The sequence below is a fragment of the Kitasatospora sp. RG8 genome, from assembly GCF_017813315.1.
Lineage (GTDB): Bacteria > Actinomycetota > Actinomycetes > Streptomycetales > Streptomycetaceae > Kitasatospora.
The window spans coordinates 1-53,395 of record NZ_JAGIYX010000032.1; the positions used below are offsets into that span (position 1 = coordinate 1).

Annotated in this window: 60 protein-coding genes, 1 tRNA gene and 1 other RNA gene (1 of these 62 cut by a window edge); 25 read left to right on the plus strand and 37 right to left on the minus strand. The window is 72.8% G+C overall.

The genetic code is table 11. The features are described from left to right. On the minus strand, positions 1 to 1,370 hold a 1,370-nt coding region (locus J5Y04_RS33835; protein ID WP_307853439.1), incomplete at its 3' end, for a DNA polymerase III subunit gamma and tau. A 102-nt stretch (positions 1,371 to 1,472) separates the two neighbouring features. After that, positions 1,473 to 1,563, minus strand: an RNA gene (gene ffs / locus J5Y04_RS33840) — signal recognition particle sRNA small type. Between the two features lie 123 nt (positions 1,564 to 1,686). Between ffs and J5Y04_RS33845 the strand changes: the two genes are divergently transcribed. Next, positions 1,687 to 1,771 (plus strand) — tRNA-Ser (locus J5Y04_RS33845). 83 nt (positions 1,772 to 1,854) lie between these two features. On the opposite strand, the gene J5Y04_RS33850 is transcribed toward J5Y04_RS33845, so the two are convergent. Together J5Y04_RS33850 and J5Y04_RS33855 are read right to left on the minus strand one after the other, a co-directional pair. Beyond that, the gene (locus J5Y04_RS33850) at positions 1,855 to 2,316 is read right to left on the minus strand and encodes an SRPBCC family protein (protein WP_209416352.1); all 462 of its coding nucleotides are present in this window, start codon (positions 2,314 to 2,316) and stop codon (positions 1,855 to 1,857) included. A gap of 278 nt (positions 2,317 to 2,594) precedes the next feature. Then, on the minus strand, positions 2,595 to 3,410 hold the full coding sequence (locus tag J5Y04_RS33855; protein WP_307853440.1) for an AraC family transcriptional regulator: 816 nt from the start codon (positions 3,408 to 3,410) through the stop codon (positions 2,595 to 2,597). A gap of 139 nt (positions 3,411 to 3,549) precedes the next feature. Between J5Y04_RS33855 and J5Y04_RS33860 the strand changes: the two genes are divergently transcribed. From J5Y04_RS33860 to J5Y04_RS33875, 4 genes are all read left to right on the plus strand, one after another. Further along, entirely contained in the window at positions 3,550 to 3,921 is a 372-nt protein-coding gene (locus J5Y04_RS33860; RefSeq protein ID WP_209416354.1) for a VOC family protein, read from the plus strand. A 27-nt stretch (positions 3,922 to 3,948) separates the two neighbouring features. After that, a complete protein-coding gene (locus tag J5Y04_RS33865; RefSeq protein ID WP_209416356.1) occupies positions 3,949 to 4,365 on the plus strand; it encodes an SRPBCC family protein in 417 nt (138 codons plus the stop codon). Positions 4,366 to 4,796: 431 nt separating this feature from the next. Beyond that, a complete protein-coding gene (locus tag J5Y04_RS33870) occupies positions 4,797 to 6,065 on the plus strand; it encodes an ATP-binding protein (protein WP_209416358.1) in 1,269 nt (422 codons plus the stop codon). 212 nt (positions 6,066 to 6,277) lie between these two features. Beyond that, on the plus strand, positions 6,278 to 6,859 hold the full coding sequence (locus tag J5Y04_RS33875; protein ID WP_209416359.1) for a DUF5994 family protein: 582 nt from the start codon (positions 6,278 to 6,280) through the stop codon (positions 6,857 to 6,859). Positions 6,860 to 6,930: 71 nt separating this feature from the next. Here J5Y04_RS33875 and J5Y04_RS33880 read toward each other — a convergent pair whose 3' ends face one another. The 4 genes from J5Y04_RS33880 to J5Y04_RS33895 form a co-directional block, all read right to left on the minus strand. Beyond that, positions 6,931 to 7,200 carry a hypothetical protein gene (locus J5Y04_RS33880; protein WP_209416362.1) on the minus strand — a complete coding sequence of 90 codons (270 nt, stop codon included), beginning with the start codon at positions 7,198 to 7,200 and terminating at the stop codon, positions 6,931 to 6,933. Between the two features lie 145 nt (positions 7,201 to 7,345). Next, positions 7,346 to 7,591: a hypothetical protein gene (locus tag J5Y04_RS33885; RefSeq protein WP_209416364.1), complete on the minus strand. Its 246-nt coding sequence runs from the start codon at positions 7,589 to 7,591 to the stop codon at positions 7,346 to 7,348. Positions 7,592 to 7,768: 177 nt separating this feature from the next. Further along, positions 7,769 to 8,971, minus strand: coding sequence for a PP2C family protein-serine/threonine phosphatase (locus J5Y04_RS33890; RefSeq protein ID WP_209416366.1), 1,203 nt, complete (start codon positions 8,969 to 8,971; stop codon positions 7,769 to 7,771). A 389-nt stretch (positions 8,972 to 9,360) separates the two neighbouring features. Continuing rightward, a complete protein-coding gene (locus J5Y04_RS33895) occupies positions 9,361 to 9,789 on the minus strand; it encodes a CBS domain-containing protein (protein ID WP_209416367.1) in 429 nt (142 codons plus the stop codon). Between the two features lie 246 nt (positions 9,790 to 10,035). Between J5Y04_RS33895 and J5Y04_RS33900 the strand changes: the two genes are divergently transcribed. Continuing rightward, the gene (locus J5Y04_RS33900) at positions 10,036 to 10,485 is read left to right on the plus strand and encodes a DUF5994 family protein (RefSeq protein WP_209416368.1); all 450 of its coding nucleotides are present in this window, start codon (positions 10,036 to 10,038) and stop codon (positions 10,483 to 10,485) included. 147 nt (positions 10,486 to 10,632) lie between these two features. On the opposite strand, the gene J5Y04_RS33905 is transcribed toward J5Y04_RS33900, so the two are convergent. From J5Y04_RS33905 to J5Y04_RS33915, 3 genes are all read right to left on the minus strand, one after another. Continuing rightward, positions 10,633 to 11,733, minus strand: a complete 1,101-nt coding sequence (locus J5Y04_RS33905) for a CU044_5270 family protein (protein WP_209416369.1) — start codon at positions 11,731 to 11,733, stop codon at positions 10,633 to 10,635. Continuing rightward, a complete protein-coding gene (locus tag J5Y04_RS33910) occupies positions 11,730 to 12,353 on the minus strand; it encodes an RNA polymerase sigma factor (RefSeq protein WP_245205990.1) in 624 nt (207 codons plus the stop codon). Before J5Y04_RS33910 ends, J5Y04_RS33905 begins: the two co-directional genes overlap by 4 nt. 88 nt (positions 12,354 to 12,441) lie before the next feature. Beyond that, a complete protein-coding gene (locus J5Y04_RS33915) occupies positions 12,442 to 12,954 on the minus strand; it encodes a PadR family transcriptional regulator (RefSeq protein WP_209416371.1) in 513 nt (170 codons plus the stop codon). 91 nt (positions 12,955 to 13,045) lie between these two features. Between J5Y04_RS33915 and J5Y04_RS33920 the strand changes: the two genes are divergently transcribed. Next, positions 13,046 to 13,600, plus strand: a complete 555-nt coding sequence (locus J5Y04_RS33920; RefSeq protein ID WP_209416372.1) for a hypothetical protein — start codon at positions 13,046 to 13,048, stop codon at positions 13,598 to 13,600. Between the two features lie 130 nt (positions 13,601 to 13,730). On the opposite strand, the gene J5Y04_RS33925 is transcribed toward J5Y04_RS33920, so the two are convergent. After that, positions 13,731 to 15,179 (minus strand): PLP-dependent aminotransferase family protein, encoded by a 1,449-nt coding sequence (locus J5Y04_RS33925; protein WP_209416374.1) that lies wholly within the window; start codon positions 15,177 to 15,179, stop codon positions 13,731 to 13,733. Here J5Y04_RS33925 and J5Y04_RS33930 point away from each other — a divergent pair. The 3 genes from J5Y04_RS33930 (at position 15,178) to J5Y04_RS33940 (ending at position 18,798) form a co-directional block, all read left to right on the plus strand. Next, positions 15,178 to 16,413: an aminotransferase class V-fold PLP-dependent enzyme gene (locus J5Y04_RS33930; protein WP_209416376.1), complete on the plus strand. Its 1,236-nt coding sequence runs from the start codon at positions 15,178 to 15,180 to the stop codon at positions 16,411 to 16,413. The genes J5Y04_RS33925 and J5Y04_RS33930 overlap by 2 nt on opposite strands. Further along, the gene (locus J5Y04_RS33935) at positions 16,410 to 17,765 is read left to right on the plus strand and encodes an MFS transporter (protein WP_209416377.1); all 1,356 of its coding nucleotides are present in this window, start codon (positions 16,410 to 16,412) and stop codon (positions 17,763 to 17,765) included. Before J5Y04_RS33930 ends, J5Y04_RS33935 begins: the two co-directional genes overlap by 4 nt. Before the next feature lie 172 nt (positions 17,766 to 17,937). Further along, positions 17,938 to 18,798 carry a hypothetical protein gene (locus J5Y04_RS33940; RefSeq protein WP_209416379.1) on the plus strand — a complete coding sequence of 287 codons (861 nt, stop codon included), beginning with the start codon at positions 17,938 to 17,940 and terminating at the stop codon, positions 18,796 to 18,798. 20 nt (positions 18,799 to 18,818) lie between these two features. Here the strand turns inward: J5Y04_RS33940 and J5Y04_RS33945 are convergent, their stop codons facing one another. From J5Y04_RS33945 to J5Y04_RS33960, 4 genes are all read right to left on the minus strand, one after another. After that, on the minus strand, positions 18,819 to 19,247 hold the full coding sequence (locus J5Y04_RS33945; RefSeq protein ID WP_209416381.1) for a DUF2871 domain-containing protein: 429 nt from the start codon (positions 19,245 to 19,247) through the stop codon (positions 18,819 to 18,821). 181 nt (positions 19,248 to 19,428) lie between these two features. Next, complete coding sequence (locus J5Y04_RS33950) at positions 19,429 to 20,364, minus strand: AraC family transcriptional regulator (RefSeq protein WP_209416382.1); 936 nt, start codon at positions 20,362 to 20,364, stop codon at positions 19,429 to 19,431. A 142-nt stretch (positions 20,365 to 20,506) separates the two neighbouring features. Continuing rightward, positions 20,507 to 21,433 (minus strand): NADP-dependent oxidoreductase, encoded by a 927-nt coding sequence (locus tag J5Y04_RS33955; RefSeq protein ID WP_209416384.1) that lies wholly within the window; start codon positions 21,431 to 21,433, stop codon positions 20,507 to 20,509. Between the two features lie 143 nt (positions 21,434 to 21,576). Next, positions 21,577 to 22,206 (minus strand): TetR/AcrR family transcriptional regulator, encoded by a 630-nt coding sequence (locus tag J5Y04_RS33960; RefSeq protein WP_209416385.1) that lies wholly within the window; start codon positions 22,204 to 22,206, stop codon positions 21,577 to 21,579. A 187-nt stretch (positions 22,207 to 22,393) separates the two neighbouring features. Here J5Y04_RS33960 and J5Y04_RS33965 point away from each other — a divergent pair, with 187 nt between their 5' ends. Beyond that, a complete protein-coding gene (locus J5Y04_RS33965) occupies positions 22,394 to 23,815 on the plus strand; it encodes an amidase (protein WP_209416386.1) in 1,422 nt (473 codons plus the stop codon). A 117-nt stretch (positions 23,816 to 23,932) separates the two neighbouring features. Here J5Y04_RS33965 and J5Y04_RS33970 read toward each other — a convergent pair whose 3' ends face one another. The 4 genes from J5Y04_RS33970 to J5Y04_RS42405 all read right to left on the minus strand — a co-directional run bounded on the left by J5Y04_RS33970 (position 23,933) and on the right by J5Y04_RS42405 (position 27,762). Further along, the gene (locus J5Y04_RS33970) at positions 23,933 to 24,928 is read right to left on the minus strand and encodes a hypothetical protein (protein ID WP_209416388.1); all 996 of its coding nucleotides are present in this window, start codon (positions 24,926 to 24,928) and stop codon (positions 23,933 to 23,935) included. Then, complete coding sequence (locus J5Y04_RS33975; RefSeq protein ID WP_209416389.1) at positions 24,925 to 25,302, minus strand: PadR family transcriptional regulator; 378 nt, start codon at positions 25,300 to 25,302, stop codon at positions 24,925 to 24,927. Before J5Y04_RS33975 ends, J5Y04_RS33970 begins: the two co-directional genes overlap by 4 nt. Positions 25,303 to 25,510: 208 nt before the next feature. Beyond that, on the minus strand, positions 25,511 to 26,299 hold the full coding sequence (locus J5Y04_RS33980) for an isocitrate lyase/phosphoenolpyruvate mutase family protein (protein ID WP_209416391.1): 789 nt from the start codon (positions 26,297 to 26,299) through the stop codon (positions 25,511 to 25,513). After that, entirely contained in the window at positions 26,296 to 27,762 is a 1,467-nt protein-coding gene (locus J5Y04_RS42405) for a hypothetical protein (RefSeq protein WP_245205991.1), read from the minus strand. The genes J5Y04_RS33980 and J5Y04_RS42405 overlap by 4 nt, the downstream gene beginning before the upstream one ends. Positions 27,763 to 27,827: 65 nt before the next feature. Here J5Y04_RS42405 and J5Y04_RS33990 point away from each other — a divergent pair, with 65 nt between their 5' ends. After that, complete coding sequence (locus J5Y04_RS33990; RefSeq protein ID WP_209416392.1) at positions 27,828 to 28,529, plus strand: helix-turn-helix transcriptional regulator; 702 nt, start codon at positions 27,828 to 27,830, stop codon at positions 28,527 to 28,529. Between the two features lie 27 nt (positions 28,530 to 28,556). Here the strand turns inward: J5Y04_RS33990 and J5Y04_RS33995 are convergent, their stop codons facing one another. The 6 genes from J5Y04_RS33995 to J5Y04_RS34025 form a co-directional block, all read right to left on the minus strand. Next, a complete protein-coding gene (locus J5Y04_RS33995) occupies positions 28,557 to 29,045 on the minus strand; it encodes a DinB family protein (RefSeq protein ID WP_209416394.1) in 489 nt (162 codons plus the stop codon). Between the two features lie 31 nt (positions 29,046 to 29,076). Next, positions 29,077 to 29,877 (minus strand): VOC family protein, encoded by an 801-nt coding sequence (locus J5Y04_RS34000; protein ID WP_209416395.1) that lies wholly within the window; start codon positions 29,875 to 29,877, stop codon positions 29,077 to 29,079. A gap of 243 nt (positions 29,878 to 30,120) precedes the next feature. After that, on the minus strand, positions 30,121 to 32,649 hold the full coding sequence (locus J5Y04_RS42410; protein ID WP_307853441.1) for a terpene synthase family protein: 2,529 nt from the start codon (positions 32,647 to 32,649) through the stop codon (positions 30,121 to 30,123). 372 nt (positions 32,650 to 33,021) lie between these two features. Continuing rightward, positions 33,022 to 33,813, minus strand: coding sequence for an ABC transporter permease (locus tag J5Y04_RS34015; protein WP_209416396.1), 792 nt, complete (start codon positions 33,811 to 33,813; stop codon positions 33,022 to 33,024). Beyond that, positions 33,810 to 34,772, minus strand: coding sequence for an ATP-binding cassette domain-containing protein (locus J5Y04_RS34020; RefSeq protein WP_209416398.1), 963 nt, complete (start codon positions 34,770 to 34,772; stop codon positions 33,810 to 33,812). The genes J5Y04_RS34015 and J5Y04_RS34020 overlap by 4 nt, the downstream gene beginning before the upstream one ends. Positions 34,773 to 34,794: 22 nt before the next feature. Further along, the gene (locus J5Y04_RS34025) at positions 34,795 to 35,460 is read right to left on the minus strand and encodes a DUF4097 family beta strand repeat-containing protein (RefSeq protein ID WP_209416400.1); all 666 of its coding nucleotides are present in this window, start codon (positions 35,458 to 35,460) and stop codon (positions 34,795 to 34,797) included. Positions 35,461 to 35,684: 224 nt separating this feature from the next. Between J5Y04_RS34025 and J5Y04_RS34030 the strand changes: the two genes are divergently transcribed. Further along, the gene (locus J5Y04_RS34030) at positions 35,685 to 36,410 is read left to right on the plus strand and encodes a helix-turn-helix domain-containing protein (RefSeq protein WP_209416401.1); all 726 of its coding nucleotides are present in this window, start codon (positions 35,685 to 35,687) and stop codon (positions 36,408 to 36,410) included. Between the two features lie 17 nt (positions 36,411 to 36,427). Here the strand turns inward: J5Y04_RS34030 and J5Y04_RS34035 are convergent, their stop codons facing one another. Then, positions 36,428 to 36,652, minus strand: coding sequence for a hypothetical protein (locus tag J5Y04_RS34035; protein ID WP_245205992.1), 225 nt, complete (start codon positions 36,650 to 36,652; stop codon positions 36,428 to 36,430). 30 nt (positions 36,653 to 36,682) lie between these two features. Further along, positions 36,683 to 37,009 (minus strand): hypothetical protein, encoded by a 327-nt coding sequence (locus tag J5Y04_RS34040; protein ID WP_209416403.1) that lies wholly within the window; start codon positions 37,007 to 37,009, stop codon positions 36,683 to 36,685. A gap of 171 nt (positions 37,010 to 37,180) precedes the next feature. Between J5Y04_RS34040 and J5Y04_RS42415 the strand changes: the two genes are divergently transcribed. The 3 genes from J5Y04_RS42415 to J5Y04_RS34050 all read left to right on the plus strand — a co-directional run bounded on the left by J5Y04_RS42415 (position 37,181) and on the right by J5Y04_RS34050 (position 38,814). Continuing rightward, positions 37,181 to 38,128, plus strand: coding sequence for a helix-turn-helix transcriptional regulator (locus J5Y04_RS42415; protein WP_307853442.1), 948 nt, complete (start codon positions 37,181 to 37,183; stop codon positions 38,126 to 38,128). Beyond that, positions 38,091 to 38,222, plus strand: a complete 132-nt coding sequence (locus J5Y04_RS34045) for a DUF397 domain-containing protein (RefSeq protein ID WP_307853443.1) — start codon at positions 38,091 to 38,093, stop codon at positions 38,220 to 38,222. Before J5Y04_RS42415 ends, J5Y04_RS34045 begins: the two co-directional genes overlap by 38 nt. Positions 38,223 to 38,382: 160 nt before the next feature. Then, positions 38,383 to 38,814 carry a hypothetical protein gene (locus J5Y04_RS34050; RefSeq protein ID WP_209416406.1) on the plus strand — a complete coding sequence of 144 codons (432 nt, stop codon included), beginning with the start codon at positions 38,383 to 38,385 and terminating at the stop codon, positions 38,812 to 38,814. Between the two features lie 213 nt (positions 38,815 to 39,027). Here the strand turns inward: J5Y04_RS34050 and J5Y04_RS34055 are convergent, their stop codons facing one another. Continuing rightward, entirely contained in the window at positions 39,028 to 39,954 is a 927-nt protein-coding gene (locus J5Y04_RS34055; protein WP_209416408.1) for a hypothetical protein, read from the minus strand. 386 nt (positions 39,955 to 40,340) lie between these two features. Between J5Y04_RS34055 and J5Y04_RS34060 the strand changes: the two genes are divergently transcribed. Then, positions 40,341 to 40,931: an HhH-GPD-type base excision DNA repair protein gene (locus J5Y04_RS34060; protein ID WP_209416414.1), complete on the plus strand. Its 591-nt coding sequence runs from the start codon at positions 40,341 to 40,343 to the stop codon at positions 40,929 to 40,931. Between the two features lie 83 nt (positions 40,932 to 41,014). Here the strand turns inward: J5Y04_RS34060 and J5Y04_RS34065 are convergent, their stop codons facing one another. Continuing rightward, complete coding sequence (locus tag J5Y04_RS34065; RefSeq protein ID WP_209416415.1) at positions 41,015 to 41,356, minus strand: DoxX family protein; 342 nt, start codon at positions 41,354 to 41,356, stop codon at positions 41,015 to 41,017. Between the two features lie 104 nt (positions 41,357 to 41,460). After that, positions 41,461 to 41,892 (minus strand): DUF4345 domain-containing protein, encoded by a 432-nt coding sequence (locus tag J5Y04_RS34070; RefSeq protein WP_209416416.1) that lies wholly within the window; start codon positions 41,890 to 41,892, stop codon positions 41,461 to 41,463. Between the two features lie 85 nt (positions 41,893 to 41,977). Between J5Y04_RS34070 and J5Y04_RS34075 the strand changes: the two genes are divergently transcribed. Next, on the plus strand, positions 41,978 to 42,628 hold the full coding sequence (locus tag J5Y04_RS34075) for a helix-turn-helix domain-containing protein (RefSeq protein ID WP_307853444.1): 651 nt from the start codon (positions 41,978 to 41,980) through the stop codon (positions 42,626 to 42,628). A 60-nt stretch (positions 42,629 to 42,688) separates the two neighbouring features. Continuing rightward, positions 42,689 to 42,958 (plus strand): DUF2087 domain-containing protein, encoded by a 270-nt coding sequence (locus J5Y04_RS34080; RefSeq protein WP_209416417.1) that lies wholly within the window; start codon positions 42,689 to 42,691, stop codon positions 42,956 to 42,958. A gap of 40 nt (positions 42,959 to 42,998) precedes the next feature. Here J5Y04_RS34080 and J5Y04_RS34085 read toward each other — a convergent pair whose 3' ends face one another. Beyond that, complete coding sequence (locus J5Y04_RS34085) at positions 42,999 to 43,211, minus strand: KTSC domain-containing protein (protein WP_209416418.1); 213 nt, start codon at positions 43,209 to 43,211, stop codon at positions 42,999 to 43,001. A gap of 114 nt (positions 43,212 to 43,325) precedes the next feature. After that, a complete protein-coding gene (locus tag J5Y04_RS34090) occupies positions 43,326 to 44,813 on the minus strand; it encodes an MFS transporter (protein WP_209416419.1) in 1,488 nt (495 codons plus the stop codon). 96 nt (positions 44,814 to 44,909) lie between these two features. On the opposite strand from J5Y04_RS34090, the gene J5Y04_RS34095 reads away from it, so the two are divergent. Further along, a complete protein-coding gene (locus J5Y04_RS34095) occupies positions 44,910 to 45,878 on the plus strand; it encodes a YafY family protein (RefSeq protein WP_209416420.1) in 969 nt (322 codons plus the stop codon). Positions 45,879 to 45,906: 28 nt separating this feature from the next. Here J5Y04_RS34095 and J5Y04_RS42420 read toward each other — a convergent pair whose 3' ends face one another. After that, complete coding sequence (locus J5Y04_RS42420) at positions 45,907 to 46,791, minus strand: hypothetical protein (RefSeq protein WP_245205993.1); 885 nt, start codon at positions 46,789 to 46,791, stop codon at positions 45,907 to 45,909. Between the two features lie 12 nt (positions 46,792 to 46,803). Beyond that, positions 46,804 to 47,322, minus strand: coding sequence for a YbhB/YbcL family Raf kinase inhibitor-like protein (locus J5Y04_RS34105; RefSeq protein ID WP_209416421.1), 519 nt, complete (start codon positions 47,320 to 47,322; stop codon positions 46,804 to 46,806). Between the two features lie 144 nt (positions 47,323 to 47,466). On the opposite strand from J5Y04_RS34105, the gene J5Y04_RS34110 reads away from it, so the two are divergent. Further along, on the plus strand, positions 47,467 to 48,141 hold the full coding sequence (locus J5Y04_RS34110; RefSeq protein ID WP_209416422.1) for a rhomboid family intramembrane serine protease: 675 nt from the start codon (positions 47,467 to 47,469) through the stop codon (positions 48,139 to 48,141). Between the two features lie 162 nt (positions 48,142 to 48,303). Then, positions 48,304 to 49,470 carry a hypothetical protein gene (locus J5Y04_RS34115; RefSeq protein WP_209416423.1) on the plus strand — a complete coding sequence of 389 codons (1,167 nt, stop codon included), beginning with the start codon at positions 48,304 to 48,306 and terminating at the stop codon, positions 49,468 to 49,470. Positions 49,471 to 49,487: 17 nt separating this feature from the next. On the opposite strand, the gene J5Y04_RS34120 is transcribed toward J5Y04_RS34115, so the two are convergent. Beyond that, positions 49,488 to 51,152, minus strand: a complete 1,665-nt coding sequence (locus J5Y04_RS34120) for a helicase HerA-like domain-containing protein (protein WP_209416424.1) — start codon at positions 51,150 to 51,152, stop codon at positions 49,488 to 49,490. Positions 51,153 to 51,301: 149 nt separating this feature from the next. Between J5Y04_RS34120 and J5Y04_RS34125 the strand changes: the two genes are divergently transcribed. After that, the gene (locus J5Y04_RS34125; RefSeq protein ID WP_030061387.1) at positions 51,302 to 51,598 is read left to right on the plus strand and encodes a type II toxin-antitoxin system VapB family antitoxin; all 297 of its coding nucleotides are present in this window, start codon (positions 51,302 to 51,304) and stop codon (positions 51,596 to 51,598) included. Between the two features lie 235 nt (positions 51,599 to 51,833). Next, positions 51,834 to 52,496 carry a LytR C-terminal domain-containing protein gene (locus tag J5Y04_RS34130; protein WP_209416425.1) on the plus strand — a complete coding sequence of 221 codons (663 nt, stop codon included), beginning with the start codon at positions 51,834 to 51,836 and terminating at the stop codon, positions 52,494 to 52,496. Positions 52,497 to 52,571: 75 nt separating this feature from the next. Here J5Y04_RS34130 and upp read toward each other — a convergent pair whose 3' ends face one another. Continuing rightward, positions 52,572 to 53,207 carry a uracil phosphoribosyltransferase gene (gene upp / locus J5Y04_RS34135; RefSeq protein WP_148643971.1) on the minus strand — a complete coding sequence of 212 codons (636 nt, stop codon included), beginning with the start codon at positions 53,205 to 53,207 and terminating at the stop codon, positions 52,572 to 52,574. Positions 53,208 to 53,357: 150 nt separating this feature from the next. On the opposite strand from upp, the gene J5Y04_RS34140 reads away from it, so the two are divergent. After that, positions 53,358 to 53,395 carry the 5' end (the start) of a hypothetical protein gene (locus J5Y04_RS34140; RefSeq protein WP_209416426.1) on the plus strand. 187 nt of this gene lie beyond the right edge of the window, so only the first 38 of its 225 coding nucleotides appear in the window; its start codon is at positions 53,358 to 53,360; the stop codon falls past the right edge of the window.

The following is a 53,395-nucleotide window of genomic DNA, read 5'->3' on the forward strand; positions in this document are numbered from 1 at the left end:
GCCCCGGGCGCGGGCCCGGCCGGCGCCGGGGCGGGTGCCGCCTGGACGGGGGCCGGCTGCACCGGCGCGACCTGCACCGGCGGCGCCTGCACGGCCTCCACCGGCACCGGGACGCCCTGCGCGGGCGCCGCGGCGGGCACGGCCGCCATCGGGGCCGCCGCGGCCATGGGCGGCGCCATCTGCCCGGCCACCGGAGCCGCGAAGCCCCCGGCCGACGCCCGCCGCTCCAGCTTGTCCAGCCGCGCCTGCAACGACAGCTCGTCGCTGTACGCGCCCGGCAGCATCACCCTGGCGCAGATCAGCTCCAGCTGGAGACGCGGCGCCGCGTTCCCCCGCATCTCGGTCAGCCCGGTGTTGACGATGTCCGCCGCGCGGCTCAGCTCGGCCGCCCCGAAGGCGTCCGCCTGGGCCTGCATGATCGAGACCCGGTCCGCCGGGGCGTCGATCAGCCCCTTCTCACCGGCGTCCGGCACGGTGGCCAGGATCACCAAGTCCCGCAGGCGCTCCAGCAGGTCCGTCACGAACCGGCGCGGATCGTGCCCGCCCTCGACCACCCGGTCGATCGCCTGGAACACCGTCGCCCCGTCGTGCGCGGCGAAGGCGTCCACCACCTCGTCCAGCAGCGCCGAGTCCGTGTACCCGAGCAGCGCGGTCGCCATCTGGTACGTCACGCCGCCCTCGCCGGCGCCGGCGAGCAGCTGGTCCATCACCGACATCGAGTCACGCACCGACCCGGCACCGGCCCGCACCACCAGCGGGAAGACGGAGTCCTCCACCTGGATCTGCTCGCGCCCGCAGACCTCGGCCAGGTAGTCGCGCAGCGTGCCCGGCGGCACCAGCCGGAACGGGTAGTGGTGCGTGCGGGAGCGGATCGTCCCGATCACCTTCTCCGGCTCCGTGGTGGCGAAGATGAACTTGAGGTGCTCCGGCGGCTCCTCCACCACCTTGAGCAGCGCGTTGAAGCCGGCCGAGGTCACCATGTGCGCCTCGTCCAGGATGAAGATCTTGTACCGGCTGTGCACCGGCGCGAAGAACGCCCGCTCGCGCAGCTCGCGCGCGTCGTCCACGCCACCGTGCGACGCCGCGTCGATCTCGATCACGTCGATCGACCCGGGCCCGCCCGTCGCCAGGTCCCGGCAGGACTGGCACTCCCCGCACGGTGTCGGCGTCGGCCCCTGCTCACAGTTCAGGCAACGGGCCAGGATGCGCGCGCTCGTCGTCTTCCCGCAGCCGCGCGGGCCGCTGAACAGGTACGCGTGGTTGACCCTGTTGTTGCGCAGGGCCTGCTGGAGCGGAGCGGTCACGTGCTCCTGCCCGATGACCTCGGCGAAAGTCTCGGGGCGATAGCGGCGGTACAGGGCTAGGGACACACCACCGACGATATCGGGACGGGCCGACAAACGCGTCGCCCCTCGGTCACCCTTCGATCCCTTGGCCACCCTTCGACCGGGCCGCCCCACCCCCGGGAACGCAAAGACCCCTCGCGCACCCGCCAGAGCCCTCCTACCCTTGCTGCCTTCCGGCCCTGGGGGGGTTCAGAGAGATGACGCCACACGAGGGGCTGCCCCCAACAGTACCCGATCCCCGCCCTCCACCTCCACCACCCCGATCCGCAGGTCACGCCCCTCCCCCACCTACGAGATACGTGGTCGCGAGCACCCCTGAACATGTACTAAGCTCTCCCACGGAGGATTCGCCTAGAGGCCTAGGGCGCACGCTTGGAAAGCGTGTTGGGAGCAATCCCTCACGAGTTCGAATCTCGTATCCTCCGCCGGCAGAAGGCCCGGACCGCACAGCGGTCCGGGCCTTCGTCGTTTCGCGATCTCGACCTCCGCAGCAGTTGGCCCGCCCGCCTCAGTTGCCGGCGCCCAGCCGCCGGGCCAGCACTCGGCCGCGTTCGGCCTGCACCGCTCCGGCCTTCCCAGCCGCGTAGCGGAGCAGGCCGAACGGCGCGTGCAGCTGCAGCGTGTCGACCACCACAGACCCACCGCCGTCCCGGGCGGTGACGGCGAAGCGGTAGTCCATCCGCACGCCACCAGGGCTGACCACCTCGCCACTGACCGTCGCCTCGCCCGGCAGCCGGGCGCTCTCGGTGCGCAGGGTGACCTGGATGACGTTGTCGTGGCTGACCAGTCCGAGGAACCGAAACCGCTCGACGGCCGCGTAGTGCGTCACCCCGCCCTCGCACCGCACGTCCCGCACGTCCACGAGCAGCGGGGAGAGACCGATGTAGTTCTCGGGCTCCGCAAGATGTGAGAGCACAGCGGCGGGGGTCGCCGCAATGTCGTAGCTGCGGCTCAGTTCGGTGCTGGGCACGTCCAACTCCCCCTGTCCGGTCCGGATCCGGTCATCGTCGCGGACCGGGAACGATCGGTGGATGATCGCAGCATCCTGCTGGCTCCGCCAAGCCATCGCGGAAAGCTCCTCGACATGGGCCGGATCAGGGGGCTCAGCGGAAGCGCATTGGGGACACCCCCTCACGAGTTCGAATCTCGTATCCTCCGCCGGCTCAACCGATGGCCCGGACCGCATCGCGGTCCGGGCCATCGTCGTCCTCCGTCTCGGTCGGCCCCGCCCCGCCAAGGTCGGCATGGTCAGTGTGCGGACGCCAGAAGTCGTCGCACCACCGTCGGCGTGTGGCCCAGGTACTGGCGCATGGTCCGGGTCATATGAGCCTGGTCGGCATAACCGAGGTCGGCGGCGAGGGTACTGAGGCTCTGTTCGCCGACCTCCAGGCGGTCGAGGGCCCTGCCGATACGGACGCGGTGGCGGTAGCGAGTCACCGACACACCAAGCTCACGCGGGAACGCCCGGCTCAGCCGGTAGGGAGAGACGCCGAGCAACTCGGCCAAGGAGAACAGCGTGTCCGAGGCCGGGTCTCCTTCGGTGATCGCCTCGCGGGCCGCTGCCACGAGGTCCTGGTCGTGTCGGGCGCACGCTTCGGCGATCGGTGTTCGTCCGGTCGTGATCCGGCCGATGGCGGTCGACAGGAGAGCCAGCAGTTCCTCGGAGAGCGCGTAGTCGACATCTCCCGACTCAGCAGCGGCGAGGAGGCGACGGTGAGCCAGGTCCAGGCGCGGGTCGACGTAAACCGTCCGCACGGCCTGCCCCGCGACGTCCCCGGTCAGGGAGCGCCACAGCTTCGGCGTCACGCTGATCGCCGTACAGAGATCACCGCCGACGGGGTGGGCGAAGCTCTCCTCCTCGGCCGGGGCTCCCACATAGGCCAGGGTCGCGTCGATGTCGGCGGGCACGCCGGCCGCCATCCTGCGGAACCGTCCGCGACGCACGAGCACCACGCGGTAGTCGTCGCGAACTTCCGGTGCCGACCAGCGAGTGTGGTCGTCGCGGCAGGCCACCGCGCTGATGTCGAAGTCGGGACGAGTGGCGACGGGAACGGCGGTGAGCACCCTTCGAACGCTACGCGGCCGGTCTGACAGCCGCGCAAGGATGTTCAAGACGGGGGCCTGTCGCGGGGAGCACGCTGGCGGGGTGCGAGGGCCGTTCCCTTCGCGCCTCGTCCAACACCGACACTCAGGAGTTGTCAGGATGCCTGCTCTCAAGCAGCTCAGCACGGTCGTCATCGAATGCGCTGATCCGGCCGCGCTCGCCGCGTTCTACCAGAAGGCCACCGGGTGGGAGATCGCCTACAGCGACCAGGACTTCGCGTCCCTGGGCGACGGCACCCCGGTCCAGCTCGCCTTCGTCCGCGTCGAGGGCCACCAGGCGCCGGGCTGGCCCGACGGCGTCAAGTACATGCACCTCGACTTCACCGTCACCGACCTGGACGGCGCGACCGAGGAACTGCTCGGCATCGGAGCTTCCCGCCCCGCGTTCCAGCCGGGCGACGGCCAGTGGATCGTCCTCACCGACCCCGAGGGCCACCCGTTCTGTCTCACCGCCGACACCACCGGCAACTGAGCACCCCCACAGCGAGGAGACCCACCCATGGCGTCCATCCACCGCGACGTCCTGATCGACGACACTCCCGAAAACGTCTGGGCCGCTGTCCGCGACTTCGGTGAGGTCCACAAACGCCTCGCGCCGGGCTTTGTCACCGGCACCCGCGTCGAGGGCGACATCAGGATCGTGACCTTCGCGAGCGGCACCGTGGTGCACGAGCTGATCGTCGACATCGACGACGAGGCCCGGCGCATCGCCTACTCGGTGATCGGCGGCTCCCTGAAGGCCAAGCACCACCACGCGTCCATGCAGGTCATCAGCGACACCGAGAACCGCAGTCGCTTCGTCTGGATCATCGACGTGACACCGGACAGCCTCGGGGAGCCCATCGCCGAAATGGTCGACCAGGGTATCCGCGTGATCAAGCGCACCCTGGATCGAGAAGCCACCCCGGCCCACTGATCAGCAGGCCGTCGACACTCGGCATGGTTGCAGTTTCGGTTGCATTCACCCTCGTACAGCAGTGTCCGAATCCTGCCGAACGAGCCATTCCGCCGCAGGTCAGGGCCTGCACAGCCTCCCCTGGACAGCCGGACGAACAATTGGAAAGCGTGTTGGGAGCAATCCCTCACGAGTTCGAATCTCGTATCCTCCGCCGGCAGAAGGCCCGGACCGCTCAGCGGTCCGGGCCTTCGTCGTTCCCGTGGCAGCGTGGCCGCCCTGCCATCCGCCGGCAGCCGCGCCGTCGACGATTCGCTCCCCCGTCCCTTCGGCGGAGGGGAGCGGAGGAGACGCAGACGGGGACCGGCCGAGGTCGCCTTCCGGGCGGGCGGCCACGCCGGGGTCGACCGATGATGGAGATCCGGGGGCGGCGCGACGTTCGAGGACGGCGTATGGCTGTATGGCATGTCCGGAACTTCGAACCGGACGATCTCGAAGCGGTGGTCCGGCTCGACGCGGAGAGCGCCACCACGGATCGCGCCGCCGTCTTCCGCCTCTCCGACGTGGTCGCCGCGTTGCAGGCACGTGATCCGAGCGTCGTCGTGGTGGCCGACGGACGTCTCGTGGGCGCGGCGGTGGGTCGGGTGGACGGGGACCGGGCATGGGTGCTGCGCATCGCCCTGCACCCCGGCTGGCGGAACCTCGGCATCGGCACCGCCCTGCTGTCCGCACTGGAGCACCGCCTGCGGGACGCCGGCGCCAGGATCGTCGCAGCGGTGCTGCCCGATGAGGAGACCGGCGCCACCGCACTGGTCAACTCCGGTTTCCACCCCCACCGCGGGCTCACGTACTTCGAGAAGTCGGAGGTCGTCAGCGCCCAGGGCCCGACGGTCCTGGCGATGCTGGGCGCGGTCATGCCCGAGGCCCGCCTCTGGGAGCGGCTCACGGGCATGGCCGACGAGAAGCGGCTCATCGAACGGCGGCTGGTGCTGCCCCTGGCCAACCCCGAGCTGGCGGACGCCCACGGGGTGGAACCGCCCCGCGCGGTCGTGCTGTTCGGTCCGCCGGGCACGGGCAAGAGCACGTTCGCCAAGGCCGTGGCCGGCCGGCTCGGCTGGCCGTTCGTCGAGCTCTTCCCCTCCCGGCTCGCGTCCGAGGACGGGCTGGCCACCGGACTCGGCCGCCGCTTCGAGGAGGTGTCACACCTCGACCACGTGCTGCTCTTCATCGACGAGGTCGAGGAGGTCGCCGGTACGCGCAGCCTCGCCGCCCCCGCGTCGGTCGGAGTGGTCAACGAACTCCTCAAGTCGATCGTGCGGTTCCGTGACCGCGACGGCCGGCTCCTCGTCTGTGCCACCAACTCGGTGGCCGCCCTGGACCCGGCGTTCCTGCGCCACGGCCGGTTCGACTACGTCCTGCCGGTCGGGCCGCCCGACTCCGCGGCCCGCGACGCGCTGTGGGCCGGCTACACGGCGAAAACGGGCACCGCCGCCGACATGGCGGTCCTCGCCGAAGCCAGCGAGGGCTTCACTCCCGCCGACATCAGGCAGGTCGCCATGGCGGTCGCCCAGAACGCCTTCGAGCGCACCCTCGACACGGGCGAGCGGACCCAACCCGGCACTCAGGACTATCTGGACGCCATCCGCCGCACCCGTCCGACCGTTTCCGAGGAGATGGCCCGGGAGTTCGCCGACCAGGCGGTCCGCTACGGGCGCGTCTGAGCGGCCGCCCCCGCCCGTTCCGCCGTGTCCGCCCGAAGACGCCGGGCGGAAAACCTCACCGCCGCAACCATGCCGGGGTCGGGCCGGACCGAGAGTAGCCTGGACATCACCGAAGGCATTCCGCATGCCGGCACCGGATACTGGCGTCGTCTCCGGCGAAGGGCAATGCCGGACCCGACCTCGTGGGCCGGGCCCGGGGACAGGTTTTGATCATGACCACGACGCTCGATCGTGCGACGACGCCCGCCGCCGCCCCGGATCCCACCGCACGGCTCTCCCTCACGCCCGGTGGCGTGCAGCCCGGCCGCCTGGACGGAGCCTGGTGGCCTCGTTCGCGTGATCTTCTTCTCGAGCTCCCCGCCCTGGCCGCCGACATCGACGAGCAGTGGGGCCGGGTCACCCGGATCACCGTGAACCCCGCGCAGTGGCCCGTCATCCCCCGGCGGATCCCGGTCGCGGGGCACACCGTCCACGTGGGCTGGTTCACCACCGAGCAGGACGAGCACACGATCGCGGTGTTCTCGTACGCCCCGCGTCGGCTGAAGCTGCTCGTCGTCCCGCCGGAGACGGATGCCGTCGGTGCCGCCCGGATGATGGCTGAGGCCGCCGGTCCCGCGAACACCATGACCGCGAGCGGTCTACTCGCCGTGGAGACGGGCGACGGCGCACAGGGGCCGAGGTCCCGTTCCGGCGTCCTGCCGTCGGCCGTCGCCCCCTCCGACGGTGCTGGTGAGGCGGGCAAGCGGGCGGATGTCGCCCGCAGCCGGGCCGCCTCCTGGCCGGTGCCCGCGTAGTCGGCGGGACGGGAGCCGTCCGCTACGGCCGCGGGCCGGGTGTACCACCCGCGTGACCATTCGGCGTTGTGTCACTCGCGTGACCATTCGGCCTCGGCCCGGGGCGGCTCGGCGATGTCGGCCCCGTCCCAGGCGTCGGCCCCGTCCCAGAGGCGGATCCTGATCGCCCGTGGTCCGGGCGCGGGCCGGGAGAGCGTGCGCACGAACACGTCCCGCAGGTGGTTGGCCGCCCGCTGGGGCGGTCCGTCGTACTCCAACGGGTTCCGCAGGGGAGTGCCGTCCTGCCGGGACCAGCGGCCGTCGTCGTCCTGCGTCTCCAGAACCCACCGGTAGTGCCGCATCCTGGCCTCCCGTGCCGACGATCCCGCCCCCGGACACGACGGTATGGGCGGGACGGATCAACCGCGACCGGTGGACTCCGCTCGGCCCGGGCCGAGCGGCCGGGCCGGCGCCGACGGCCTGCGGTTCGCCCGGAACGGATCGCCGTCAGTACTCGGCGCCGCTTCGCAGGTAGCTGCCCACGACCTGGAGCCACGCCCCGGGGCCGAAGCACACCTCGATCCGGTACGGCGTGTCCTCGAAGACCCGCAGGACGCGCAGCGCACCACTCGGATGCAGGTCGTACTCGAAGGTGACGCCGTCCGCACCGTCCTCGTACTGCAGGTCCAGCGGCCCCTTCGACGGCTCCGCCGGCGCCCTGGCCTCGGCCGAGAGTTTCACGTAGACGGACATCTCTCCGTCCCGCCTTTCCTGTCTGCCCGAGGAGCCCGGCCCACGGGGCCGTCCCTCAGGACGCTGCGAGGGCCGACCGTCGGGGGCGGGACGGGCCGCCCCGACATCCCCACGGTACTCCGCCCGCACCGCGCCGATCCGGCCGGTCACGGGAGCCGGCACGGGGTGGCGGCCCTCTCAGCGCCACTCGATCAGGAACAGGGTGGCGTCGTCGCTCGTGCGCCCGCCCCGCTTCTCCTTCAGGACGTTGGAGAGCGCGCGCACCACGGCCCGTACCCCGGCCTGCGAGCGCTCGACTCGATTGACCCAGTCGATGAGCTGCTCCTCCCCGAACTGCTGCCCGCCGGGCTCGCGCTCCTCCACCAGGCCGTCGGTGAAGCACAGGACCTGGTCGCCGTGCCGCAGAACCCGCTCGCTGATCACCGGCTGCTCTCCGCCGAACCCGACCGGCAGGGTGGTGGCGCTCTCCAGCCGCTCGACGACGACGTGGTCGCGGATCAGCAGCGGCTGGGGGTGGCCGGCGTTGACCCACTGCAGGTGGCCGGTCAGGGTGTCCAGGCGCATCATCTGCGCGGTGACGAAGTGGTCCGGCCCGAACTGCTCGGCGATGGCCCGGTCCATGAACGCGTAGATCTCGGCCAGCCCGATGTCGGCGCGCCGGGCGTGCCGGTACGCGCCGATGGCGACGGTCGCCATGGTCGCGGCGTCGAGCCCGTGGCCCATGGCGTCGATCGTGGCCACGTGCAGGAGGTCGTCGTTGAGCGCGTAGTCGAAGCTGTCACCGGCCACCTGGTAGGCGGGTTCGAGGATGCCGGCCACGGCAACCCGGTGGACGGTCATCGACAGCGGTGGCAGCAGCGACCACTGGATCTCGGCGGCCACGCTCATCGGTTCGAGGCGCCGGGCCTGGAAGATCCGGTCGGTGTAGCCGCTCTTGGTGATCAGCAGATCGGCGACCAGGGCGGCGAGGCGCCGCAGCAGCAGCCGGTCGTCGACGACGGTGTCCAGGGTGAAGGCCAGTACCCCCACCTCGTCGCCGCCGTCCAGCAACGGCAGGTACACCCGCACCCCGTCGGCCTGCGGTTCCTCGACGGGAACACCGCGCAGGAAGGCCGCACCCGCGGGGGAGCCGTCGATCGACACCGGCTCCCCGGCTGCCAACCCCCGCCCCGGCAGCGGCGCCAGCACCAGCTGGCCGTAGTCCTGCAGCAGGAGCGCCGGGTCACGGCCTCCGAGCCCGCGCACCACGTCGGCGACCAGCGGGGCGATCAGCTGGGGCGGCAGTTCGTGGGACTGATCGAGCAGCGCGCCCAGCAGGCCTTCGCCGTGCCCCTCCGAGCTGTCCGGTCCCGCTGCGTCGGACGGCCGCTCACCACTCATCCCTGCTCACCGCCGTCCTGCTCCCGTCGCGGCACTCGGACCGGCTCGATCGACCTCCCAACCCCGACACCCCGGTGCAGTTCGCAGGGGCGGCTCCTTCCATTACGCCCGACGACAGCGCATTGCGCCCCCGGTCGCGCGCCTCCTCACGGTCGCCCGCCGGTACGACCGCCCGGCTGGGCGGAGCAGAAAACGTGTCGGGGGCAACCCCTCGCGCGTTCGAGTCTCGTGTCCTCCGCCGTGATCGAAGGCCCGGACCGCTCACTCAGCGGTCCGGGCCTTCGTCATGTCGTGGTCCCGGTCCTGGTCCCGGTCGGCCTGGTCCCAGTCGGTCCTGGTCCCAGTCGGTCCGGCCGGTTCTCACCGGGCAGCGGGGAACACCGACGACTTCACGAAGCCGGTGCGACGGCGAGCAGGCCGGTGGCGCGGTCCGCGGTGAGCACACCGAGGATGTAGCCGTCCTCGTCGACGACGGGCCAGACCGCCAGGTGCTTGACGCGCATCGCGATCGCGGCCAGGGCCAGGCCCATGGTCGGCCAGGCGAACGGGCCGCGCTGGTGCGAGGTGGCACTGATCGCGGTCCGCTCGGTGCACAGGGGGAGGTCCAGGGACGGGTGGAGCCCGGTCCGGGTGACCAGCCCCTCGCACCGGCCGTCGTGGTCGCGGACGAGCAGGTACTCGATGTCGGCGCCGCGGAGGATGGCGATGGCCTGGTCGACGGTGTTGTCGTCGGCTATCTGGTAGTCGCAGGGCACCATCGCGTCGGCGACCGTGAGGCCGTGGCCGGGCCGTACGAACTGGGGGGAGTGAGTGGTCACGGCGTTCACCGGTCCCGTCCCCGGCTGCCCGCCGGAGCGGGGCCCGCCGGACTGTCCTTCACCCAGAACGAAGCCGGAACGGGTGCCGGAATCGGGATGCCCTGGATGCCTCCGAGACTACTCCCGCACCGGGCGGCCCGGGGGAGTAGCGTGGGAGACAACCAAGGACATTCCGCACACCGGCATCAGCGTCGACGTCGCCCTGGGTCTTGACGGGTCCCTCATGGACCGGACGGGCGGCCTCACATGATGCCGATCCCCCTCCCCAACCCTTCCTCCACCGGGCCGTGGACGGTGTCGCGTACCCCGTTGCTGCCGCGGCTGGAACTTGAGCCGACGATGTCGCGGGAGGGCGTCTTCGACGGCGCCTGGTGGCCCCGCTCGAACCACGTCGCCGACGAACTGCCCGACCTGATCACCGCGCTCGGCGCGCACTTCGGGCGCATCGTCCGGGTCGGCCTCGACACCTCCGCCTGGGACGGTGTGCCGAGGGCCGTCGCGGCGAACGGCCTGGTGATCAGGATCAACTGGTTCGCCGGAAGTGACGCGACGATCAGCGTCACCCGCGGCTTCCAGGACCACTTCCTCCTCCTGGTGGTGCCGCCCGGCACCGCCCCGGCGACGGCCGCCTCGGCGATGTCCGGCGCCTCCGCGACCGGGAACCACACCCCGGCGGTGGAGCTCCTGCTCGGCTGAGCGGTCACGGGCTGCGTCCTTGCGCCCGCCTCCGGACAACGCGTCCGCACCAGTGCGGACCCCGCGTCACCGCCCGGATCGAAGGCCCGGTTCGAAGGCCCGGACCGAAGGCCCGGACCGTTTCGCCGGACCGGGCCCTCGCCGCCATCAGCTCCCAGTCGGCGCCTCCTTGATCCGGTCGACGATCGCGCGCGTCATCACGGCCTGGGTGAACACCACCGTGCCGGGCTTGATCAGGCCGTTCTCGCCGGACTCCCCCTCGACCTGGACGCTGCGCTCGCCGAGGAACGCGAGGGTCGTGCTGTCGAAGATCCATTCGGTGCGCAGGCCGGAGGTGTCGTCCAGGCGGGCGACCGCGACCCCGTGCCGGCCGACGGCGTCGACCGCGTCGTCCACCGTGACCACGCCGGGGATCTTCGCCGCGGCCTTGTAGAGCGCGACCGTGAGGGCGGCCGGCGGGTAGCTCCCGCCCAGGAGGTCGCCGATGGTGGTGAACGCCTCCTGGTCGGGGGTGCGGCCCTTGCCCCGGGTCTCCTCGTAGATCTTCCGCAGCAGTGCGTCCGGGTCGGTGGGCAGGGTTGCGAGGTAGTTGTACGTGGGCGCGTTGAGGTTCGCCGTCGGGGCCTGGCCCGTCTCGGTGGGCCCGGCCAGGGTGATGCCCTCGGGGCCGGTGACACCGCGCTCGATCAGCCAGCCCTTGGTGCCGTCCGGGGAACTCCAGGTCTCGCGCTGGTGCAGCTCGTCGCTGACCAGGGTGCTCTTGCCGTGGTCGGTCCGCACGTGGGTGCCGGCCGACTTCGAGCCGATGTAGACGAACTGGTTCTCGCGCACCGGCGACGGGCCCGGGACGGCCGCGCTGGCCAGGGAGATGCGGTCGAGGAGCTGCGGGGCGCCCTTGGGGTCGGCGACGCCGATCCGGGTGGTCAGCAGCGGGCCGGTGGCGAGGCCGGAGCCGTGGTCCGTGGCGTCCCCGGGGCCGAGGAGGTGGACGCCGGTCCCGATCGTGGCGGCCAGGACGCAGGCGGCCGCGGGCAGGAGGACGGCGCGGCGCAGGAACGGGCCGCGCGGCCTCGTGGTGCGGGCCGGGCGCGCGGGGGCGGTGGTCCGGAGGTCTTCGTGGATCCGGGTCATGAGGCGCTCCTTGTGGAACTGGTGGCGGCCCGCCGGCAGTTCCCGCTCCACGGACGGCAGGAGGTGCTCGGTCTCCTCCCACTCGGCCGGGTGGGGCTGGGAAAGGTTGGCGTTCATCGGATTCCTTCCTGTGCGGGCCGGACCGCGTTCGCACGGTCGCCATGTGTCTGTCGGGGCCGACCGTCGGGTTCCCGTCTGTTCCTCTTCAGTTCCGCGTCGGCGAGCTTGCGCAGCTTCGTGCGGGCGCGGGACAACCGGGAGCGGACGGTGCCGACCGGGACGCCGAGGACCTGGGCGGCCTGGACGTACTCCAGGCCCTCCCACAGGCACAGGACGAGGACCTCGCGCTCGGGGCGCCGCAGCACGCTCAGCTGTGCCAGCGTGACCGCGATGCGCTGCCGGTCGTCGAGCCGGCCGGCCACCTCGTCGGCGTGGTCGGGGACGGCTGCCGGCGCCGCCGCGGCGGCTGCGGCCGCGGCCCGGTAGCGCCGGTTGCCGCGGCAGTGGTTGCGGGCGAGGTTGGTGGCGACGCCCAGCAGCCACGGCCGGAGCGAGCCGCCCTCGGGCTCCACCGTGCCGCGCAGCCGCCACGCCTCCATGAAGGTCGCCGACATGACGTCCTCCGCGACGGACCAGTCGCCGGTCAGCCGGAAGACGTGGTTGTAGACGGTGCGGGCGTAGCTGTCGAAGAGCTCCGCGAAGGCGTCGGGATTCCCGGCCCGCACCCGGGATCGCATCTCTGTGGTCACTCCTGTCGGCTGTCCGGCATCACGGGGCGGGTTCCCGTGACGCGCGCCACAGTCGGCCCTCCGGACAGGAACCGGACTACCGGATCTGCTCGGCCGCCCACTCGGCCCACTCGCGGCGCATCGCGTTGAACCGGAGGCCGTACTCCAGGGCGATCCGGCCGTAGACGGAGAGCTGGTCGCCGCCCCAGTCGATGGAGTCGGCCAGTGCGCGCAGCTCCTCGTCCCCCCGGTCGGACAGCTCGGCCAGTCCGGTGAGGTAGGCCCGCGACTGCTCGGGGGTGAGCACGCCGAGGAAGAAGACCCTCAGCAGGATGTCGCTGCGGGTGTTGCGCTGCGGGGTGGTCTCGGTCAGCCAGTGCCGCAGCTCTGCCAGCCCTTCGGCGGTGAGGGTGTACTCCTTCCGCCCGCGCGGGCCCTCCGCCGTGACGCTGATCAGTCCGGCGTCGGCGAGCCTGGACAGCTCCGTGTAGATCTGGCTCTGGGTGGCGGGCCAGACGTCGGCCAGCGAGGTGTCGAAGCTCTTGAGCAGGTCGTACCCACTGGCCGGGCGATCGGACAGCAGTCCGAGGAGGGCGTATCGGAGGCTCATGCGGACCACCTTACCTTCCACTGTTGACATGTCACTCATGCAATGTACAGTTCAGACCTGTCAGACTTGGAATGTTGAGGGGAACTTCCGAATGTCGTACGTGCGCACCTTCCTTCCGTGGATCGTCTTCGCGGTGCTTCCGTCCGGGCAGTGGCAGTGGGCCTCGCTGGCCGCGCTGGTGGTGGCGGTGGCGCTGATCGCCCAGCAGCGCCGGGCCGGGGCCGGCTTCGACGCCCTGATCATCGAGCTGGGCTCGGCGGCCTACTTCGCGGCCCTGGCGGCGGTCGCCTTCGCCGACCCGCAGTCGGGCGTGCACGACTACTCGGCGGCCCTGTCCTCGGCCACCCTGACCCTGATCGCCGGGGTCTCACTGCTCATCGGCAAGCCGTTCACCCTGGGCATCGCCAAGCGGACCACGCCCCAGGAGGCCTGGGGGCTCAAGCCGTTCATCCGGACCAACGTCGTCATCACCGCCGTCTGGACGGCGGCCTTCGCCGCCACGGCCGCCGTGCTGGCGGCGTTCGCCCACGCCGGCCAGGGCCACTCGACGGCCGCGACGCTCACGCAGGTCGCCGGCTTCGCCCTCCCGATGGTGTTCACCGTCCGCTACGTCGCCGCCGTGCAGGCGAAGGCCGGCCTGAGCTGACCCCCGGCCCGCAGGCCGGCCACACCGGCCACCCCGCCCGGGCCACACCGGCCACCCCGCTCCGACCACCCCGCCCACGCCCGGCCAGGCCCCGGCGGTCACGGCCCCCGGCGGTCACGGCCCCCGGCGGTCAGCCCCCCAGCGAGCGGACCGCGCCGGCCAGGCGGCGGGCGGCCTCGGTGAGCTCCGCGGGGTCGGCGGCCGCCGCGAAGCCGAGGCGCAGGTGGGCACTGGGCGGCTCGGCCGGGAAGTAGCGGTGGCCTGCGTTGACCGACACCCCGTGCGCCCCGGCCACATCGGCGACCGCGGCGTCGGTGACGGCGCGGTCGGTGAGGGCCGGCGGCAGCCGCAGCCACAGGTGGAGTCCGCCGGCCGGGCTGTCGGCGAGCGGCCAGTCGGCGAGTTCGCGGGCCAGCGCGTCCTCCAGGGCGGTGCGGCGGTCGCGCAGGGCGGTGGCCAGCGTCCGCAGGTGGCGGTCCCAGGCGGGCGTGCTGAGCAGTTCGACGGCCGCCTCCTGGAGCGGGCGGGCGATGAAGAAGTCGTCCACCCGCCGCATCGCCTGGAGCCGGCGCATGACCGGGCCGCGGGCGACCAGCGCGCCGATCCGCAGGCTGGGCGAGGCCGGTTTGGTGAGCGAGGTCAGGTGGACCACCGTGCCGTCGCGGTCGTCGGCCACCAGCGGGCGCGGTACCGGCCGGCCGTGGCCGAGGTGGCGGGCGAAGTCGTCCTCGATCAGGAACGCCCCGGCGGCGCGGGTCACGTCGACGACCTGGCGGCGGCGCTCCGGCGCGAGCACGGTGCCGGTCGGGTTGTGGAAGGTCGGCTGGCAGTAGAGCAGTCGCGCCCCGGTCATCGCGAAGGCGTCGGCCAGCAGATCGGGGCGGATGCCGTCGTCGTCGATCGGCACGGGCACCGGCCGCAGGCCGGCCGCGCGGGCGGCGGCGAGCGCCCCGGGATAGGTGGGCGACTCGACGAGCACCGGGCTGCCGGGTGCGGCGACGGCGCGGAACAGCATCGACAGCGCCGCCTGGCCGCCGCCCGTGACCAGCACGTCCTCGGGACCCACGCCGCCGCCCACCTGCCGGGCGAAGATCGCACGCAGCGGCGCCAGGCCTGCGGCGGGGGCGCGGTGCCAGGCGTCGGGCCTGCGGGCGGCGCGGGCCAGGGCCGCACCGAGCGCCCGGGTGGGCTGGAGGTTCTCGTGCAGGTAGCCACCGGAGAGCGCGATGGTTCCGGCGGGCAGGGGCCCTGACGGCCCGTCCGTCTCGGCCGACGCGGCGTCGTGGTCGGCGCCCGGGTCGCGCTCCCGTCCGGCCAGGGCGACCGCCTGCCAGGAGGTGTCCGGAGCGCCCTCCCCGTGCCTGGCCCGGCGGGCGGCGACGTAGGTGCCACTGCCGGGCCGGGTGACCACCGCACCCTCGGCGGCCAGCAGGGCGATCGCGCGGGACACGGTGACCGGACCGACACCGTGACGGGTGATCAGGTCGCGACTGCTGGGCAGCCGGTCGCCGGGAGTGAGCGCGGCGATCTCCGCGCGGAGGATCGTCACCAGCGCGCCAGTACTGCTACTGTCAGACATGAAGATACAGGATAGCGCTTCTGAGTCAGCGTCGGAACCGCTTCTCGACCTCGCCGCCCTCCGCGCCGACACCCCCGGCTGCGACTCGGTGATCCACTTCAACAACGCCGGCTGCGGCCTGATGGCCCGTCCGGTGCTCGGCGCGATGCTCGACCACCTGCGCCTGGAGGCCGCCATCGGCGGCTACGAGGCCTCCGCCGCCCGGGCCGCCGAGGTGGCCGACTTCCACGCCGCGACGGCCGAACTCGTCCACACCCGCCCCGGCAACATCGCCTTCGCCGGCAGCGCCACCCACGCCTACTCCAAGGCGCTGTCCGCGATCGACTTCCGGCCGGGCGACGTCGTCCTCACCACCCGCAACGACTTCATCTCCAACCAGATCGCCTTCCTCGCCCTCCGCCGGCGTCACGGCGTCGAGATCGTGCACGCCCCCGACCACCCGGACGGCAGCGGCGTCGACGTCGCGGCGATGGCCGCGCTGATGCGCGCCCGCCGCCCGCGCCTGGTCGCCGCCACGCACGTGCCGACCAACTCCGGCCTGGTCCAGCCGGTGGCGGAGATCGGCCGCCACTGCCGCGAACTCGACCTGCTGTACCTCGTCGACGCCTGCCAGTCGGTCGGCCAGCTCGATGTCGACGTCGAGCGGATCGGCTGCGACCTGCTCACCGCCACGTGCCGCAAGTTCCTTCGCGGGCCGCGCGGTTCGGGCTTCCTCTACGTCTCGGACCGGGTGCTCGCGGCCGGCTACGAGCCGCTCTTCATCGACATGTACGGCGCCCGCTGGACCGGGCCCGACAGCTACCGGCCGGTGGACACGGCGGCCCGCTTCGAGGAGTGGGAGTTCCCGTACGCCACCGTCCTCGGCAGCGCCGCCGCCGTCCGCTACGCCCTGCGGGTCGGCGTCGGACCGGTCGCCCGGCGCACCCCGGCGCTGGCGGCGCGGCTGCGCGAACAGCTGGCCGGCGTTCCCGGGGTGCGGCTGCTCGACGGCGGCCCGGCACCGGCCGCCCTGGTCACCTTCGCGATCGAGGGGTGGCGGCCGCAGCCGTTCAAGGCCGCGATGGACGCGCGCGGCATCAACTCCGCGCTCAGCTTCCGGGAGTTCGCGCACTTCGACTTCGCCGACAAGGACGTGGAGTGGTGCCTGCGGCTGTCGCCGCACTACTACAACACCGAGGACGAGGTCGACGCCGTCGCCGCGACCGTCGCCGAGCTGGCGGGGAGCGCCCGATGACCGACGCTCCGGCCGGGTCCGGCACCGCCGGCACCGCGCCGCCGCCGGCACCCGCTACTGCTGGTGCCGCGGCAGTGGCGGAGCCGGAAAGCCTCTGGCGCAACCGCGACTTCCTGACGTTCTGGCTCGGCGAGACGGTGTCGCTGCTCGGCACCCAGATCACCAACCTCGCCCTGCCGCTGACCGCGATCCGCGCCTTCCACGCCACCGACGAGCAGGTCGGCCTGCTCCGCTTCCTCCAGCTCGTGCCGTACCTCGGACTGGCCCTGCTGATCGGGGTCTGGACGGACCGGGTACGGCGCCGGCCCGTCATGCTGGGCGCCAACCTCGTCCGGCTGGTGCTGCTCTCACTGGTCCCGCTGCTCTACTGGTGGGACGCCCTCGACCTGCCCGTCCTGCTGGTGATCGCCTGCGCCGTCGGCGTCGCGTCCGTGGTCTTCGACGTGAGCTGGATGTCGTACGTGCCGGTGCTGGTCCGCGACCCCGGGCACTACGTCGAGGCGAGCGCCAGGATGGGCACCAGCTCCTCCGCCGCCGACGTGGCCGGTCCCGGGCTCGCGGGCGTCCTGGTGTCGGCGCTCACCGCCCCGGTGGCCCTGGTCGTGGACGCCTGCTCGTACGCGGTGTCCGTCGTCTCGCTGCTGCTGATCCGCACCCCCGAGCCGCGCCCCGAGCCCGTGGCCGAGCGGCACCTGCTGCGCGAACTCCGGGAGGGGCTGGGGTGGGTCATGGGCAGCGGGGTGCTGCGGGCCCTGGCGCTCATCGGCTTCTGCTGCAACTTCTCCATGGTCACCGTGTGGACGATGTTCCTCCTCCACGGCACCAACGACCTCCACCTCACCTCGACCACGCTCGGGGCGGTCTTCGCGACCGCCTCGGTCGGCGGGTTGATCGGCGCGCTGGTCTCCCGCAGGGTCATCGCGCGGTTCCCGACCGGCCGCGTCTACCTGGTGGCCCAGTCGGCGCTGCTGCTCGGGCCCACCCTCATCGCCCTGGCCGCCGGGCCCCGGCCGGTGATGGTCTCGATGTTCGTGCTGTCCTTCTTCACCACCTACCTGGGCCTCGGCGTGGCGGGCGTGGTCATCGTCAGTCTGCGCCAGGCGCTGACCCCGCAGTCGATGATGGGGCGGATGACGGCGGCCTTCCGGACGCTGCTGTTCGGCGGCGGCGCCCTCGGCGGGCTCTTTGCCGGCCTGCTCGCCGGCTGGATCGGCGCCGAAGGCGCACTGAGGGTGGCGGCGGCCGGCTCCGCCCTCGTCGTGATCGGACTGGTCGTCTCCCCGGTGAGCCGGCTGAGGAGCATGCCCCTGGCCCCGCCCGAGGAGCCCCGGGCCGCCGGCGCCGGTCGGTGACCGCGGGCGGCGCACACCGCCGCCCGCGGGGTACCGCAGGACCGCCGGAGTCGCCGAGCGCCGCCGGGCGTCGTCGGGCCCGGCGCACACCCCCCGCCCGCGGTACGGCGGGCACCTGCGGCGACGCGGCGTCCGTTGCGTAGGCTGGCGGCGAGCCCCGAGGAGATGCGCCATGCCCGTCCGCCCCAGCCTCCTGTTCGTGACCGATCTCGGCTACCAGGCCCGGGGGCGGCGCTACTGCGACGAGGACGTCTTCCTGACCTCCCGGCTGCGCGAGGACTTCGACCTCGCGCTGTGCCACCCGCTGGACGCCGCCGCGCTGATGGACGGCTTCGACGCGGTCGTGGTCCGCAACAGCGGCCCGGTGCTGCACTACCAGCGGGAGTACGACGCCTTCCGCGACCGGGCCGTGGCCCGCGGCACCCGGGTCTACAACCCGCTCTCGGGCCGCGGCGACATGGCCGGCAAGCAGTACCTGCTGGACCTGACCGCCGCCGGGTACCCGGTCATACCCACCGTCGACCGGCCGCAGGACGTGCACCTGCTGCCCGAGGCCGCCGAGTACGTGGTCAAGCCCAGGGCGGGCGCGGACTCCATCGGTCTCGCCTTCGTGCCCCGGAGCGCGCTGGACGACCTGGTCGACGACGACGGCCTCGGGCACGACGGCGCCCTCGCCCACGAAGGCATCCTCGTCCAGCCGCGGATCGACTTCCGGTACGAGGTGTCGTTCTACTACGTCGACGACTCCTTCCAGTACGCCCTCCACGCCCCCGACCCCGCCCGGCGCTGGGTCCTCGAACCCTACGAGCCGAGCGGGGACGACCTGGCATTCGCCCGCCGCTTCATCGACTGGAACACGCTCGACCACGGCATCCAGCGCGTGGACGCCTGCCGGACGCGGGAGGGCGGGCTGCTCCTGGTCGAGCTGGAGGACCTCAACCCCTACCTGTCGCTGGACCTCGTCCCCGAGCCCACCCGCGACGCCTTCGTGGCCGCCATGACGGACTCGCTCCGCCGCTTCCTGGCCGGCTGACCCGCCGTCCGGCCCGGACGTCAGGCCTTCTCGGAGTCCGCCGCCTCCGAGGCCTTCAGCCGCTTGCCGAGGAGGATGAACAGCTGGACGAGGCCGACGGTCAGGACGATGTGGCCGAGGCCGGCCATCAGGGAGACGGCTTCGGGGACGTCGTGACCGAGGACGGTCTGGGTGCCGCGGAACAGCATCGCCGCGACGGTGATCGCGAGGCCCGCGTTGTAGAAGCGGAAGAAGTGGGTGAACAGCCGGTCCCCGGAGAGTCCGAACTGCTTGTCGAGGGCCAGCACGATCAGGAAAGCCAGCATGCCGAGGGCCAGCAGGTGGGTGTGGACGACGCCGAGTTGGGTCTCCCCGTGGAAGTCGTTCGCCTTGGTGAGTTCCCGGTAGTACAGCCCGGAGACCACGCCCAGGATCATGTAGACGTGGGCGGCGTTGTAGGCCTTGCGCATGTTCGTTCGCTCCCCGTTGCTCGAAGGCTCGGACCTGTGCCGGGGATCAAGGTAGGGGCGAACGACCTTCCTGGACAGAGCAATTGGAGGATCCGGTTCGGCCGCCCCGACACGGCGGGGGAAGCCGGCCCGGGTGGGCCCGAGCGGCTCAGTCGGCCCGGCGGCCAGGCGGCCAGGCGGCTCAGGCGGCGCGGGTGTCGCGTCGGTAGCCGCCGGGGGCCTGGCCGAACTCGCGCTTGAAGGCCTTGGCGAAGGCGTACTCGGAGCCGTAGCCGGCCCGGGTGGCGATGGTGGTGAGCGGCGCCTCGGACTCGCGGAGCAGCCGGGCGGCGGTGGTCAGGCGCCAGCGGGTGAGGTAGGCCATGGGCGGCTCGCCGACGAGGGCGGTGAAGCGGCGGGCGAAGGCGGCCCGGGAGAGGCCGACCCGGCTCGCCAGCGACTCGACGGTCCACGGGGTCGAGGGGGTCTCGTGGATGGCGGCGAGGGCCGGGGCGACGGCGCAGTCGCTGAGGGCGGCGGCCCAGCCGGCCGCGGCCACGGCGGGCTGGTCCTCGAACCAGGCCCGCAGGATGTACAGGAGCAGTGAGTCGATCAGGGCGGGGACGATGCCCGTCGAGCCGAGCCGGGGGTTCTCCAGTTCGGCGCCGAGGAGTTGGACGGCCGCGGTGAGCTCGGGGTGCCGGCCCTGGCCGGTGGACAGGTGGACGACCTCGGGCAGTTGGCGGAGCATCGGGTGCGGGCGGCCCTGGTCCAGGTGGTAGTTGCCGCAGAGGAGGCTGGTCCGGGGGCCGTCCCCGCCGAGGGTGACCGTGCCGATCGGCGTGCTCGGCCGGTACTGGTCGGGCCGTTCCGGTGCGGCCGGGGTGCTGGGGTGGTCGGCGAGGATGTGGCCGCGGCCGTCGCGCAGGAAGACGACGTCGCCGGGGCTGAGGGCGATCGGCTCGTCGTTGCCGGCGCACTCCAGCGGGATCAGCCAGCAGGTGCCGTGCAGCACCACGTGGAAGCCGGCGCCGGCGACCGGGGGCAGGCGCAGGCCCCAGGGGGCGCGCCCCTCGGTGCGGACGGACGTGGGGTTCCCGGTCCGCATCGAGCCCAGTGCCTCGGTCAGGATGTCCATGGTCCGCCCCCGTTCGCCGTGTTCCGTCCCCACCCTAGGGCCGGGCCTCGCTTGTCCGCCCGCGTGGTCCGGCGCCGGAAGGGCCCACCCCCGTCGGGCCCCTCCGGCACCTCCCCCCTCCCCCCGTCCGTCACCGTTCCGCTCAGGCAACGGTGAGGACGACCTTGCCCTGGACCCGGCCGGAGCCGACCAGCTCGTGGGCCTTGCCCGCGTCGGCGAGCGGGAAGGTCTCGGCGACGTGCGGGCGGATCCGGCCGGCGTCGACGAGGGCAGCGATCGCCTCCAGCGACGCGTAGTCGGGCTCGACCGAGACGCCCGCGAACCGCCGCCCGGCCGCCTCGATCCGGGCCGCCAGCTCCTGGTTCCAGTGCTCCATGATGCTGACCAGGGTGCCGCCGGGCCGCAGCACCGACAGCGCACGGGTGCCCTCGGAGGACGAGTCGAAGACGACGTCGACGTCGCGCACCACCTCGGTGTAGTCGGTGGTCCGGTAGTCGATGACCTCGTCGGCGCCGAGGCCGCGCACGAACTCGTGCTTGGGCTCGCTGGCGAGGGCGATCACGTGGGCGCCGCGGGCCTTCGCGATCTGGACCGCGTAGTGGCCGACGCCGCCGGCCGCGCGGTGCACCAGCACCCGCTGCCCCTCGGACAGTTGCGCCGCGTCGACCAGGCCCTGCCAGGCGGTGAGGGCGGACAGCGGAAGGGCGGCGGCCTGCACGTGGTCGAGCGTGGCGGGCTTGCGGGCCACCTGCCGGGACGGCACCGCGACGTAGTCGGCGTAGCCGGTGGCGGCCCGCGGGAAGAACGGCATGCCGAACACCTCGTCGCCGACCTTGAACCTGGCCCCCGGGCCGGCCTCCTCGACCACGCCGGAGATGTCCCAGCCGACCCCGTAGGGCGGCTCGCCGAGCAGCGGGTAGGCGCCCGAACGGACTGCCACGTCAACCGGGTTGACCCCACTGGCGTGCACGCGGACGAGGACCTCGCCACCGAGGGGGGCGGGACGCTCGGTCTCGACGACCTCAAGGACCTCGGGGCCGCCGAAGGACTTCTGGATGACTGCACGCATGGGGGGTCTTCCTTCCGGCTCGTCCGCCCGGCTGCCGGGCGGCTTCTGATGTCCTCAACTCTAGGAAGGCCGGACGAGCCGCTGAATATCCTTCAGTCTTCGAAAGATGTCCGATCGTCTTCCCCGACGAGCGCCTCGGACGGTCACGCCGGCGGGTGCTGCCGTCCCGCCCAGAGACGGGCCAGCTGGGCGTGGAGGATGTCGCCGGCCTCCTGCGGCGTGAGGTGGCCGGCGAGGACGTGCACGGTGAGGCCGTCGGCGAGGGCGAGGACCGTACGGGCCTCCCGCCGTGCGTCCAGGGGTGCGTCCTCCCCGGCGGGTTCGCCGGTGCCCCGGGCCGCGCCCTCCTCGATCAGGCGGGCGAACGCGTCCTCCAGCGGTGCGTAGCCGGCCCGCAGGGTCTCGGCGAGCGGTGCGCTGACGACGGCCTGGGCGACGAAGGCGAGCCAGACCCGGGCCTCGGCGCGGTGCTCCTCGCCGAGCAGGGCGACCTCGGCGGCCGCGTGGCCGAGGGCGGTCGCGGCGGACTGGGCCGGGGTGCGGACCAGACGGGCCCGGACCCGTTCGGCGATGCGCTCGCCGACGTGGGCGAGCGCGAAGACGAGCATCTCCTCCTTGGTGCGGAAGCAGCGCTGGACGGCCCCCATCGAGATCTGCGCGCGGTCGGCGACGTCGCGCACGGTGACGCCCTCCAGCCCGCGCTCGTCGGCGAGGGCGCAGACCGCCTCGGCGATGACGCGGCGCCGTTCCTCGTGGTCCACCTGCCGGGGCATCGGCCGCCTCCTTATTCGATGCGCTCGTATCGGTTCACAGGCTACAGTGGGCGCGTTCCGATACGAGCGCATCGGTACGTGCCCGCGTACGGCGGCACGTGCCCGAGTGCGGCAGACCGGTACGCACCGGCGTACGGCGACACGCGCCCGCGTACCGCAAGAGGACGACGAGAGGACGGCAGGGGCGATGCAGGACACCATCTGGACGATGACGGCCGCCGAGCAGGCGGCGGCGGTGCGCAGCGGCGAGGTCTCCGCCGTCGAAGTGGTCGACAGCCACCTGGCCCGCATCGCCGAGGTCAACCCGCAGGTGAACGCGGTCACCCAGCTCCTCGCCGACCGCGCCCGCGAGGCCGCGGCGGCGACGGACCGGCGCCGCGCGGCGGGCGGACAGCTGGGGCCGCTCGCGGGCGTGCCGTTCACGGTGAAGGAGAGCACCCCCGTCGAGGGCGTGCCGACCACCTTCGGCGTCAGGCGCTTCCGCGACCTGGTGGCACCGGCCGACGCGCTCCCCGTGGCCCGGCTCCGTGCGGCCGGGGCGATCCCGATCGGGCACAGCAACATGCCCACCCTGGTCCTGGCCGGGATGCACACCCGCAGCGAGCTGTTCGGCGAGACCGCCAACCCGTGGGACGCCGGCCGCACCCCGGGCGGGTCGAGCGGTGGCGACGCGGTGGCCGTCGCCACCGGTATGGCCGCGCTCGGGCTGGGCAACGACTCCGGCGGATCGGTCCGCATCCCGGCCCAGTTCTGCGGCGTGACGGCGCTGAAGCCGTCCACCGGGCGGTTCCCGGCCGATCGCCGCGTCATCGGCCCGGACGACCCCGGGCCGGCCACCCAGTTCCTGGTCACCGACGGCCCGTTGGCCCGGAGCGTGGACGATCTGCGGCTCGCCTACGAGGTGCTGGCGGGCAGCGATCCGCGTGACCCGCGGGCCGTCCCGGTGCCCGTCCGCGGCGCACGGCTCCCCGGGCCGGTGAAGGTCGCGGTGGTCGCCGACCCCGGCGGCCACGGCGTCCACCCGGCGGTCCGCGCCGCCGTCGGGACCGCCGCCGAGGCGCTGCGCGACGCGGGCTACGACGTGCGCGAGGTGCCGGACGTGCCGCGGCTGGACGAGGCGCTGGAGGCGTACGACCGGATCACCGTCACCGAGTTCGCCCCGACCTGGCCGGCCGTACGCGGGCTGCTCGGCGAGGGCGGGGACCGCTTCATCGGGATGGTGATGGAGCGGGTGCGGCCGGCCACCTCCGACGAGCTCGTGAAGCTGATGGGGACATGGCTGGACATCCGCCGTTCCTGGGCCGAATTCCTGGAGGAGTACCCGCTGTTGCTCGCTCCGGTGTTCACCGAGCCGCCCGTCGAGCCCGGCCTGGAGTCGCGCGACCGGGCCGGCCGGGACCGGGTCGCCGCGGCGATGCGCCTCTGCTCGGCGACCAGCTTCGTCGGCGTCCCCGGCGTGGCCGTCCCGACCGGGGTGGCCGACGGGCTGCCGGTCGGCGTCCAACTCGTCGGGCGCCCGTTCCGCGAGGACCTCTGCCTCGACGCGGCCCGGGCCGTCGAGGACCGGCTCGGCGTGTTCACCCCGATCGACCCGCGCACGGCCGCCTGACGCCGGGGGCTCGGCGGCCCGGGCGGCCCGGGCGCGACGGGCGGCCCGGGCGCGTGACGGTCAGGGCGCGCCCCCGGCCCGGGCCTGCGCTCCGGGCCGGCGGGCGCGCCGCCGGGCTCAGGCCGGTTCGACCGGCTCCACCGAGGGGCGGACCCGGTGGCGGGTGGCCGCCACGGTGGCGGTGAAGGCCAGCAGCGCGAGCACGACGAGCAGGTTGCGCAGCAGGTCGTGCCCGTTGAACGGCGGCCGCCAGTAGTACGGCGGGGCCAGCATGGCCGTCCAGGGCAGGACGGCCAGCGCGACCCCGGCGGCGCGGACGCGGTCGGTGCCCCGGCGGGCGAGGTTGAGCAGCAGCGCGATGCTCATCACGACGGCCGGCCAGGCGGTGGAGACGTCCAGCAGGGTGCTGTTGACGTCCGAGAAGACGTGGTCCTCGGCCACGCCCTCGTCCGGCCAGGGCCAGAGGAAGGCGAGCGCGCCCATCGGCAGGGCGAGGGAGAGCGCGGTGGCCACCGTCTCGGTGCGGGCACGCCGGGAGAGGTCGACGCCGTCCGGCGGGGCGAGGAGCAGGACGCTGAGGAGGAGCCAGAAGCCGGCCAGGGGGAGGTACTGGAACAGCGCCAGGCTCTCGTGGGCGAAGAAGGCCGCGGCGGCCGCCGTCCGCACCAGGGTGCCCGCCAGGACCAGGAGCCGGGCCGCCCCCCAGCGGCCGCCGGCCGCGCAGAGCAGGGCGAGGATCCACGGGACGGTCTGCACCGCGCCCACGGCGACCCGCAGGGCGGGGTGGCCCTCGTCGCCGAACTTGTCGGGCAGGAAGAGCCCGAGCAGCAGGTGGACCACGGCCAGGCCCGCCCCGCCGGCCAGCAGGTACGGCGCGGCACCGGCGAGGAAGCGGCCCGCCGGGTCGCTGGAGCTGAGCCGGGTGCGCAGCCGGACGGCGTGCGCGGCGACGGTGGCCCACTCGCGCAGCACGGTGCGGCGGTCGGCGCCCTCAAGGCTCTCGGAGAGGACGGCGGCGATCTCCGCGCCGTTCGCGGCGCGGTACTTGGCGGGGTAGAGGCCGAGCAGCGGGAGGCGGGTGGGCAGGCCGAACTGCGGGGAGGACGCGCTCATGCCGCACCCCCGGCCGGCGCGAGCCGCACGAAGCCCGCCTGGAGGCCGGGCCGGCGGCCGAGGGCGAGCCTGCGCTCCGCCTCGACGACCCCGGCGCGCAGGCGCTCCGTCTCCTCGGCCAGGACGCCGCGGCCGTCCTCGGTGAGGGCGAAGGTGCGACGCAGCCGTCCGCCCACGACCTCCTCGTGGTCGATCCGGATCAGGCCCTGCTGGAGGAGGCGGTCCAGCGCCGTGTAGAGGGTGCCGGTGAGGAGCTTGGTCCGGCCGCCGGAGATGGCCAGGACCTCCTGGACGATCGCGTAGCCGTGCCGCGGGGCGTCGGCCAGCGCGGTGAGCACGAGCCTGGTCGGCTCCTGTAGTTGACGGTTTCCCATGATCGGGAGCATAGGTCAACCATTGGGATATGTCGATGGTTTAGCTATCGGCTCTTCCGCCGGCTGCCTGCCCGTCAGGCACGGCCCCCTGCGCCCGCTTCGATGCCACCCCGCCGGGAAACGCACCCCGGGCCCCGTCCCGGCACGGCCCCGCCGGGAAACGCACCCCGGGCCCCGTCCCGGTGCAGCCCCGCCGGGGGTGGTGCCCTTACGCCCCATCCCGGTGCAGCCCCGCGACCTCCCCGTACGCGGGCACCGCACCCGCCATCGGCCCGGCCGCGCCCTCCCGGACGGCGACCGCCGTCTGCACGGCGGCCGCCAGCGCCGCCCGGTAGAGCAGCGAGCCGAGGCTGATCCGGGCGACGCCGAGGTCCGCGAGCCGCGCCGGCGGCGGGCCCGCCGGGTTGTACAGGATGTTGAGCGGGACGGCGAGCCGCCCGGCCAGGGCCTCGATGGCCGCCGGATCGGCCAGTCCGGGGACGAACACGCCGTCCGCGCCCGCCTGTTGGTAGGCGGCGAGGCGCCGGTCGGTCTCCGGGCCGGGATCGGTGACCCCCAGCCAGTGGGTGTCGGTCCGGGCGTTGACGAAGAGGCCGGGGACGGCCGCCTTCACCGCCGCGATCTTCGCGGCGTGCACGGCGACGGGCGCGAGCGTATCGTCCCCGCGGCCGTCCTCCAGGTTGATGCCGACCGCGCCAAGACTCGACAACTCGACGGCCAGATCGGCCACTTCGGACGGATCGTCGGAGAACCCGGACTCGACGTCGACCGAGAGCAGGAACCGCCCCCGCCCGAGCCGGCGGGCGAGCCGGAGGGTCTCCCGGCGGGTGGCGGCGACGCCGTCGGGAAGACCGGCGGCCGCGGCGACGCCGAGACTGGTGGTGCCGATCGCGGCGAAGCCCTGCCCGGCGAGGGCCGCGGCGGAGGCGTGGTCCCAGGCGTTGGGGAGCAGCAGCGGCTCGCCGGGCCGGTGGTGGAGTGCGGCGAACGCAGTCACGACGCGGCCCCTTCCGCACCGGCGCGCAGGTCGCCCACCGCGTCCGCGTAGTACGCCGACTCGGCGACGTGGAAGGCGAGTTGCCGGAACGTCCAGCCCGTGCCGGGTGAGTGGTCGAGCTGCTCCGGGGTGAGGGCGGCGAGGCGCCTGGCCCAGATCCGGGCGAGCCGGGTGAGGCGGCTGCGGGCCTCGTCCAGGTCGGCCGGGGTGAACGCCGCGAGATCGGCCGGGGTGGTGGCGGCGGAGGCGTGCCAGTGGTCGGGTTCGGTGGCCTCGCCGGCCAGTCTGGCCTCCAACTCGGCGAGGTGGTCGAGGAGATGGTCGGCCACCCGGCGGACCGCCTTGTGCGGGGTGTACGTCCGGCCGTCGGCGGCCACCGGGCGCCCGTCCCACTCCGTCCACGTCGCGGCGAGGGCCAGCACGTGCTCCACCGTCGCGGACACCACCGCCCCCGGGTCGCGTCCGTCGGTCACGGGGGTGTCGGCAGCCGTCGGGCCCGCCGGGTCGGAGGCGCCGTGCAGGATCCCGGCGGCGAGGGCGAGCGCGTGGGTGCGGCCGGGGCAGATCCGCGGCGGCCCCCCGAAGGTGAGCGGCGGCCGGCCGGGGGCGCCCTGCTGGGCGGCCGCGACGTCCAGGACGACCCGTGTGCCGGCCGGCAGTCGGACCGTGCCCACCACGGCCTCGCGCACGGCCAGCCGCCGCATCACCGGCACCGGCGGGTCGTGACGCAGCGTCCGGTCGAGCAGGCCCTCGCCGCCCGGCGCCTCACCCGCCGCACCGCGGCAGGCGGCCCGGCGGGCGTTCCCGACCAGGGTGGCGCTGGCGTCGCAGGCCTGGACGAGCAGACCGATCCGGTTGGCGGCGAGCTCCTCCGGGAGCGGGCCCCCGACGTCCGACCCGTCCACCACCGGGGCGTCCGCCCCGACGTCCGACCCGTCCACCACCGCGCCACCCACGGCCATCCGCGGCAGCAGCCAGGCCACCGCCGCGTCCGCCTCGGCGTCGTCCGGCGCCTCCGCGAAGTACGCCCGCGCCACCACGGAGACCGCCCGCGCGACGGCGTCCGGCTCCGCCAGCCCGAGGACCTGCGCGAGGGCGCGGACGGCCCGCAGCCGCGCGTCCGGCTCGAACCCGGCCGCGGCGGCCACCCGCAGGGCGGCCGGGTCGAGCCGGGCGAGGTCCGCCTCGACCAGGGCGCGCCGGGCCGCGTGCTCCTCCCCCGCGCTGAACCGGGCGACGGCCGCCCGCAGCCACGCCACGCCCCCGGCGGGCCCGGAGGCGGCGGGCAGCGGCACCAGGTCGGGGTGGGCGAGGGCGTCCACGACATCGTCGTACCGCGCGAAGGACGGCTCGAACGACCGCTCGGAGGACGGCTCGGAGGACGGCTCGAACGACCGCTCCGGGGAAGGCTCCTGGGACCGCTCGGACGTCCCGGAGGTGCTCAAGGTGCTCGGGGTGCTCATGCCCGTCACGCTAGGCGCGGAACGTTTCGGCCCCGGCCGAACCGTGCCCGGGGCACCATGGACCCATGCCACTCGCCCAGCTCGCCGCCCTGCTCGCCGACCCGACCCGCGCCGCGTTCTGCACCGCCCTGCTGGACGGCCGGGCCTGGACCGGCGGCGAGCTGGCCCGCCACGCCGGCGTCGCGCCGTCCACGGCCAGCGAGCACCTGTCCCGGCTGATCGCCGGGGGCCTGCTGGCCGAGGAGCGGCAGGGGCGGCACCGGTACGTCCGGCTGGCGGGCCCCGAGGCGGCGGCGCTGATCGAGGACCTCACCTCCTTCGCGGAGTCGGCGCCCGCGAAGGCGCCCGCCAAGGCCCCCCGCACTCTGCGCGAGTCCACCCGACTGAGCGCCGAGGCCCGCGCCCGCACCTGCTACGACCACCTGGCCGGCCGCCTCGGCGTGGCGGTCACCGATGCCGTGCTGGCCCGCGGCCTGGTGGCGGACGACGCCGGGCTCGCCGTCACCGGGAGCGGGCGGGAGTGGCTGGCCGCCGCCGGCATCGAGCTCCCGGCCCGGGCGGGGCGCGGCGGCGGCCGGCCGCTGGTCCGCGGCTGCCTGGACTGGACGGAGCGCCGCACCCATCTGGGCGGGGTGCTGGGCGCCGCCCTCTGCCGGACGGCGCTGGACCGGGCCTGGGTGGAACGGATCGGCTCCGGCCGGGCCCTGCGGGTGACGCCCGACGGCGACCGGGCCCTGAGCGAGCTGCTCGGCCTCCGACTCGCCTGAGCGCGCCCCTCATCCCCATCGTCTTCGTCATCCCATCGTCTTCGCCCCGTCCAGCGACTCCCGGATGATGTCCGCGTGCCCCGCGTGCTGCGCGGTCTCCGCGATGACGTGCAGCAGCACCCGCCGCACCGACCAGCTGGCGCCCGGTTCGAACCACGGCGCCTGCGGCAGCGGGTGGGCGCGGTCCAGGTCGGGCAGGGTCGAGACCAGCTCGTCGGTCTCGTGCGCCACCCGCTCGTACGCGGCCAGCAGTGACTCCAGCGTCTCGCCGTCCGCCATCCGGAACTGGCCCTCCCAGTCGACCGGCTCGCTGTTCATCGCGTCCGCGCCGCCGACCGCGAACCGCATCCACCGCGTCTCGACACCCATGACGTGCTTGATCAGACCGCCCAGGCACAGCTCGCTCACGGTGGTGCGCCGGGCGGCCTGTTCGTCGGTGAGGTCGCGGACGGTGTAGCGCAGGAAGCCGCGGTGCTTGTCCAGCGTCTGCAGCAGGTCGGCGCGCTCGCTGCTCACCGGGGCGCCCCGTCCGTCAGGTGTCCGCCCATCACGCGTCCGCCATCACGGGCATCTCCCCCGCCGTCCTGCCGAGGTCGATGATGCCGAAGGCCGCGCCCTGCGGGTCGCCGACCGCCGCGAACCGGCCGAACGGGGTGTCCATCGGCCCGGCGTACAGCTTCCCGCCGCGCTCGGTGATCCTGGCGATGGCCACGTCGCAGTCGTTCACGGCGAAGTACACGCTGATGTAGGACGGTGCCTCGGGCGGGAGGTCCTCCGGGCCCATCTTCATCCGGCCGAGGACGGGTTGGCCCTCGACGTGGAAGATCTTGTAGTCCATCTCCCCGCTCTCCATCTTCTTGGTGGTGAACGGGAAGACCGCGGGGAAGAACCCGTCCGCCTTGCCGGCCTCGCGGGTGAGCACCTCGGCCCAGGCGTAGGCGCCGGGCGCGCCCTGCTTCTCGAAGCCCTCGTGGCTGTCGGCCTGCCAGACGCCGAACGCGACGCCGGCCGGGTCCTTGGCGATCACCATCGTGCCGAAGTCGCCGACCTGCATCGGGCCCATCAGCACCTCGCCGCCGTTGGCGCGGATGCCCTCCGCGGTGGCGCCGGCGTCCGGCGAGGCGAAGTACAGGCACCAGGCGGACGGCGGCGAGTCCTCTCCCGGCATCGGCGGCACGATGGCGGCGACCGCCTTGCCGTCGGAGTACGCCGTCGTGTAGTTGCCGAACTCCGACGAGCTCTCGCCGAAGGTCCAGCCGAGCACGTCGCCGTAGAACGCCTTCGCCCCCTCCAGGTCGGCGAACATCGCGTCGGCCCAACAGGGTGTGCCCTCGGGTAGCACGGCCATGTGTCTGCCCTCTTCCAGTGACAGGTGACAAGTGACAGGTGGGACATCTGTGACGTTTTGCCCCGATTCGCCACAGTAGCCAGTCCCCCGCCCGGCCGCGCCCCGAGCCACCCCGGCAATCCGGCCACCCGTCCCCGGCCCCGTCCCCGTCCGCCACCCGCCCACTGCCCGTCCGCCGCCCGAACGCCGACGGCCCGCCGGTGCACCCACCCGGCGGGCCGTCCCGGCAACGGCGGCGTGCCGCTAACCGGCCACGTCCGCCACGCCCACCGGAGCGGTCAGCGCCGCACCGAACGGTGCCCGCGCCCCCGCCGTCCCGAAGCCGGCCGGGCCGGACGGCACCAGCCCCGGGCGCGGCGCTCCCTCCGCCGCGCCGGCGGCCGCACCCGCCGGCGCCGCCGCCACCACGAACCGCGCCGCCGACGTCCCCAGCCCCTTCGGCCCCAGCGCCACGCCCTCCACCGCGGCGGGCGCCGCCGGGAGCTCCTCCCGCCCGAAGTGCCGCTTCAGGTCGTCCTCCGTGTACCGCTTGCAGCCCCGGTGCCAGATCAGGATGCCCGCGAGCCAGTTCTCCAGCTCCTTGACGTACCCGTCGAGCACCGCCCGGCTCTCCGGCCCCAGGTCGAAGTCGTCGTAGAGCACCGGGAACTCGTTCCGCGCCACGTGCTGGAACTGCTCCACCCGCGAGTGCATCAGGTCGTCGACGATGCGGACGGCGGCGGGGTAGTCGCAGTTGAAGAAGTTCTGCACCACCAGCACCGCGTTGTGCACCTCGCCCTCGTACTCCACCTCCTTCTGGTACGAGAACAGGTCGTTCATCATGCACGCGTAGTCGGCGGCCGCGTTCTCCAGCGAGCGCATCGGCCCGCTCTCGTAGACCCCGGACGGCACGGACTGCCCGTGGGCCAGCCGGCAGAGGCTCATGGTGAGGTCGGAACCGAAGGTCCTGCGCCGCATCTCGATGTAGTCGACGGGGTCGGGGATCCGGTTCTGCGCCTGGTTGTTGAGCTCCCAGACCCAGCTCTCCACCATGGACTCGACGGCCGTGCGGAACTTCCGCCGGGCGTCGGCGGTCATCGGCCCGGCGGTCCGCTCCCAGAGGTCGGCGAGGCCGCGCTCCAGGGCGTTCACCGGCTCGGGCACCGGGCCGCCGTCGAGGGGCATGAACTCGGAGAACCGCGCGGTCAGCAACTTGGCGCCGGTCAGGTCGCGGGTCCGCCCGAACACCGCCGGGTAGTAGTCGTCCCCGTAGGTGCCCCAGGTCAACCAGGCTGACGTGAGGTCGAGTTGCTCGGCCGTGGCGTCCGGGTGGATGCCGGCCGAGCAGAGCGGGAAGTCGTAGTCGGCGACCTTCTCCGCCGTCCAGACGTCCGAACCGGGTACGCCGGGCTGCGCCTCCAGCATGCCCATCCGGCCGGCCCACTCGACGGTGTGGCGCCGCGAGGTGTCCAGGTGCTTGTTCAGGTCGACACTGAACGGCAGCTTGAAATCGGGCAGTTGGGACGGACCCACGTGCTGGAACGGCACGTGGGCGTGCGAACGCGCGCGCCGCACCGCCGGGTCGACGCCGCCCGGCGACCCGGGTGTGCCTTCCAGCGTGTTGATCCCGGGCGCGTTGATCCCCGGCGCGCCGCTCAGCGAGCCCAACTCGCCCAGCCCGCCGGGCAGTGCGCGCCCCGGGCCGGTCCTCAGCACGTCCAGTGCGGACGTGCCGATCCCGCCGATCGCGTACTGGTCCCACCAGTTGTCCCCGGCCGAACCCGCCGAACCGGCCGCCGCGCCGCCACCGTTCATGTACCGACTGGACCGCATGTGCCACTCGTGACCGCCGGACTGCCAGTCCTGGAGGCCCTTGACGTACGCCAGCACCTTGGCGCAGCCCACCGGGTCCAGCCCGGTTTCGGCGAACAGCGGGGGGAGTTCGGTGAACACGGTGTTCTCGAACTGCTGGAGCCGCGAGGTGAGCAGGTCGTTGACGGCCTCCGCGGCCTCCTGCGTCGAGCAGCCCAGGAAGGTCTCCAGGACGAGGATGCCGTTGCTCAGCTCGCCCTCGTCCTCGACCTCGCGCTGGTAGGAGAAGATGTCGTTGCGCAGGTGGACCCCGTCCGAGAAGGCGTCCATCAGCACCCGCAGCGGCCGCGATCCCGAAACCTCCTGCGGCACCTCGGCGTTGGACGCGTACTCGATCAACCCGGCGGACCAGGGCGCGCCGCCGACCTTGCGGCGCATCTCGATGTACTCGACCGGGTTGGAGATCCGGCCCGCGTTGATGTTGGCGAGCTCCCAGAGCGACTCGTTGAGCAGGTTCCGGGTGCTCTCGGCGAACCGGATCCGCCAGTCCTCGCCCATCGTCGGCACGGTGCGCCGCCAGAGGTCGGCCAGGCCCGCCTCGACCGGGTTGGTGGGCTCGGGCATCGGCGTGGACGGGTCGGCCGGCATGAACAGCGGCAGCCGGTCCAGGTAGGCCTTGCCGCCCTCGCGGTCGTTGGTGCGCTTGAAGACCTCCAGGAAGTGGTCGTCGAAGAAGAACACCCACACGTACCAGTCGGTGACCAGCGACAGCGCCTCGGCGGAGGCGTCCGGGTGCGTGTAGGCGCAGAGCAGGCCGTAGTCGTGCGCCTCCAGGTCGGCCTGGTCCCAGATCCCCGAACCCTCCAGCATCCCCATCTCCCGCGCCCACGCGGTGGAGTGGGTGCGGGCCTCTTCCAGATGGGGGTTGAGGCGCGCCGGGTGCGGCACGTAGAAGGAGGGCAGTTCGAACGGCTGAGTCACCGGGCGAGCCTTTCTGGACGTGTCAAGGAGGCCGACCGGCACAACGAGGCGGGCCTGCGTCCTGCACCACCCGTCACCCGGTCGGCTCAGCATTACCCCCTGCCGGAACGCCACACCGGAGAACAGGAACAGTCATATGAAATAGGCCCATTGACTCGAACACCTGCCGCAGGAAACCCGCCGCACTGGATCACCTGTACGGCCGGTCCCCCTCGTCCCACCGGCCCCCGCACAGCCCGAGGGGCGAGCGGACGGCCGGGAACGCCGACGGGGCGGCGTGCACCGACGTGGTGTCGGAGTACGCCGCCCCGGGCGGGACGAGCTGCGGAAGGCTGGACGATCTGCGGGATGCGGCCCGTGCCGTCACGCCGGCTACTTCGGGTCGCGGTTGAAGGTCGAGGTCGACCAGAAGTACCCGAGGACCGCGAGGCCCACGCACCAGGCGACGGCGAGCCAGCCGTTGTGGCCGATCTCGCTGCCGAGCAGCAGGCCCCGGAGGGTCTCGATGGCGGGCGTGAAGGGCTGGTACTCGGCGATCGGCTGGAACCAGCCGGGCATGGAGTGGACCGGGGTGAAGGCGCTGGACAGGAGCGGCAGCAGGATCAGCGGCATCGCGTTGTTGCTGGCGGCCTCGGCGTTCGGGCTGACCAGGCCCATGCCGACCGCGATCCAGGTGAGCGCCGTGGCGAAGAGCACGAGCAGCCCGAACGCCGCCAGCCACTCCAGGACGGTCGCGTCCGTGGACCGGAAGCCGATGGCCACGCCGACGGCGCCCACGAGGACCACGCTCATGACCGACTGCAGCACGCTGCCGACGACGTGCCCGACGAGCACCGAGGGGCGGTGGATCGCCATCGTGCGGAAGCGGGCGATGATGCCCTCGCTCATGTCGTTGGAGACGGACACCGCCGTCCCGATCACGGTGCTGCCGATGGTCATCAGCAGCAGACCCGGGACGACGTAGGCGATGTACGCGGAGCGGTCGGCGTGGCCGCCGCCGATGCCCGCGCTCATCGTGTCGCCGAAGATGTAGACGAAGAGCAGCAGCAGCATCACCGGGGTGAGCAGCAGGTTCAGGGTGAGGGACGGGTAGCGCCGGGCGTGCAGGAGGTTGCGGCGCAGCATGGTGGACGAGTCGCGCAGGGCGAGGGAGAGGGAGCTCATCGGACGGTCTCCTTGGTCTGGCTGGGGATGCGGGCGCCGCCGGTGAGGGCGAAGAACACGTCGTCGAGGTCGGGGGTGTGCACGGTCAGTTCGTCCGCCTCGACGCCGGCGGAGTCCAGCCGGTCGAGGATGGAGCGCAGCTCGCGCTGGCTGCCGTCGCTGGGGGCCTGGAGCGACAGCGTCTCGTCGTTGCGGGTGGCCCCGTCCAGGGCGAGGGCCGCGCGCTGGTAGGCGGCCGGGTCGGTGAACCGGAGCCGGACGTGTCCGCCGGGGACGAGCCGCTTCAGTTCCTCGGCGGTGCCCTCGGCGGCGATCCTGCCGTCGTTCAGCACCGCGATGCGGTCGGCGAGTTCGTCGGCCTCCTCCAGGTACTGGGTGGTGAGGAGGACGGTGACGCCGTCGGAGACGAGCTCGCGGATGATCTGCCACATGTTGTGGCGGCTGCGCGGGTCGAGGCCGGTGGTCGGCTCGTCGAGGAAGATGATCCGCGGGCCGCCGACCAGCGTCATGGCGATGTCCAGCCGGCGCTTCATGCCGCCGGAGTAGGTGGAGGCGGGCTTCTTCGCGGCCTCGACGAGGTCGAAGCGCTCCAGCAGGGCGGCGGCGGTGCGGCGGCCCTCGCTGCGGGAGAGGTGGTGCAGGTCCGCCATGAGGAGCATGTTCTCCTCGCCGGTGATCAGACCGTCGACGGCCGAGAACTGGCCGGTGACGCCGATCGCGGCGCGGACCGCCTGGGGGTTGGTGGCCACGTTGTGGCCGCCGATGTGGATGTCACCGGAGCCGGGGCCGGCCGAGATGAGGGTGGAGAGGATCTTCACGGCGGTGGTCTTGCCGGCGCCGTTCGGGCCGAGCAGGGAGAAGATCGTCCCTTCGGGGACGGCGAGGTCGACGCCGTCGAGCACGGTCTTGTCGCCGTAGGACTTGCGCAGTCCGTTCGCCGCGATGGCCAGGTTGGTCATGATCGGTGCTCCTTCGGGGAGTTCAGAGGCTGCGGGCGTCGATGTCGCCGTAGGACGTGGTGGCGCGGATCTCCAGGCCGGGGGTGCCGTCGTTCTTGAGGGCGTTGGTGATGCGGCCGTAGCCGGTGCCCGCGTCCAGGGAGGCGGAGACGCCGGCGGCGGCTCCGACCGAGATGTCGCCGGACTGGGTGCTGAGCACGACCGTCCCGCCCGCGGCCTCCGCGATCCGGATGCCGCCCCTCGCGGTGGTGATCTCGGCGGGACCGCCCAGCCGGCCGACCTCGACGTCGCCGTCGACCGCGGTGAGACGGAGGCCGGCGGCCTGGTCGATCTTGATCTGGCGGTACGCGCCTTCGAAGTCGATGTCGCCGAGCCGTCCGACGGCGCGGAACTCGGTGCAGGCCGTCTTCGCCTCGATGCGGGAGCCGGCGGGGAGCTTGACGGTGACCTCCAGCGATCCGGAGGGGCCGAGGAGCTGGTTCTTGGCCGGCGGGGTGAGGATCCGCAGGACGCCGTCGGCGTAGGCCACGGTGGTCTGCTCGGCGGCCTGGACGTCGCGGTTCTTGGAGGGGTTGGCCGGCAGGATCTCGACGATGGCGTCGGCCCGCTCGGCGGCGATGACCTGGATGCGTCCCGCGGGGATGTCGAGGACGGCGGTGATCGGGGCGGGGGTCTGGAACTTCTGCATCGTGCTCTCCTGCACTCGTTGTTTCCGACTTCGCAAAAGCTACGTTGCGTTCAAGGATCACGCAATCACTTCGTTGCACAGAATCAGCATCGGTGCAGGTCGGAGCAGAAATTTCGTTGCAACAGTCCTGAATCTAACGCAACGCCAGTTGTCCCATTCGTTGCATTGGACCCACAGTGAACGCTATGCTGAGGCGCATCAGGCAAGCTCGAAGGGAGATCGCGATGCCGGGAGGCAGGCTCACCCAGCAGGAACGCCAGCAGATCGCGCTGGGGGTGGGCGACGGGCTCGCCTACGCGGAGATCGCCAGGCGTCTCGACCGCCCCACCTCGACCATCACGCGCGAGGTGATGCGCAACGGCGGCCCCACCGGCTACCGCGCCGACCTGGCCCACCGCGCCACCGAACGCCGCGCCCACCAGCGCAGGCAGGCCGCCCCCCGGCAGCCGCAGGCACCCGAACTGGCCCACGGACGCGACCCCGAGGCGGTGCGGGAGTTCGAGGAGACCTTCACCACCGTCTTCATGGCGTCGGGCACGCCCAAGATGATGGCCCGGGTGCTGGCCGCCCTCTGCACCAACGACGCGGGCAGCCTCACCGCGTCCGAACTGGCCCAGCGCCTCCAGGTCAGCCCGGCGTCCATCTCCAAGGCCGTCGCGTTCCTTGAGGAACAGGGCCTCGTGCGCCGGGAACGCGACGAACGCCGCCGCGAGCGCTACGTCGTCGACGACGACGTCTGGTACCAGTCGATGATGGCCAGCGTCCGCGGCACCATCCTGGTCGCCGAGACCGCGCGGCAGGGCGTCAAGGTCCTCGGACCCGACACCCCGGCCGCCAACCGCCTGGAGAACGTCGCCCGCTTCCTCGACTTCGTCAGCGAGAGCATCGCCCGCGCCGCGGACCAGGCCCGCGAGGTCCTCCACCTGAAGCCCGAAGAGGACCGCGGATAGCAGCCGTCACGCGGGGCTCACCGGCGAAGTCCCCTGCGGACGAGGTCGGTGAGCCGCTCGACGACGTCCGCCCGGACGGCGCCCAGGTCGATCAGCACGACCCCGGTCGTCTGCGCCGACCGCCAGTCCACGCCCGCCGAGGGGAGGGTGAGGCCGGCGGCGGCGAGGGTGGCCTGGAAGTCGTCGAAGGCGTCGGCGGCGCGACGGCGGTCGTCGGCCGTCATCCTGCCCAGGATGCTCATGGTGGTTCCTCGGGTGGGGAGTCGGCCGGTTCAGGAGACGACGAAGGACTTCGGCGGCTTGTGCTGCGAGAGCCACCGGGGGTCGGTGTCCCACTCGACGCCACCGCCGAAGGGGCGGAGGAACACCACGCCGTGGTGGACGGCCATGAAGGCACCCCAGCGGCCGCTGCGGACATCAAAGACGGCCTCGCCCCGGCGGACGGGGAGATACGGCAGGACGGGCGGAACCGCACCCGGGACGGCCGCGGGCGCGGCCGGGGCGAGGTCGTCGCCGGTGAGACCGACCTCGGGGACGGCGTCGTTGCAGTGCGCGCAGAGGCAGGGCGGGAAGTTCCGCTCGATGATGGGGTTCGTCATATCCGTTCCACTGTTCGAGGGCGATCCGGGGCGGAGGGAATGCAGGCGGACCGCGAGAGCCGTCGCGTTTTCGCGATTCCCTTGCGGAGGAAGTGTCGGTCTGTGACCGTGGGATCACCAAGGGTTTCCACAAGACACTTCAGGCGCTCTTACAGCGGGGGGTGAGCCGGCATGGCTCGCAGGAAGGTGGATCCGGGCGATCGGCCGCGGACCTGGGGCGACGAGCTGGCGCACTGGCGGCAGGCGGCCGGCCTGCGACAGGACGAGGTCGCCGGGCTGGTGAACATCCATCAGACCCGCGTGTCACAGTTCGAGTTGAGCAAGGCGCCGCCGACGCTCAAGGACGCGGAGATGTTCGACCGGGCGCTCGGGACGGGCGGACAGCTGGTGCGGAGCTACGAGCTGATCGCGCCGTACCTGCACGACTACCACCCGGACTGGTTCCAGGAGTTCGCGAAGTCGGAGGCGAAAGCCGTGGTGATCCGGCAACTCCAGACCGGCCGAATCTCAGGCCTGCTGCAAACCGAACGCTATATGCGCGCACTGTTCGTCGAAGAGAACGAAGGCCTCGCCCCCAACGAGATCGACGACATGGTCACAGGCCGAATGGAACGGCAGCGGCTCCTTCTCCTGCCGGATGAGGCCCCCCTGATCATCTCGATTCTCGAACAGGCGACCCTCGAAAGAGTCATTGGCGAACCGGACGTCATGGCGGAGCAACTGCAACACCTGATCGACATGATGAGCCGCCCCAACGTGATCATCCAGGTGCTGCCCTACAGGGCGGCAGCTCGTGCCTGGATGCCGGGAATGGTTCTCCTGGAGATGCCGAACGGCCGACGTCGCGTCTACTCGGAGAGCCTGAACCGAGGCCACTTCATCGATGATGCGGCGGAGGTCCGGCGCTGGGCCGCTCACTATGATCGGGCCAGGGCAGCAGCTCTGTCCGACTCGGAGTCCCTGCAGCTGATCCACCGCATCATGAGAGGACTGAGCAACAGTGTCCCAAGCCCTCGATCTGACGAACGCGACGTGGTGCAAGAGCAGCTACTCGGGGGGAAACGGCGGCGAGTGCATCGAGGTGGCCCCCGGATTCCCCGGCCTCGTCCCGGTGCGTGACAGCAAGGACCCGAGCGGCCCCGCCCTCACGTTCACCTCCACCGCCTGGACCGCTTTCCTCACCGCCGTCCACACCGGCGAGTTCGACGCCTGACAGCCGCCTCGCGCCCACCCGTCCCCGGTCCGCGTCACCCGATCTGACGACCGCTGGGCGAGTCCATCGCGCGTAGCACGGTCTCACGGCAAGGATCGTGTGTGTGCGCTCCGGCTGGAGCACCGCACCGACGAGTTCCCCTCCCGAGGAGACAACTGCCATGGCACCGATCCCCAACGGCCCCTACGGAATCGCCAAGCGCGGCGAGCAGTACCTGACGCTCCAGGACGAGAAGGCCCCTGTGGTCGTCCTGCCGCCGACCGGTCAGCCCGGTGAGCAGGAGTGGCACGTCGAGGGCCTCTCCAACGGCAACGTCACCATCAAGAGCCTGCGGCACGGAACGTACCTCAGCTTCGACGGCGTTCCGGAGATCAACAAGATGCTCCGCGGCTCCTCGCAGGCCACCGAGTGGCAGCTCCGGCAGTCCGCCGAGCCGTTCATGTTCCATGTCGTCGTCCCCGGCGGCCCGGTCGACGGCGTCGAACTGGTGGTGGACCTCAGCCTGCTCCGGATCTTCCCCCCGATGACGGCGCTGCGTCCGCTGGAGCCGGACAACCTCGGCCAGGCCTGGAGCTTCCAGTTCCACGAGTAGGCCTCACCCGCCGGCCGCCGCTGCCCCGCCTCGCGTGTGGAAGGGGTGACGGCGGCCCGGACTCGTCACACCGCCCCGACCTGCGGACTCACGTGCAGCACCCGAGCCACGTCCGCGAGCAGTTCGTCATCCAGATCGATCACTGTCCGGCTCACGAGCCCACCTCCTCGATCAGGCATTGCCCGTCCCTGCTGATGCGACCCCCGCACCTGTTCAACCGGCGGCCGCAAGCCCCGGCGGCCGGGGGCCTGCCAGGGCGGCCTTGCCGGCCAGCAGGATCGCCCGGGCCCGGGCCACGCCGCCTGACGTGACCGCCGCTCCCCCGACGGCGGGTGCCGGGCGCCGCTCAACTCCCGCGCAGGCGCCGCAGATGCCCGGTTGCGGCACCGGATCGCGGCACTCGGCGCACTCCGCGAGCCGCGCCGCCGGGGGCGGGCCCGCATCGGGGACGGGCGGCATCTTCTGCATCAGCCGGTACCGCAGCACTCCGGCCGCCGAGTGCATCGGGACCGGCAGGGCGGGCAACAGGGCCCGGGCCAGGTCCGCCGCCGTACTGCCCCGCTCCAGCCACTGCGCGACGAGCGGCGCCAGCGCCACGGCCTCCGGCTCGCCCAGCCGTAACCGGGGCTCCGGGCGGATCACCCGGAACAGCACGGCCACCGCCTCCCGGATCCGCTCGTCCGGTTCTCCGACCTCCCCGACCTCCCCGAGCACCCCGACCTCGCCGACGTCGTCGGCCAACTCCGCGGGGAGGGTGGGTTCTTGCTTCCGGTTCTTTACTACAGGGAGGCCTGCGGAGCCGGCCTCCGCCTCACCGGCCGCCGGACGGGTGGCACCCGGTAGCGCCCGTTGCGGGGTGTCGTAGACGTGGGCCTCGCTGCGGATCCTCCCGTCCGGCATCCGGATCTTCTCGACCCGGTAGTACCCGGCCTCGGTCAGTTCCTTCAGCGCCCGGCGGACGGGCCCGCGCCCCTGCGGGCTGGTGTCGGCCATGTGCCGCCCGTCCTCCCGCCAGCCGTCGGGGCGGGAGAGGAGGTCGGCGAGCAGCCCGCGGGCGGTGTAGCTGAGCCGCCGGTCCTGCAACAGGCCGTTGGGAAGCACGGTGAAGTGGCGTGCCTGTTCGGTACGATGGATGTGCATCGGGAGTTGCTTCTCCTGGTGCCTGGCCCCGGGGTGTTGGTAGCACCGCCGGGGTCGACTATTTTTCTATGAGGCCACGGAACGTACCACAACAACCGCGCGCAGAAAGCCCGTTGGCATTTCCGGCGTCAATCGACCATTCCCGCCCGTAGTTGATCAAGCCAACCCGGCCGAGTAAGTCGATCCGGACACGATTGATCACGCCCCCGCCGGGAAAGGCAGACGAATACCCCCGCGCAATGTGCGACGACGCAACAACTCTGCCAACGAACCAACCAGTAACTCCAAGGAATCATCACCACCTGGCGTGTTGACCCCGCCCCCTCCTGCCCCGTCCACCAGACTGGGCCGCGACCCGAGTCTCCACATTCGAGGAGGGCTTTCCCATGAACGTCACCGTTCGGCTCGCACAGCAGCCCGAGGCCGACGCGCTGCTCGGGCGCAGCGCGCTCGCCGCGCTCGTCGGGATGTTGCTCGATCAGCAGGTACCCATGGAATGGGCGTTCACCGGTCCGCTCACCATCGCGCAGCGGCTCGGGCGCGACGACCTCGACGCGCACGAGATCGCCGTGTACAGCCCGGAGGAGTTCGTCGCGCTGCTCTCCGACAAGCCGGCCGTCCACCGCTACCCGGCCGCGATGGCCAAACGGGTGCAGCAGCTCTGCCAGTTCCTCGTCGCCCAGTACGACGGCGACGCGGCCGGGATCTGGCGGGACGTCAAGTCCGGTCGGGAGCTGCTCAGTCGCCTCAACGCCCTCCCCGGGTTCGGGAAGCAGAAGTCGCAGATCTTCCTCGCCCTCCTCGGCAAGCAGTACGGCGTGCAGCCCGAGGGCTGGCGCGAGGCGGCGGGCACGTACGGCGAGGAGGGGTCGTACCACTCGGTCGCGGACATCACCGGCCCGGAGTCCCTGGAGAAGGTCCGCGCCCACAAGCAGGAGGTCAAGCGCGCCGCCAAGGAGGCCAAGGCCAAGGTCTGATCACGCCGCAGCCCGCCCGTGCCCGGCCCTCGCGAGGAGTGCCGGACACGGGCGGGCTGCGGTGAGTCTGCGGTGACTTCCCGTCAGGCGCCCAGCACCAGCGAGGCGGCGGCCGGCGCCAGGTAGATCAACGGGAAGGGGATGTGCCCGTACGAGCGGGCCCGGGCCACGGTGATGGCCGCGCCCGCGAAGTACAGCACCAGGCCGATCCCGGCGAGCACCCCGATCACCGGCACGAAGAGGCCGACCAGCAGGCCCACGGCCCCCGCGGCCTTCGCCGCACCGAGCCAGTTCCACCACGACTGCGGGACGCCGTAGTCGGCCAGCGGCTGCACCACGTACGCGGCGCGGGCGAAGATCGACCCGCCCGAGAAGCCCGCCATCACAGCGGCCAGGACGGTGACGACAACGTAGGCGACGGACATCGGATTCTCCTCAGCAGGCGGGTCTCTCGCGCTCTTCCACCCCTCTGACCCGCCGCACGGCCCGCGTGTGACACGCCTGCCGAAGAATTTTCCCGGATGCTCCGTCAGGCCGGTTCGGCCGCCTTCTCGGCCGCCTTCTCATCCGCGTCGGCGGCCGCCTTCTCGTCGGCGTCGGCGAGCCAGAAGTACAGGGCCGACAGGGCGAATTCGAGCACCATCAGCCCCGTCTGGAACCCGTGCGGCCACCCCTCCACCGCGATCGAGAGCACCCGCCCGAGCGCGCCGAGCAGGAAGACGCCGGTCAGCAGCCGGACCGTCGCCGCGGGGATCGGCTTCTGCCGGGCGGCCCAGATCCACGCGAGCCCGTACCCGACGAAGATCGCGCCGAAGAACCGGCCCAAGCTGTCGACCGTCGGGCCGGCGTCCGTCGCACCCGGGATCGCGGCGTTGCCGCCGAGGACGTGGAAGAGCCCGATCGCCACGTCCACCACCCCCATCGCCCACGCGAGCGCCCACAGCGTCTTGGCTCTGGTCATGACCGACTCACCTCTCGGAGCTGGTTGACACACGTCTACTTAAGTAGGCGCCCGCTAGTAGACACGTGTCAAGTAGGCTTCCCTCGTGTCTTCCCCCCTGCCTTCCCCTGTGCCGTCCCACCAGCAGGGCCCTCGCCGCCGACGGCTCAGCCCCGCCGACCGCCGCGCCCAGCTCCTCGCCGTCGGCGCGCGGCTCTTCGCCGCCCACCCGTACGAGGACGTGCTGATGGAGGACGTCGCCGCGGAGGCCGGCGTCTCGCGCGCGCTGCTCTACCGGCACTTCCCCGGCAAGCAGGAGCTCTTCGCGGCGGTCTACCAGCAGGCGGCCGACCAGCTGCTCGCCGGGACGCGGTTCGACCCCGCCGACACGCTGGTCGAACAGCTGCTCCAGGGCATGGACACCCACCTCGACTACTTCGTCGCCAACCGCAACGCCGTCCTCGCCGCCAACCGGGTGCTCGCCGGCGACCCGGTGATCCAGACGATCATGACCAACGAGCTGGACGCCCTCCGCGCCCGGCTGCTGGGCGTCCTCCCGCTCGCCGACGACGGCGCCCGCGAGGCCGTGTCCGGGGTCCTGAAGAGCTGGCTGGTCTTCGTCCAGGTGCTCTGCGTGGACTGGCTCACCAAGGAGACCTGCACCCGCACCGAACTGCGGGACGTCTGCATCGGCGCCGTCCTGGGGGCCCTCCGCCCGCTCCTCGCCACCGACCCCGCCCCGGACTGGCCGCGGTAGCGGTAGCGGACGGGCGAAAACGGGTTGCCCGCCCACCACCCGCCGGGCGACGCTCGACGGATGACCGATGCCCCCGCCCCCGGCGTGTCCGCCCTCTTCTCCGCCGACGGCCGCCTGCCCGCGATCCCGCGCAAGGCGGCCCGCCGTCAGCAGCTGCTCACGCACCTCACCGGCACCCTGTTCGAGCCGGACCGCACCTACACCGAACGCGAGGTCAACGACGTGCTGCGGACGGTCCACGACGACTACCCGGCCCTGCGCCGCTTCCTGGTCGAGGGCGGCCACCTCGCCCGCCCCAAGGACGGCAGCACCTACCAGCGGGTGGCGTAGCAACGGGTGGCCCTACCGGCGGGTGGCACAGCGCCGGGCCTCAGACCAGGCGCCGGTACGCGTAGCGCCCCCTGACCTCCCGGACGAAGTACCGCCCGTGGCTCTGCGCCGCCATCAACTCCCGGTGCACCCGCCCGGGCACGGCCTCGTACACGTAGACGCTCCCGCCGGTGAACTCCAGCTCCAGCACGAGCAGCGCCGCGTCGTACCCGACCGAGCGCAGCGCCGACGAGTCCACCGCCTGCCGCTCCATTGCCCTTCCAGTGTGCGCACGACGGCGCTGAGCGCACCACGGCGCTGAGCCCACGGCCCTGAGCGCACGAGGGCCCCGGCCGCGCCGCGACCGGGGCCCCTCACACACCGGCCGTCAGACCAGGACGGGCACCTGGCCCTCCGCCGCGACGGCGTCCGCAGCTGCCGCCGCCTTCCGCCGCGGCAGCGCGCACATCAGCAGGAACACGGCCGCCATCACCCCCACGACCCACCACATCGCGTGGACGAACGCCCCGTTGAACGCGGTGCCCACCGCCTCCGGCGCGATCACGTCGTCGATCTGGCCGAAGAACGCCACCGACACCAGGCCCAGCCCCAGCGCGTTCCCCATCTGGTTCACCGTGTTGATCAGCCCGGACGCCGAGCCGGCGTGCTCGCGCGGCACCTCCGCCAGGACGGCGTCCGTGATCGGCGCGACGATCAGGCCCATCCCGAGGCCCATCACCACCAGCGGCAGCGCCATCTGCCACGGCGCGATGGCCGTCCCGTACCGATCGGCCTCCCAGATGTACGTGACCACGCCCGCCGCCATCACCAGCGCGCCCGCCTGGAGCACCTTGCGCCCGAAGCGCGGCACCAGCTTCTGCACCGAGATCCCGGCGGCCACCGAGACGGCGATCGAGAACGGGATGCCGGTCGTCCCGGCCTTCAGCGGGCTCCAGCCCAGGCCCAGCTGCATGTAGAGCGTCCAGACCAGGAAGAAGATGCCGGTGGCGACGCCGAAGGTCAGCTGCACGCCGATGCCGGCCGCGAAGCTCTTCACCCGGAACAGCGACAGCTCCACCAGCGGCGAGCCGTCCTTGCGCGTCTTGACCCGCTCGTAGGCGACGAACAGCGCGAACACCGGCAGCGAACCGGCCATCGACAGGTAGCCCCAGAGCGGCCAGCCGGCCTCCCGGCCGTGGGTGAGCGGGTAGATCAGCATCAGCAGGCCGACGCTGACCAGCAGCACGCCCACCAGGTCCAGCTTCAGCGCCTTCTCCGCCCGCGACTCCCCGATGAACGCGCGGCCGAGCAGCAGGCCGGCGATGCCGACCGGCAGGTTGATCAGGAAGATCGGCCGCCAGGCCAGGCCGAAGAGGTCCCACTCGGTGAGCAGCGCGCCGATCAGCGGGCCGGAGACGGCGCCGAGGCCGACCACCGCGCCGAACAGGCCGAACACCTTGCCGCGCTCCTCCGCCGGGAAGGTCGCGTGGATGATCGACAGCACCTGCGGCACCATCAGCGCGGCCGTCCCGCCCTGCACCACCCGCATCGCGACCAGCATCTCGGCGCCGCTCGCCAGGCCGCACAGCGCGGAGGCGACGGTGAACCCGCCGATGCCGAGCAGGAAGAGCCGCTTGCGGCCGTAGATGTCGCCCAGCCGCCCGCCGGTGATCAGCCCGATCGCGAAGGCCAGCGCGTAGCCGCCGGTCACCCACTGGACGGCGCTGAACGAGGCACCGGTGTCCGCCTGGATGCTCGGGACGGCGATGTTCACGATGGTGACGTCCACCAGGTCCATGAACGAGGCCGTCATCACGATCGCCAGCGCTATCCACCTCCGCCGGTCGGACACCACCCCCGGTTCCACTGCAGCCATCACGCTCTCCTCCGCTACCTCGCTCTTCGGCACGTCGTCGACGATAGGGGGGATGTAGGTCAGATCCTGTCCGCGTTGTCCGGCATCCTGGAGGCCATGACGGACACCCCGGCACGGCTGCTGAACCTGCTCTCCCTCCTCCAGACCCCGCGCGAGTGGCCCGGCAGCGAGCTGGCCGAGCGCCTCCAGGTCAGCCCGCGGACGATCCGGCGCGACATCGACCGGCTGCGCGAGCTGGGCTACCCGGTGCAGGCGACGATGGGCGCGATCGGCGGCTACCGGCTGGTGGCGGGGACGGCCATGCCGCCGCTGCTGCTGGACGACGAGGAGGCGGTGGCCATCGCGGTCGGCCTCCGGGCGGCGGCCGGGCACGCCGTGGTCGGCATCGAGGAGGCGTCCGTCCGCGCGCTCGGCAAACTGCTCCAGGTGCTGCCGGGCCGCCTGCGCCACCGGGTCGGCACGCTGAACACGGCCACCGTCCCGCTGCTCACCGGCGACGGGGCGACCGTCGACCCCGAGGACCTCACCGTGCTCGCGGGCGCCGTCGCCGCCCGCGAGCGGCTCCGCTTCGGCTACCGGGCCGCCGACGGCGCCGAGACCCGCCGCCAGGTCGAGCCCGACCGCCTGGTCTCCGCCGGGCGGCGCTGGTACCTGGTCGGGTTCGACCTCGACCGCGACGACTGGCGGCTCTTCCGGGTGGACCGGATCAGCGAGCCGTTCGCCACCGGAGCCCGCTTCACCCCGCGCGAACTCCCCGCCGAGGACGCGGCCGCGTACGTGGCGAGCAAGCTCCGCCGGCCGGCGGCCGTCCACACCCTGGTGGCGACCCTGCACATGCCCGCCTCCGAGGTCGAGCGCTGGATCAGCCACGCCAACGACACCACGGTCGAACCGCTCGACGACAAGAGCTGCCGCCTCCGCTCCCGGGCCGACTCGCTGGACTACCTGGCGATGCGCCTGCTCATGTTGGGCTGCGAGTTCGAGGTGCACGACCCCCCGGAGATGCACGCCCACCTGCGCGCCCTCGCCGCCCGCGCCAACCGGGCGGCGGACAACGGCGGCTAGGGATGCGAGGACGGGCCCCGGGGCCCGGTCAGGCCGCCACCCGGTACCAGCCGTTCCCCGACCGGAACCACAGTTCCCCGTTGCGCCCGTACGCCCGCTGCCGGTCGAGCTCGCCCGGCAGGCCGAGCGGCGCGCGCCGGAGCTCCTTCCAGCCCGCTCCGACACGTTCGGCCCAGAGCAGCCCGGACCGGTGGTCCAGGAAGACCGCCCGGTCGCCGCGGACGGCGAACCCGACCGGCTCGCGCACCGGGAGCGGCAGCGACGACGACGGCCCGCCCGCGGGATCGACCCGGGTGAGGAAGCTCCCCTTGGTGTCCGGGTACCAGGCCAGCCAGACGGCCCGGCCCTCGGTGGCGGCGGCGAGCCCCTCCAGCGGGTACCCGGGCAGCTCGCCCCGCTCCGGGCTCCACACCGTGCGGCCGGCCGTGTCCATCCCGTGCAGCCCGGTCTGCGAGGCGGGGTGGTCGCCGTGGACGCCCTCGTCCCCGTAGGCCATCCAGATCCGGCCGTCGCGGTCGGTCACCAGCGCCTGGATGCAGTGTCCGAGCGTCAGCTCCCGGGCGGGCAGGCCGTCGGGCCCGTGCACGACGGCGTTGCGCTCCCACCCGTCCGCCAGCTCGTCGGCGCCGGCGCACACCACCAGGGTCCGACCGCCGGGCAGCATCGCCAGGTGGTCCGGGTGGACGGTGACGCCGCGCAACTGCATCCGCCACTCGCCCTCGGGCGTCACCGTGACCAACTCGGCGTCGCAGGGCAGGTCGAGGCGCACCCAGCCGTAGGCGTTCGACAGCTGTTCCTCGGACACCACCAGCACGACCAGCTCGCCGGCCGGCCCCACCGTCCAGGCGAAGGCCCGGCGGCCCGCCTTGAACTCCTGCTCGGGCAGCCGCCAGACCTCAACCGGATCGTTCATCCGAGAAGACTCTCAGACGCCGAACTCGGCGGTGATCACCGCGCGCGCCAGCGTGTGGAAGGTGATGTGGAAGCCGACCTGGGCCGGCGGCGTGTCGGCGGAGACGTCCAGCGCGTCCACGTCCAGCGCGTGCACGGCGAACGCGTACCGGTGCGGGGCGCCGGGCGGCGGGGCGGCGCCGTCGTACTTGTTGCCGGGGAAGTCGTTGCGGGCGTGGAAGGACGCCTCGCCGGGCAGGTCGGCGTCGGACGAACCGGCGCCGCGCGCCAGGGCCGCCGTGTCGGCGGGCAGGTTGAGGGCGAGCCAGTGCCACCAGCCGGAACCGGTCGGGGCGTCCGGGTCGTAGCACGTGACGGCGATGGACCGGGTGCCCTCCGGCAGGCCGGACCAGGCCAGCTGCGGCGAGAGGTTGCCGCCGGAGTAGATGAACTCCTTGGCCAGCGTGCCGCCTTCGGTGATGTCCTCGCTGGTCAGCGGGAAGGAGGGCACCTGCGGCAGGAACTCGTACGGCAGCGGCGGACGGACACTCATGAATGGTCACCTCTCGACAAGCCGGGAACGGCCGCGGACGGCCAAGGTCAGCCGGGGGAGCCGGAAACGGCTCGGACCGGGCTGAATGACGCGATTCACTTTAGTGGGGTGCCACCACGGCCCGCCCCGTCCTAGAGTCGGGACATGGCCTCCAAACTCGCCCGCCTGCTCGCCGACTCCCGCCGCGCGCTCTTCACCATGCTCGGCGTCCTGGCCGTCATCTGGCTGGTGCAGCTGGTGAACTGGACGGACGACTACGGGCTCTCCCGCGAGTGGGGCCTGCGCTCGCAGCGCCTGGACGAACTTCCCGACATGTTCACCATGCCGCTGCTGCACGGAAGTTGGGAGCACATCGAGGCCAACTCCTGGCCCCTCTTCGCCTTCGGCTTCCTCGCCGCCTACCGCGGCATGAAGAAGTTCCTCTGGGTCTCCCTGGTCATCGTCCTCACCGGCGGCCTGACGATCTGGCTGTTCGAACGGCCCGAGGCGGTGACGGTCGGCGCGAGCGGCATGGTCTACGGCTACTTCGGCTACGTGGTGCTGCGCGGCCTCCTCGACCGCAACCCGCTGGACGCGGTCGTCGGCGTCGTGATCGCGGCGGTGTACGCGTACGTCCTGCTCGGCGTCCTGCCCGGCGACCCGGGGATCAGCTGGCTGGGCCACCTCGGCGGGCTGATCGGCGGCCTCGCCGGCGCCTGGCTCCTCCGCAACCGGACCCCGCGACCGGCCGCCGCCCCGCGACCGGCCGCCGCGACCGCACCCACCGCCTCCGGCCCCCGGGCGGCCCTGCACAAGGAGCTGGACGACCTGGGCCTCTGAGCCACCCCGAGGGCCTGCGGAGGCGAGCCGGGGGCGTCGGGGACGAGCCGCCGGACGAGCCGGCAGACGTGCCGGGGGCGCACCCGGCCGGCCAGGTCTAGACCAGCCCACCCCCTCCGGCTAGCGTGGGAGGGCACCCGCCCCCTGCTCCGGAGCCGCACCGTGGAGTCGTCCGTCCTCGCCTTCGCCACCGACCTGCTCGACGAAGGCGCCGACACCTTCTTCGGCAACCTCACCGACCGGGCGGGCGTCGGCGGCGTCACCCTCGCCTCGGTCTACCACGAGGCCCGGGACGTCTTCCCGCACAACCCGCACCGGGTGATCCGCTACCTGGAGCCCGGCGCCGCCTACTTCCGGCCCGACCCCGCCCGCTGGGCCGGCCGGCGGCTGCGGCCCGCCCCCTCCACCGCGATCGGCGACCGCGACCCCTTCGCCGAGGCCGCCGCCGAGGCCGGGCGCCGCGGGCTGAGGCTGCACGCCTGGACGGTCTTCTGCCACAACGACCGGCTCGGCTTCGAGCACCCGGACTGCGCGCCCGCCAACGCCTTCGGCGACCGTCACCTGACGGAGCTCTGCCCGGCCAACCCGGAGGTCCGCGAGTACGCGGTGACCCTGGTCGGCGAGCTGGCCCGGTACGGGGTGGACGCGATCCGGGCCGAGTCGCTGCACTTCCACGGCCTGCGCCACGGCTACCACCACGAGCGCTACTTCGAGGAGCTGGGCCCGGTCGCCGAGGCCCTGCTCGGCGTCTGCTTCTGCGACCACTGCCGCGCCGCCGCCACCCGCGCCGGTGTGCCGGCCGACGAGGTGGCCACGGCCGTCCGCGCCGAACTGCGCCGCCGGCTGGCCGACGACGCGGCCGCCGCCGCACCGGGCGCCCTGGACGAACTGGCCGGCGGCGCGTTCGCCGCCTACGTGGACGCCTCCGCCGCGACGGTGACCTCGCTGGCCGCCGAGGTGGCCGCGGAGGCGCGGCGGCACGGCATGCGGCTGAGCTTCATGGACGGCGGCGGCCCGGGGAAGGGCTGGCTCTCCGGCATCGACCTGCCCGCGCTCACCAAGGCCGCCGACCAGATCGAGACCCTCGGCTACGCGAGGACCCCGGAGGCCGTCCGCGAGAAGGTCGCCGCCTTCGCCCTGCACGGCGTCCGCCCGCAGGGGATGGCGGTGATCCTGCGTCCGATGGCCTCGGACTGCGACGGCCCGGCCAACCTCGCCGCCAAGATCGCCACCCTGCGCGAGCTGGGCGTGCCGGAGGTCGAGTTCTACAACTACGGCCTGATGCGGCTCTCCTCGATGGACCGGATCGGCGCCGCCCTCGCCGGGTAGGCCCCCGGGGCGCGGCCTCAGCGCCGCCGCCGGGACGTCCCGAACAGGCTGCGCGAGATCTCCCGGCCGAGCTGCGTCCCGGCCGAGCGGGCGAAGGACTTCAGCGCCGCGTTGCTCATCAGCGCCCCGAGCAGCCCGCCACCGTCCTTCTCCTCCCGCTCCTCCCGCTCGTCCCGCCCGCTCCCCGAGGGCGCGCGCCCCGCCGGGGGCGCGGGCTCCGTCACCGGGGCGGCCTCCGGTCGCGCCGCCCGCGCCGCCAGCTTCTCGTACGCCGACTCACGGTCGACCGCGTCCCGGTACCGGGCCGTCAGGGCGGACGCGTCCACCGCCGCCCGCAACGCCCCCGCCTCGACCGGCCCCATCAGCGACTGCGGCGCCCGCAGCCTGGTCGCCGCCACCGGCGTCGGCGCGCCCCGCTCCGAGAGCACCGTCACCACCGCCTCACCGGTGCCGAGCGAGGTCAGCAGCTCCCCCAGGTCGTACACGGAGGACTTGGGGAAGGTCGAGACCGTCGCCCTGAGCGCCTTGGCGTCGTCCGGGGTGAAGGCCCGCAGCGCGTGCTGCACCCGGTTGCCCAGCTGGGCCAGCACGTCCGACGGGACGTCCTTCGGCGTCTGGGTGACGAAGAAGATCCCGACGCCCTTGGACCGGATCAGCCGGACGGTCTGGGTGATCGCCTCCAGGAAGGCCTTGGACGCGCCGTTGAACAGCAGGTGCGCCTCGTCGAAGAAGAAGACCAGCTTGGGCTTCTCCAGGTCCCCCACCTCGGGCAGCTCCTGGTAGAGGTCGGCCAGCAGCCACATCAGGAAGGTGGAGAAGAGCCGCGGCCGGTCCTGCACCGCGGGCAGCTCCAGCACCGAGACGACGCCCCGCCCGCCCCCGCCCTCCGGGCCGGACGCGTCCCCGTCCGTCGTCCGCAGCAGCTCCGCGGTGTCGAACTCCGGCTCGCCGAAGAACGCCCCCGCGCCCTCGTTCTCCAGCAGGGTCAGCGAACGCAGGATCACCCCGGCGGTGGCGGCGGAGAGGCCGCCGATGCCCTTCAGCTCCTCCTTGCCCTCCGGCGAGGTGAGGAAGGTGATGACGGCGGTGAGGTCCTTGAGGTCGTACAGCTCCAGGCCGCTGCGGTCGGCGTAGTGGAAGACCAGCCCGAGCGAGGACTCCTGGGTCTCGTTCAGGTCCAGCACCTTGGAGAGCAGCAGCGGGCCGAAGCTGGTGACGGTGGCCCGGACCGGGATCCCGGTGCCGAGGCCGCCGAGTGCGTAGAACTCGGCCGGGCAGCCCTGCGGCGACCAGCTCTGTCCGACCTCGGCGGCGCGGGCGGTGGTCCGCTCGCTCGGCGTGCCGGGCGCGGAGACGCCGGAGACGTCGCCCTTGACGTCGGCCAGGAACACCGGCACGCCCTGCGCGGAGAGCTGTTCGGCGATCAGCTGGAGGGTCTTGGTCTTGCCGGTGCCCGTGGCGCCCGCCACCAGCCCGTGACGGTTGAGCACCCCGAGCGGCACCCGCACCTGGGCGCCGGCGTGGGCGGTGCCGTCCAGCAGCACCGCGCCGAGGTCGAGGGCCGGCCCGGTGAAGGCGTATCCGTCGGCGATCTCCCGCACCCGGGCGGGCAGGCCGGCGGCGGACGACGGCTCGACGGGGGACGGCTGCCCGGCGGGGCTCGACGGCTCGGCGGGGGGCATCGGATCACACTCCAGAGGCAGAGCTGAGGAACGACGTTCGCGACATTTCCCATGAAACAGCCGCAATCGTCCACCCGCAGCTCGCGTTGGAGCGCGTGGCGGCGACGCGGCTGCTGGGCCATCCGCCGCCCAAACGGTAGGCTTTCCGTGTGATCTTCAAGCGCATCGGCAATGGGCGGCCGTACCCGGATCACGGCCGGACCAGCACCCGCCAGTGGGCGGACGTCGCCCCGCGTCCGGTGCGGCTGGACCAGCTGGTGACCACCAAGGGCCAACTCGACCTGGAGACCCTCCTCGCGGAGGACTCCACCTTCTACGGCGACCTCTTCGCCCACGTCGTGAAATGGCACGGCGACCTCTACCTGGAGGACGGGCTGCACCGGGCCGTGCGCGCCGCGCTGCAACAGCGCCAGGTGCTGCACGCCCGTGTCCTCGAAATGGAGTGACGGGCCGCTCCCGCGTGCACCCGCACCGCCTTCCGGCCTCCCGCCGGAGGGCGGTCGGTTCGTACCCGGATACCTCCGTTCGGGTACCGGCGTACTCCAGATGATGATCATTTAGTACCTTCGCAGCCGTCCGGCACTAGTCTGCTGACTACGGCCGCGACCACGGCGAACGCCAACCCCGGCCGACCCGTCACCCGATCCCCGCCCTGGCACGAGGGGGAGACAAACCGTGAGCATGTTGACTCCCCAAGGCCTGAAGGGGAAGCAGTACCGCGTCACCGGCAACAGCTATCCACGGCTGGGCCGACCGCCCCGGAAGAGCCGCAAGGTCATGGCCCTGATCGGCTCGCTGCTCGCGCTGGCGCTCATCGCGCTCGGCGGCGTCCAGCTCTACGACATCTTCACCGGCAAGGGCAAGAACGCCTCCGCCCAGGCCTGCGCGTCGCCGTCCGGCAAGGCACTGGCCGCGCCCACCCCCACCCCGGACGCGTCCCCCGGCGCCCCCGGCGGCGACCCGCACGCCATCCCGCAGCCGGCCGGCTTCAAGCTGAACGTCTTCAACGCCACCACCAAGTCCGGCCTGGCCGGGCGGACCGCCGACGAGTTCACGAAGCGCGGCTTCACCGTGGACAAGAAGGGCAACGCCCCGGCCGAGCTCGACAAGAAGGTGCCCGGCACCGCCGTGGTGATCGCCGGCCCGGCCGGAGCCGGAGCCGCCACCCTGATCAGCTCGCAGATCGCCGGCGCCACCATCAGCACCGACGCCCGCACCGACAACAGCGTGGACGTCGTCGTCGGCGACAGCTACAACGCCCTGCTGGACGAGACCCAGGCCGCCGCGGCACTGGCCCTGGCGACCAAGCCCTCCCCGACCCCGAGCACCACCGGCAGCTGCTGAGCGGCCCGGCCCCGGACGTACGAGAGCCCCCCGGCACGGTGCCGGGGGGCTCTCAGCTGCTCGGGGGGAGGGTGCTCAGCCCGCGGTGCCGTAGAGGCGGTCGCCCGCGTCGCCCAGGCCGGGGACGATGTAGCCGTTCTCGTTCAGCCGCTCGTCGACCGCGGCGGTGACGACGGTGACCGGAAGGCCGGTCAGCTCCTTCTCCATCACCGCGACGCCCTCGGGCGCGGCCAGCAGCACCACGGCGGTGACGTCGGTGGCGCCCCGCTCGATCAGCATGCGGATCGCCGCGACCAGCGTGCCGCCGGTCGCCAGCATCGGGTCGAGCACGTAGACCTGGCGGCCGGAGAGGTCGTCCGGCATCCGGGTGGCGTAGGTGGAGGCCTCCAGGGTCTCCTCGTTGCGCACCATGCCGAGGAAGCCGACCTCGGCGGTCGGCAGCAGCCGGGTCATCCCGTCCAGCATGCCGAGGCCGGCCCGGAGGATCGGCACCACCAGCGGGCGCGGGTAGCTCAGCCGCGTGCCGGTGGTGACCGCCACCGGGGTGGTGATCTCCACCTCCTCGGTGCGGACGTCCCGGGTGGCCTCGTAGGCGAGGAGGGTCACCAGCTCGTCGGTCAGGCGACGGAAGGTCGGCGAGTCGGTGCGCTCGTCGCGCAGGGTGGAGAGCTTGTGGGCGACCAGGGGGTGGTCGACGACGTGGATCCGCATGCATCGAGGTTAGCCCGGCCCGGACGCCCGTACGACACGCCGCGGCCTGCCGTGTTCACTCTGCAGTGACACGCCGTGACGCACCGCGAATCTCAGGACGGAACGGCCTCCTGTGGTATCAACCGGACCGATCTGGGAAAGTCACGTCGTATGACGAGCAACCCGAGGACCGGGGACGGCTCGGCGGA

Coding starts and splice junctions, on each gene's coding strand:
- J5Y04_RS33860 (WP_209416354.1), top strand. CDS start 3,550: ATGCCTGCTCTCAAGCAGCTCAGCACGGTCGTCATCGAATGCGCTGAT.
- J5Y04_RS33865 (WP_209416356.1), top strand. CDS start 3,949: ATGGCGTCCATCCACCGCGACGTCCTGATCGACGACACTCCCGAAAAC.
- J5Y04_RS33870 (WP_209416358.1), top strand. CDS start 4,797: ATGGCTGTATGGCATGTCCGGAACTTCGAACCGGACGATCTCGAAGCG.
- J5Y04_RS33875 (WP_209416359.1), top strand. CDS start 6,278: ATGACCACGACGCTCGATCGTGCGACGACGCCCGCCGCCGCCCCGGAT.
- J5Y04_RS33880 (WP_209416362.1), bottom strand. CDS start 7,200: ATGCGGCACTACCGGTGGGTTCTGGAGACGCAGGACGACGACGGCCGC.
- J5Y04_RS33885 (WP_209416364.1), bottom strand. CDS start 7,591: ATGTCCGTCTACGTGAAACTCTCGGCCGAGGCCAGGGCGCCGGCGGAG.
- J5Y04_RS33890 (WP_209416366.1), bottom strand. CDS start 8,971: ATGAGTGGTGAGCGGCCGTCCGACGCAGCGGGACCGGACAGCTCGGAG.
- J5Y04_RS33900 (WP_209416368.1), top strand. CDS start 10,036: ATGATGCCGATCCCCCTCCCCAACCCTTCCTCCACCGGGCCGTGGACG.
- J5Y04_RS33905 (WP_209416369.1), bottom strand. CDS start 11,733: ATGAACGCCAACCTTTCCCAGCCCCACCCGGCCGAGTGGGAGGAGACC.
- J5Y04_RS33910 (WP_245205990.1), bottom strand. CDS start 12,353: ATGCGATCCCGGGTGCGGGCCGGGAATCCCGACGCCTTCGCGGAGCTC.
- J5Y04_RS33915 (WP_209416371.1), bottom strand. CDS start 12,954: ATGAGCCTCCGATACGCCCTCCTCGGACTGCTGTCCGATCGCCCGGCC.
- J5Y04_RS33920 (WP_209416372.1), top strand. CDS start 13,046: ATGTCGTACGTGCGCACCTTCCTTCCGTGGATCGTCTTCGCGGTGCTT.
- J5Y04_RS33930 (WP_209416376.1), top strand. CDS start 15,178: ATGAAGATACAGGATAGCGCTTCTGAGTCAGCGTCGGAACCGCTTCTC.
- J5Y04_RS33925 (WP_209416374.1), bottom strand. CDS start 15,179: ATGTCTGACAGTAGCAGTACTGGCGCGCTGGTGACGATCCTCCGCGCG.
- J5Y04_RS33935 (WP_209416377.1), top strand. CDS start 16,410: ATGACCGACGCTCCGGCCGGGTCCGGCACCGCCGGCACCGCGCCGCCG.
- J5Y04_RS33940 (WP_209416379.1), top strand. CDS start 17,938: ATGCCCGTCCGCCCCAGCCTCCTGTTCGTGACCGATCTCGGCTACCAG.
- J5Y04_RS33945 (WP_209416381.1), bottom strand. CDS start 19,247: ATGCGCAAGGCCTACAACGCCGCCCACGTCTACATGATCCTGGGCGTG.
- J5Y04_RS33950 (WP_209416382.1), bottom strand. CDS start 20,364: ATGGACATCCTGACCGAGGCACTGGGCTCGATGCGGACCGGGAACCCC.
- J5Y04_RS33955 (WP_209416384.1), bottom strand. CDS start 21,433: ATGCGTGCAGTCATCCAGAAGTCCTTCGGCGGCCCCGAGGTCCTTGAG.
- J5Y04_RS33960 (WP_209416385.1), bottom strand. CDS start 22,206: ATGCCCCGGCAGGTGGACCACGAGGAACGGCGCCGCGTCATCGCCGAG.
- J5Y04_RS33965 (WP_209416386.1), top strand. CDS start 22,394: ATGCAGGACACCATCTGGACGATGACGGCCGCCGAGCAGGCGGCGGCG.
- J5Y04_RS33970 (WP_209416388.1), bottom strand. CDS start 24,928: ATGAGCGCGTCCTCCCCGCAGTTCGGCCTGCCCACCCGCCTCCCGCTG.
- J5Y04_RS33975 (WP_209416389.1), bottom strand. CDS start 25,302: ATGGGAAACCGTCAACTACAGGAGCCGACCAGGCTCGTGCTCACCGCG.
- J5Y04_RS42405 (WP_245205991.1), bottom strand. CDS start 27,762: ATGAGCACCCCGAGCACCTTGAGCACCTCCGGGACGTCCGAGCGGTCC.
- J5Y04_RS33990 (WP_209416392.1), top strand. CDS start 27,828: ATGCCACTCGCCCAGCTCGCCGCCCTGCTCGCCGACCCGACCCGCGCC.
- J5Y04_RS34000 (WP_209416395.1), bottom strand. CDS start 29,877: ATGGCCGTGCTACCCGAGGGCACACCCTGTTGGGCCGACGCGATGTTC.
- J5Y04_RS34015 (WP_209416396.1), bottom strand. CDS start 33,813: ATGAGCTCCCTCTCCCTCGCCCTGCGCGACTCGTCCACCATGCTGCGC.
- J5Y04_RS34020 (WP_209416398.1), bottom strand. CDS start 34,772: ATGACCAACCTGGCCATCGCGGCGAACGGACTGCGCAAGTCCTACGGC.
- J5Y04_RS34025 (WP_209416400.1), bottom strand. CDS start 35,460: ATGCAGAAGTTCCAGACCCCCGCCCCGATCACCGCCGTCCTCGACATC.
- J5Y04_RS34030 (WP_209416401.1), top strand. CDS start 35,685: ATGCCGGGAGGCAGGCTCACCCAGCAGGAACGCCAGCAGATCGCGCTG.
- J5Y04_RS34035 (WP_245205992.1), bottom strand. CDS start 36,652: ATGAGCATCCTGGGCAGGATGACGGCCGACGACCGCCGTCGCGCCGCC.
- J5Y04_RS34040 (WP_209416403.1), bottom strand. CDS start 37,009: ATGACGAACCCCATCATCGAGCGGAACTTCCCGCCCTGCCTCTGCGCG.
- J5Y04_RS42415 (WP_307853442.1), top strand. CDS start 37,181: ATGGCTCGCAGGAAGGTGGATCCGGGCGATCGGCCGCGGACCTGGGGC.
- J5Y04_RS34050 (WP_209416406.1), top strand. CDS start 38,383: ATGGCACCGATCCCCAACGGCCCCTACGGAATCGCCAAGCGCGGCGAG.
- J5Y04_RS34055 (WP_209416408.1), bottom strand. CDS start 39,954: ATGCACATCCATCGTACCGAACAGGCACGCCACTTCACCGTGCTTCCC.
- J5Y04_RS34060 (WP_209416414.1), top strand. CDS start 40,341: ATGAACGTCACCGTTCGGCTCGCACAGCAGCCCGAGGCCGACGCGCTG.
- J5Y04_RS34065 (WP_209416415.1), bottom strand. CDS start 41,356: ATGTCCGTCGCCTACGTTGTCGTCACCGTCCTGGCCGCTGTGATGGCG.
- J5Y04_RS34070 (WP_209416416.1), bottom strand. CDS start 41,892: ATGACCAGAGCCAAGACGCTGTGGGCGCTCGCGTGGGCGATGGGGGTG.
- J5Y04_RS34080 (WP_209416417.1), top strand. CDS start 42,689: ATGACCGATGCCCCCGCCCCCGGCGTGTCCGCCCTCTTCTCCGCCGAC.
- J5Y04_RS34085 (WP_209416418.1), bottom strand. CDS start 43,211: ATGGAGCGGCAGGCGGTGGACTCGTCGGCGCTGCGCTCGGTCGGGTAC.
- J5Y04_RS34090 (WP_209416419.1), bottom strand. CDS start 44,813: ATGGCTGCAGTGGAACCGGGGGTGGTGTCCGACCGGCGGAGGTGGATA.
- J5Y04_RS34095 (WP_209416420.1), top strand. CDS start 44,910: ATGACGGACACCCCGGCACGGCTGCTGAACCTGCTCTCCCTCCTCCAG.
- J5Y04_RS42420 (WP_245205993.1), bottom strand. CDS start 46,791: ATGAACGATCCGGTTGAGGTCTGGCGGCTGCCCGAGCAGGAGTTCAAG.
- J5Y04_RS34105 (WP_209416421.1), bottom strand. CDS start 47,322: ATGAGTGTCCGTCCGCCGCTGCCGTACGAGTTCCTGCCGCAGGTGCCC.
- J5Y04_RS34110 (WP_209416422.1), top strand. CDS start 47,467: ATGGCCTCCAAACTCGCCCGCCTGCTCGCCGACTCCCGCCGCGCGCTC.
- J5Y04_RS34120 (WP_209416424.1), bottom strand. CDS start 51,152: ATGCCCCCCGCCGAGCCGTCGAGCCCCGCCGGGCAGCCGTCCCCCGTC.
- J5Y04_RS34130 (WP_209416425.1), top strand. CDS start 51,834: ATGTTGACTCCCCAAGGCCTGAAGGGGAAGCAGTACCGCGTCACCGGC.
- upp (WP_148643971.1), bottom strand. CDS start 53,207: ATGCGGATCCACGTCGTCGACCACCCCCTGGTCGCCCACAAGCTCTCC.